Genomic DNA, 57671 nt, shown 5'->3' with positions numbered 1-57671 from the left:
GGGTTTTCCAGCATGTTACGCAGGATCACCGGCGGAGTTTGCACCGCGGTATAACCCATGCCGATGTACGTTTTAAAGCGCTTGTTACGGCTGGCAATGGTCTTTAATTCAGCCAGGGCCGCGAATTCAGTTGCAGCCTCACCCACCTGTGGTGGCTCGGCAAGCTGGATATCAGCCGGAACGATCGAAGCGATCAGCTCGTTTAACGAACGAGCGCCCACCGTCTCCAGCATTTCGTGTTGCTGCTGTGCGTTTGGTCCAATGTGGCGGTCGATAAACGCTTCGTGATTTTCAAGCTGACGTAAAGACTGGGTCATGAGCGGTGATTCCTGAAGTGTTTTCCCCTCACCCGAAAGGATGAGGGGATAAAAGATTTATTCGTCTTCTAACAGAGCTTCGTACGCGGTTGCATCCAGCAAACCATCCAGTTCGGACTCGTCGCTCGCTTTGATCTTGAAGATCCAACCCGCCGCGTACGGCTCGCTGTTGATAAGCTCTGGTGAATCGCTCAGCTCGGTGTTAACTGCGATGATCTCACCGCTGATTGGCGCGTAAATATCAGAAGCCGCTTTGACAGATTCAGCCACGGCGCAATCATCGCCAGTGCTAACCGTTGCGCCCACTTCTGGCAGGTCAACAAACACCATGTCGCCCAGCAGCTCTTGCGCGTGCTCGGTGATACCGACGGTGTAAGTCCCATCAGCTTCTTTACGCAGCCACTCGTGCTCTTTGCTGTATTTCAATTCGTTTGGCACATTGCTCATTGTTTTTCTCCTGATTTCAAAATCACTGCGCGACAGCTTTTCCGCCGCGAACAAAAATGGGTTTCGTCACCTTAACCGGCATTTCGCGGTTACGGATTTGCACAATCGCCGTTTCGCCAATGCCTGCCGGAACACGCGCCAGCGCGATGCTGTAGCCCAATGTTGGCGAGAAGGTTCCACTGGTAATGACACCCTCGTGGATGTTGCCGGATTCGTCAGTAAAACGGACAGGCAGCTCATTACGTAATACGCCTTTTTCCGTCATGATCAAACCAACAAGCTGCTCGGTGCCTTTCTCGCGCTGGGCTTCGAGTGCTCCACGGCCGATGAAATCACGGTCTTCAGGCTGCCAGGCGATAGTCCAGCCCATGTTGGCGGCCAGCGGTGAAACGCCTTCGTCCATTTCCTGGCTGTATAAGTTCATGCCCGATTCCAGGCGCAGGGTATCGCGCGCGCCCAGGCCGCATGGCTTCACGCCAATCTCAACCAGTTGCGCCCAAAACTCGGCCGCTTTTTCGTTTGGCATGGCGATTTCGTAGCCTGCTTCTCCGGTGTAACCCGTCGTCGCAATGAACAAATCACCCGCCTGAACGCCAAAGAATGGCTTCATGCCAGCAACGGCTTTGCGCTGTTCTTCGGTAAACAACTGCGCGGCTTTAGCCTGTGCGTTTGGCCCCTGAACGGCAATCAGCGACAGGTCGTCACGCACGGTGACAGAAACAGAGAACGGTTCGGCGTGTTGATTAATCCAGGCCAGGTCTTTTTCACGGGTGGCAGAGTTCACCACCAGGCGGAAGAAATCTTCGGTCTGGAAATAGATAATCAGATCATCGATAACACCGCCGGAAGCGTTGAGCATGGCGGTGTAGAGGGCTTTACCCGGTTGGGTAAGTTTGGCAACGTCGTTTGCCACTAAGTAACGCAGGAATTCGCGAGTACGGGCACCTTTCAGGTCAACGATAGTCATGTGGGAAACATCAAACATCCCGGCATCGTTACGCACCGCGTGGTGCTCATCAATCTGCGAGCCATAGTGCAATGGCATCATCCAGCCGTGGAAATCCACCATGCGCGCACCGCAGAGATTGTGCTGTTCAAACAAAGGGGTCTTTTGAGTCATTTTTTCCTCTTTAACCATCTGGTTGAAAAGCGCTGTTCGCTTTTCTTTTCGTCAGACGAAACCCAGCATCGCCACCGATCCCGATAGCGACGCAAACGTTACCTTTTGCCTGAACTTACCATTGAATGAGGGAGTAAACCATAAGGCTAAAACGGTCATTGCATTAGCTTATGACCAAAACAGGAGGCACATGATGCAGAGCATTCATCTGGAAAAATGCGAGACACTACGCATAAACAGGAAGTGTTTTCGTCAGAATTTAGCGTTAGCTAACATTTACCACCATTTCAGAAACAAATTCACTACATCGCTAAAAACGTGGGATGAGAAAAAGTAATCCGAAATAACCGGTGAGATTAGAATTTTTCAAATGAGGGGGGTGTTTCCCTTTCCAATAAAAAGAAAGGGAAATGTGACGTAGTTATCTTAACCAATCAGGTAAATCGTGTAGGCCCATTGCCTGCTTAACCAGTTGCGGTTTTACCCCTGGCAGCGTATCCGCCAGTTTCAGGCCAATATCACGCAGCAGTTTCTTCGCCGGATTGCTTCCGGCAAACAGATCACGGAAGCCCTGCATGCTGGCAAGCATCATTGCAGCACTATGTTTGCGGCTACGTTCGTAGCGGCGCAGATACAAATACTGCCCGATATCTTTGCCCTGGCTGTGCAAGCGACGCACTTCGTCAATCAGTTCAGCGGCGTCCATAAAGCCCAGGTTCACGCCCTGCCCGGCTAATGGATGGATAGTGTGTGCGGCATCACCCACCAGCGCCAGGCGATGAGCGGCAAAATTGCGCGCATAACGGCCGGTCAGCGGGAATATCTGGCGTTCGCTTTCCACGCTGCACAAACCCAGACGCAGATCGAATGCCACGGATAATGCCTGGTTAAACTCTTCAGCACTCGCCTGCTGCAAACGCTCGGCTTCCAGCGGCGGCAACGACCAGACAATCGAACACAAATGCGGGTCACTTAACGGCAGGAACGCCAGAATGCCGTCGCCATGAAACACCTGGCGAGCCACAGCCTGATGGGGTTCAGCAGTACGAATCGTGGCAACCAGCGCGTGATGGCGATAATCCCAAAATGTCAGCGGGATATCGGCTTGTTTACGCAGCCAGGAATTTGCGCCATCTGCGCCAACGACCAGACGCGCAGTGAGCATTGCACCGTCTTTGAGCGTGATAAAAGCTTCGTTTTCGCCCCAGGCCACTTGCAGTAATTCCGCAGGAGCCATTAACGTTACATCGCTGCACTGCTCAGCGCGTTGCCACAAAGCATGATGGATAACCGAGTTTTCAATGATGTGGCCCAAATGGCTGAAACCATAGGATTTGTCATCAAAAGCAATATGCCCGAAACTGTCTTGATCCCACACTTCCATGCCGTGATAGCAACTGGCGCGTTGGGCGATAATTTTCGGCCACGCGCCAAGGTGAGTCAGCAACTTTTCGCTGGCGGCGTTGATGGCCGAAACGCGTAATGCGGGTGCAGATTCTGGTGCCAGCGGCTGCGGAAGATGGTTCTCCAGCACCGCGACACGCAAGCCGCTGCCTTGCAAACCGCAGGCAACCGCCAGTCCCACCATGCCACCACCAACAATCGCTACATCAACGCTTTGCAAATTGACTCTCCTTAAAAAAACCTGTTTTAACGCGCAACCCAGCCGAGAGTACGCCCCGCCAGCACATCACGCGCCGGGGTGAAATGTTCCATCGCAATCAAACCCAAATTGCGCCCCACGACCAGCGGAGCCCAACGATTGGCGAACAACTGAACTAAGCCATCGGTCACGCCAATGGTGGCATTTTTATCTTCATAGCGGCGCTGCTGATATTGCGCCAGCACCGCATAACTACCGACATCTTGTGAAGCTTCATGAGCTGCGGCTAAATCTTCCGCCAGCGACATAACATCGCGCAGCCCGAGGTTGAAACCTTGCCCGGCAATCGGATGCAGCGTTTGTGCGGCATTGCCCACCAGCGCAACGCGGTGCGAAACCGGCTGCGAAGCGGTGGTCAGCGCCAGTGGATATTGCGAGCGCGCACCGGCATGCGTGATGCGCCCAAGCCGCCAGCCAAATGCGCGTTGCAGCTCATTGCAGAATTTCTCGTCGCTCCACTGGGCGATTTCCGCCTGAGCTTCACGCGGCTGGCACCAAACCAGCGAACAGCGCCCGTCTGACATCGGCAACATCGCCAGCGGGCCATGCTCGGTGAAACGCTCGAACGCGCGCCCGTTATGCGGTTGCGAGGTCGTGATATTAGCGATCACCGCCACTTGTTGGTAATCCTGCTGCTGCCAGGTGATGCCGCACTGCGCGGCAAGCGGTGAGCGCGAACCATCTGCCGCCACCAGCAATTTGCCTTCAATCAGCTCGCCATTATCAAGTTGAACGCTGACTTTATCGCTCTCACGAGTGAATGACGCGACACGCTGCGGGCAGTGTACCGTCACGCCTGGCGCTTTGCGCAGCAGGGCGAATAAACGCAAACCGATATCGTGCAGTTCAACGACTTGCCCTAATGCCGGGATTTGGTAATCCTGCGCTTCGAGAGTCACAAAACCCGCATGGCCCCGGTCGCTGACATGGACGGAGGTAATCGCCGTCGCGCAATCTTTAATCGCAGGCCACACGCCAATACGCGTTAATTGCTGGCAGGTTCCCTGGGCAATGGCTATCGCGCGGGCATCAAAACCGGGATGCGCGGCTGATTCTGGCGCAGCCGCTTCAATCAAATGAACCGGCAGTTTTCCGTGGGTTAGATGCGATATCGCCAGCGCAAGCGTCGCGCCCGCCATACCACCACCGACAATAATCACGCTCATGACTGACGCGCCGCCGCCATGAGTGCTTCAATATCGTCGGCCGCTTTCACCACGCTGGCAGTCAGGTTTTCGTTACCGTCGGCAGTGATCAGAATGTCGTCTTCGATGCGAATACCGATGCCGCGATACTGCGCAGGAACGTCTGCGTCTGGCGCAATATACAAGCCTGGTTCAACGGTGATGACCATTCCCGGCTCAAGCAGGCGAGAACGATCCTGCCCGTACGCGCCGACGTCGTGCACATCCAGCCCCAGCCAGTGGCTCAGGCCGTGCATAAAGAACGGGCGATGGGCGTTTTCCGCAATCAGTTTATCGACTTCACCCTTGAGGATGCCGAGCTTCACCAGGTCGGTCACCATAATGCGCACGACTTGCGTGGTGACTTCCTGCATGGAAGTGCCTGGGCGGTAAAGCTGAAGAGCCGTTTCCAGTGATTCGAGAACGATGTCGTAAATTTCGCGCTGCGGTGCGCTAAATTTGCCGTTGACCGGGAAGGTGCGCGTGATATCGCCAGCGTAGCCTTGATATTCACAACCGGCGTCGATCAACACCAAATCGCCATCGCGCATTTGGCTCTCGTTTTCGGTGTAATGCAGGATGCAGGCGTTTTCACCGCTGCCGACAATCGTGTTGTACGACGGGAAACGTGCGCCGTGGCGGTTAAATTCGTGAAGGATTTCGCCTTCAAGCTGATATTCAAACATGCCCGGACGGCATTTTTCCATCGCTCGAGTATGCGCCAGCGCGGTGATTTCCCCGGCGCGGCGCATCGCGATAATTTCTTCTTCGGACTTAAACAAGCGCTGTTCGTGAACCCACGGACGCCAGTCAGTCAGCGTGACAGGTGCGGTCAAATTCTGGCGCGAGCCACGGCGAAGTTTGTCGAGTGCGGCAAAAACAATCGTATCGGCATAAGCGTATTCGCCCTGCGCGTGGTAGACCACATCCAGACCGTTCAGCAATTGGTGCAACTGCTCGCCGATTTCGGAGAACGCCAGCGCACGATCGACGCCCAGTTTTTCAGGAGCGGCTTCCTGCCCAAGACGGCGACCAAACCAGATTTCAGCGGTTTTATCGCGCAGGCGGTTAAACAGCACGCTGTGGTTGTGGGTTTCGTCGCTTTTAATCAACACCAATACAGCTTCAGGTTCGTTGAACCCCGTGAAGTACCAGAAATCGCTACTTTGGCGATACGGATATTCGCTGTCTGCGCTGCGAGTGGCCTCGGGTGCGGCAAAGATAAGCGCCGCGCTAGCCGGTGCCATTTTGGCCAACAACGCCTGACGGCGACGGAGAAATTCGTGCTGATTCATCACACCTCCTGAAGCTTATTGTTATTAGTGTAGCGTTGGTTTCTGCACTTCCGGCGCAGTCGGAACCGGGCGAGTAAAGGTGTCGTGGCACAGCAATGCGGCAACACGCACGTACTCGATAATCTCTTCGAGCGACATTTCCAGCTCTTCTTGATCTTCGTCTTCGTCGTAGCCCAGTTGCGCGATGTTACGCAGATCGTCGATAGCTTCGCCGGTTTCGCCGGTGACTTTATCGAGCTTAGTTTGCGTGACACCGAGTCCCAGCAGGAAGTGGTTTACCCAGCCTGCCAGTTCGTCGGCACGGTGAAATACCGTCGCTTCGTCGCCTTCAGGCAGATAAAGCTGGAACATAAAGCCGTCGTCTTCCAGCGCGTCACTGGTTGCAGCGTGCATCTGGCGCAGGGTATCGGCAAGGTTTTGCCCAAAGGCTAAGCCTTCGTTGGTCAAGTCATGCAACAGCGGTTGCCAGGTGGTGTCTTTGTTGCCGCCGCACAGCATTCCGCTGATTAGGCCGTGCATTTCCGAGGCCGTAAGACCCACACCTTGTTGGTTCAGTAGTTGGCCGACTAAGTCATAGTCAGGCATAGTGTTCTGTATAGACATGCGCATTCGCCATCGTTGGCAGTGATAGTTCATGTTATGCTACCACCAGGGACCCAAAGGCACCAGAAAAGGGCTTGTATCTTCATTTCGGGATAGCTATAGTGACGCCCCTTTCGTGACCAGACACGGTTTAGCGAGAGGCAGGCGAGTTAACAGCAGGAAGGTGGCATGTCTGCACAACCAGTCGATATCCAAATTTTCGGTCGTTCATTGCGCGTGAATTGTCCGCCTGAACAACAGGATGCACTGAATCTTGCGGCTCAAGAGCTCGATCAGCGGTTGCAAGATTTAAAAGTTCGCACTAGAGTCACAAATACTGAGCAGTTAGTTTTCATCGCAGCACTGAATATTTGCTACGAGTTGGCTCAGGAAAAATCGAAAACCCGCGACTACGCTTCCAACATGGAAGAACGTATTCGGATGTTACAGCAGACCATCGAACAAGCGTTGCTTGAGCAAGGTCGCATAACAGAAAGACAAGGTCCAAATTTTGAATAACACTTCGCAGTTACCTATGGTAGAGTAACTTTGAAGACCAAATTTCTCTGAGATGTTTGCAAGCGGGCCAGTCCCCTGAGCCGATATTTCATACCACAAGAGTGTGGTGCTCCAGAGTCTGTGAGCATGCTCGGTCCGTCCGAGAAGCCTGATGATTCTGACGCTGCACTCACCTTGAACCAAGGGTTCAAGGGTTACAGCCTGCGGCGGCATCTCGGAGATTCCCTCTTTCTACCAAACCAGTCATTCCCATGACAAAAACTCAGCTAATCCCATCGCTTCGGCAAGAAATCAGACAACACATTCGGCAACGTCGCCGACAACTCACGCCCACTGAACAACACCAATTCGCAGAACTTGCAGCTAAACGCATGCTGGCTTACGAACCTATTGTGCATGCTTCAACGGTGGCGGTGTTTTTGTCGTTTGATGGTGAGCTAGATACCACGCCACTGATTCGCGCGTTGTGGAAAGCGGGGAAAACGGTTTACCTGCCTGTTTTACATCCTTTCAGCAAAGGCAATTTGTTGTTTCTGCGCTACGCAGAAAACAGCCATCTGGTGATGAATCGTCTGAAAATCCTTGAACCTAAACTGGATGTCCGCGACGTATTGCCGTTGGATAAACTGGATGTGCTGATCACGCCGTTAGTGGCGTTTGACGAGCAAGGGCAACGGTTGGGAATGGGTGGTGGTTTCTACGACAGGACGTTGCAGAACTGGCAGCAGCACGGTTTATGGCCGGTTGGGCTGGCGCATGATTGCCAGCACGTTCCGGCGTTACCCAGCGAGCAATGGGATATTCCCTTGCCCGCTATCGTCACGCCTTCACGAATTTGGCAGTTTAAGCAATTGCCTGGTGTGCCAGAATTGCAGAACTAAAACTGTGGTCAGCGCGCCGAGAAGTGCGCAAAACATATCGGATTGCGTGTCCCAAATATCGCCCTGCGTCCCTAAAAACTCATCCGCTCCCTGCCCTAAAGCTAGCGCTGCCGCCCATTCGATAAGTTCGTACAACGCGCTTATCGCCAGTGCGATGCAACACACCAGAAACGCGACCATTTTGCGCCCGCGAACATAGCCCCCACGAATCAGAATCTCACGCGCAGCCAGCGCCGGAACTAACCCCTGGAAAAAGTGGCCGAGTTTGTCGTACGGGTTACGGCTTAAGCCAAAGAGTGCCTGAACATCAAAACCAATCGGCACTTTGGCGTAGGTGTACAAACCGCCGACCATCAAAATAATGGCGTGCAGGAAGATTAAAACATAGAGCAGCGGGGTCAGTGGGAAACGCGAGTAAGTCGCTAAAAGCACAGGAACAATAATGATGACTGGAGTCACTTCCATCAGCCAGGTCATTCTGTCTGCCGTGCTAACGCCGGTATAGATGAGAATTAACAGAAGTATAAAAGCGCCGGATTTTAATAACATACTTGTCATGGTGAATCGCTTCCTGGCTTATGAGGAGCCTTTCAGACTCCTCAAATTTGAATGAGTTCATAGGGTGGATAAGCGCAAGCGTCATCCACCGTTTTCGCCAGTTTTGTCGGATGACGCTGCCGCTTATCCGACCTACGATTAGAATTAGTAAAGCAGACGAGCGCGGATAGTTCCTGGGATCGCTTTCATTGATTTCAATGCCGCTTCAGCCACATCTTCTTCAGCATCGACATCAATCACCACATAACCCATTTGCGGCGTGGTTTGCAGATACTGTGCAGCGATGTTGATGCCTTGCTCAGCAAAAATCTGGTTCAGCGCGGTCAAAATGCCCGGACGGTTTTCGTGAATATGCAGCAAACGGCTGGTGCTACCACCGTGCAGCGGCAGGGAAACTTCCGGGAAATTCACCGCCGACAACGTAGAACCGTTATCGGAGTATTTCGCCAGCTTGCCCGCCACTTCCAGGCCGATGTTTTCCTGCGCTTCCTGCGTTGAACCGCCGATGTGCGGCGTCAGGATCACGTTATCAAATTCACACAGCGGTGACGTGAACGGATCGCTGTTGGTTGCAGGCTCGGTTGGGAACACGTCGATTGCCGCACCCGCCAGATGTTTACGCGCCAGCGCGTCACACAAAGCTGGAATATCGACAACCGTACCGCGCGCGCAGTTGATCAGCAGCGCGCCCGGCTTCATCAATGCCAGTTCATTAACACCAATCATATTCTTGGTCGATGCGTTTTCAGGAACGTGCAGGCTGACAACATCGCTCATATTCAGCAAGTCAGAAAGATGCTGAACCTGGGTCGCATTACCGAGAGTCAGTTTGTTTTCGATATCGTAGAAATAAACGTGCATCCCCAGCGCTTCAGCCAGAATACCCAACTGAGTGCCGATATGGCCGTAACCGATGATGCCGAGCTTTTTACCACGCGCTTCGTAAGAACCCACCGCCAGTTTGTTCCACACGCCACGGTGTGCTTTGGCGTTAGCTTCTGGCACGCCACGCAACAGCAGCAGCAACTGGCCAATCACCAGTTCAGCAACGGAACGCGTGTTTGAGAATGGAGCGTTGAATACCGGCACGCCGCGTTTCGCCGCTGCGTCCAGGTCAACCTGGTTGGTTCCGATGCAGAAACAGCCCACCGCCACCAGCTTTTCAGCCGCTGACAGAATATCTTCAGTTAAGTTAGTACGGGAACGCAGACCAATGAAATGCGCATCACGGATCGACTCTTTCAGGGCATCGCTGTCCAGCGCGCCTTTATGGTATTCGATGTTGGTATAGCCTGCCGCGCGGAGGTTATCCACGGCTTTCTGGTGTACACCTTCCACCAGCAGGAATTTAATCTTGTCTTTATCCAGTGATACTTTTGCCATTTCCCGACCCTATTTTTAGAACTGATGTTGTGCTGTGTGATAAGACACCCTTCTGCCAAAATATCAAAAAATACGGGCGGGGCAATATAAACGATTGCGTAGTCAGCAAAGCGAAAAAGGAATAAGCGCTATGGGGCAGCACAAAATTCTGAGTAGCAGAGAGAATCAGGAATGAACAGCAGGCGGCTGGAAGGAATGTGACATATGTCACCAAATTTGCCGTTAGATTATTTTGTCATTTTTTATGCGGAATTTGGGGCGCGTGAAACGCCCCAGTCAGATCATTTGGTGATAGTTTTCACGCCATCAGCCGTACCGATCAGCGCCACATCCGCGCCACGGTTGGCAAACAGACCGACAGTCACCACGCCCGGCAAGCCGTTGATGGCATTTTCCAGCGCGATTGGCTCAACGATACTCAGGCCGTAAACATCCAGAATGATGTTGCCGTTGTCAGTCACTACGCCCTGACGATACTCCGGGCGACCGCCCAGTTTCACCAGTTCACGCGCCACACAGCTACGCGCCATTGGGATCACTTCAACCGGCAGCGGGAAGTTACCCAGGATGCCCACTTGTTTGGACGCATCCGCGATACAAATAAACTTTTCCGCCACGGATGCGATGATCTTTTCGCGAGTCAGCGCCGCGCCGCCGCCTTTGATCATTTGCATCTGGCCGTTGATCTCATCTGCACCATCGACATAAATGCCAAGCGAGTCGACTTCGTTGAGATCGTAAACGGTGATACCAAGGCTTTTCAGTTTGGCGGTAGAAGCGTCGGAGCTAGAAACGGCACCATCAATTTGATGTTTGATAGTCCCGAGAGCATCAATAAAATGTGCGGCGGTGGAGCCGGTGCCCACACCCACGATTGTGCCTGGTTCCACGTATTGTAATGCTGCCCAGCCGACTGCTTTTTTCAGTTCATCCTGCGTCATGGTTTTTTGCCTGTGCTGTGAAAACTGACGCGCATTATAGTGCAAGCGCTGCGGGGTTGTCCCAGGGAATGGCAGAACTCATCCGATCTTTGTGGATTTGGTCTGGATCGACTGCAAATTTATGTCATAGTGCGGAACAGTGCAGAAATCACAAAACAGGAGTGAGCTAACAACAATGAAACGCCCGGACTATAGAACGCTACAGGCGCTGGATGCCGTGATTCGTGAACGAGGATTTGAGCGCGCGGCACAAAAGCTCTGCATTACTCAATCCGCGGTTTCACAGCGTATCAAGCAACTGGAAAATATGTTCGGCCAGCCATTGTTAGTGCGCACGGTTCCTCCACGTCCAACCGAGCAAGGTCAAAAATTACTTGCGTTATTGCGCCAGGTTGAACTGCTTGAGGAAGAGTGGCTGGGTGATGAACAGACCGGCTCAACGCCGCTGTTACTGTCGCTGGCGGTGAACGCCGACAGTCTGGCAACCTGGTTGCTGCCAGCCCTTGCTCCAGTTCTGGCCGACTCCCCTATTCGCCTGAATCTGCAGGTTGAAGATGAAACCCGCACGCAAGAACGCCTGCGTCGTGGCGAAGTGGTCGGCGCGGTATCTATTCAGCCGCAGCCATTGCCAAGTTGCCTGGTCGACAGACTCGGCGCGCTGGATTATTTGTTTGTCGGTTCAAAAGATTTTGCCGCACGTTATTTCCCGAATGGCGTGACGCGTTCTGCATTGCTGAAAGCGCCCGCCGTGGCGTTTGACCATCTCGACGATATGCATCAGGCGTTTTTACAGCAGAACTTTGATTTATCGCCGGGTAGCGTGCCGTGCCACATCGTTAACTCGTCGGAAGCGTTCGTGCAACTGGCGCGCCAGGGTACGACCTGCTGCATGATCCCGCATCTGCAAATTGAACGAGAGATTAACAGCGGTGAATTGATTGACCTGACGCCAGGTCTGATGCAACGCCGGATGCTGTACTGGCACCGTTTTGCGCCGGAAAGCCGCATGATGAGAAATGTCACCGATGCACTGCTGGAGTATGGGCATCGGGTTTTACGACAGGACGCTGAATAGAAAAAGGCCGCTAACATTTAGCGGCCTTTTTGTTTTGTCGGATGACGCTAACGCTTATCCGACCTACGTTTTGCGGTTTTGTCGGGTGACGCTAACGCTTATCCGGCCTACGATTTTTGCGGTTTTGTCGGGTGGATAAGCCGCAGGCGTCATCCACCGTTTATTGCGCAGGCTTCTCGCTCTGAGCACGTTCCAGTTCAAACACCACATCCACCTGGTCATCAAACTGAATCGTTTGCTGATCGTAAGTATCCTGGGCCGAAACTGGCGGTGCCGCGTCTGCTTTCATCATCCGCACCATTGGCGCTGGCTGATAGTTAGAAACGTGGTAACGCACGCTATAAACTGGCCCCAGCTTGCTGCTAAACCCTTCGGCTAACAGTTTCGCCTGGCGAGTCGCATCGTCGATGGCCGCTTTACGCGCTTTGTCTTTGTATTGTTCCGGGTTGGCTACGCCAAGAGAAACGGAGCGAATTTCGTTAAGCCCCGCTTTCAATGCCCCATCCAGCAACTCGTTCATTTTGTCGAGCTTGCGCAGAGTGACATCAACCTGACGCACGGCACGGTAGCCTTTCAGCTGCGTTTTGCCGTCTTTCAGGTATTCATATTCTGGTTGAGTGCGCAGATTTGCCGCGTTGACGTCTTTCTTCTCAACGCCGCTTTGCTGCAAGAATGTCAGGTATTGCGCCACACGGTCGTCAGCCTGTTTCTTGGCTGATGCCGCATCTTTGGCAGACACGTTCACTTCGATAGCGAGTGTGGCAATGTCAGGAACAGCATCCACGCTTGCGGTGCCGGATGTCACGACATGCGGGCCATTAGGTAATTCATCGGCCATTGCCGGAACCGAACCAAATCCCACTAGAGCGGCTAATGCCAGGGTTTTAAACTTCACTGTAATTCCTCCATGCTACATTCCACTGTCATTACGCCCGCAAATTACACGGGCGTCTGGCAGCAAGCTTAGCCTGGAATGGTAACTTGTCTATCGGATTAAGGCTAATTACCCCATTAACGACGTGATATGGCGTACGCCATCTGCCGCCAGTTGGAAGGCAATAAACCACATCACAATACCGACAACTCCGTTGATAATGCGCTGGGCTTTTGCGGTACGCAGGCGCGGCGCAAGCCATGCGGCGAGAAACGCCAGGCCGTAAAACCACAGAATAGAAGCACTCACCGTTCCGAGGGCAAACCAACGCTTCGGCTCATCAGCCAGTTGCCCACCGAGACTGCCCAGCACCACGAAAGTATCAAGATAAACGTGCGGATTAAGCCAGGTTACCGCCAGTACAGTGGCGACAATTTTCCAGCGCCCCTGCTTCAATACTTCCGCTGACGCCAGCTCCACATTGCTGCTCATCGCGGTGCGCAGTGCGCCCCAGCCGTACCACAGCAAAAAGGCTACACCACCCCAGGTGACAATCGCCAACAGCCACGGCGACTGCATCAGCAGCGCGCTGCCGCCAAAAATTCCGCCGCAAATCAGCAGCACATCGCTAATCGCACAAAGAGAAGCAATCATCAGATGATATTGACGGCGAATGCCCTGGTTGAGCACAAACGCATTTTGCGGGCCAAGTGGCAGAATTAACGCAGCGCCTAATGTAAGCCCTTGAAAGAAATAAGATAACACGATGATTCACTCTTCAGTATTTAGCGACTGGAGAAGAGTGTAATGGGGAATAATTATTAGAGGAAATGGATAATTTTAATGGTTTATAAGTATTACTAATACTGAGAAGGCCAGCCGAAGCTGGCCTCATAAAATCACTCTTGCGCAGGTTCTTTCACGCGTTTGAAATTCACATCCATTTGCGGATACGGGAAGCTGATTCCCTGTGCATCAAACTCGCGTTTAATGCGCTCAAGCACATCCCAATAGACGTTTTGCAAATCACCGCTGTTGCTCCAGGCACGCACCACAAAATTAATCGCAGAAGGCCCCAGCTCATTGAGTCGCACGGTAATTTCGCGATCTTTGAGTACACGTTCGTCGCTGGTAATAATGTCGGTCAGGATTTGCTTCACCTGGTCGATATCCGCGTCGTACGCCACGCCAACAATAAATTCGTTACGGCGCACCGGTTCGCGGGAGAAGTTAATGATATTGCCCGCGATGATTTTGCCGTTGGGCACTACAACGATTTTGCCGTCCACGGTGCGCAATGTAGTGGAGAAAATCTGCACGTTCAGCACGGTTCCGGCGATCCCGCCGAGATCGACATATTCACCCGCACGGAATGGACGGAACGTCACTAACAATACGCCAGCCGCCAGGTTGGAAAGCGAACCTTGCAATGCCAGGCCGATGGCTAAACCGGCGGCACCCAGCACGGCGATGACAGATGCAGTCTGTACGCCAACGCGCCCCAGCGCGGCAATCAGGGTGAACGCGATGATGCCGTAACGCACCAGTGCAGAGAGAAAATCAGCGACAGTGGCGTCGATATTACGCGCAACCATCACACGGTTAATGGCATTGGACACGATACGAGCCACAATCATCCCGACGATGATAATCGCAATCGCCGCCACAATGTTGACCGCATAGCTCAGCAGTAACGCCTGGTTGCGCACCAGCCAGCCTCCGGCATTATTAATACTGTCTACTACGTTGAGATCTTCCATTCACGGTTCCTTGTCATTACTGAAATTCTGCACCCCGAAGGCACAACAGAGACTTTAAAGGGTAAACAAAACAAGCGAATGTGCCAAGTTAGTCACAAAAATGAGCAAGAAAACAATGAAAAACCCGCCGTAGCGGGTTTGAGAGGGGGGCGGAAATTTGCGGTTAAATTGAATGCGTAAAGGTACGCGAGATCACATCTTGCTGCTGCTCACGCGTGAGTGCATTAAAGCGCACCGCATAACCGGAAACGCGAATGGTCAACGTCGGGTAATTTTCCGGATGTTCGACCGCATCCAGCAACATTTCCCGGTTCATGACGTTCACGTTCAAATGCTGCCCGCCTTCGGTTCGCACATCGTGATGGAAATAGCCATCCAGCAAACCGACCAGGTTTAACTGGCGCACCGCGTCGTCTTTTCCCAGCGCCGCAGGGACAATCGAGAAGGTGTAAGAAATCCCGTCTTTCGCGTAGCTGAACGGCAGTTTGGCAACCGACGTTAATGAAGCGACGGCACCTTTGCGATCGCGTCCGTGCATCGGATTCGCACCCGGCGCAAATGGCATTCCTGCGCGACGGCCATCCGGCGTGTTCCCGGTTTTTTGCCCGTACACCACATTGGAAGTGATCGTCAGGATCGACTGCGTCGGCACCGCGTTGCGATAAGTTGGCAACGCCTGGATCTTCTTCATAAAGCGCTCAACCAAATCACAGGCGATCACGTCAACACGATCGTCATTATTGCCGTATTGCGGATACTCGCCTTCAATCACGAAATCGACCGCCAGCCCGGTTTGGTCGCGCACCGGTTTCACTTTCGCGTACTTGATCGCAGAAAGTGAATCCACCGCCACGGATAACCCGGCGATCCCACACGCCATGGTGCGATAAACGTCGCGGTCGTGCAGCGCCATCAGCGAGGCTTCGTAGCTGTATTTGTCGTGCATGTAATGAATGAGATTGAGTGCCGTGACGTACTGCGCCGCCAGCCAGTCCATAAAGTGATCCAGACTGCTCATCACTTTTTCATAGTCCAGCACGTCATCCAGCAGCATCGGCATTTTTGGCCCGACCTGGATTTTCAGCTTTTCGTCCATCCCACCATTGATGCAATACAGCAGCGTTTTGGCGAGGTTGGCGCGTGCACCAAAGAACTGCATTTGTTTGCCGATCACCATCGGGCTGACGCAGCAGGCAATCGCGTAGTCGTCGCTGTCGAAATCGCAGCGCATCAGGTCGTCGTTTTCATATTGCAGCGATGATGTTTCGATGGAAACTTTTGCCGCATACACTTTGAAAGGTTTCGGCAACGTTTCCGACCACAGAATAGTCAGATTCGGTTCCGGCGCTGGCCCCATGGTGTAAAGCGTGTTCAGGTAGCGATAGGCGTTTTTGGTCACCAGCGTGCGCCCGTCTAAACCCATACCGCCGATCACTTCGGTTGCCCAAATTGGGTCACCGGAAAATAGCGAATCGAATTCCGGCGTGCGCAGGAAACGCACCATGCGGATCTTCATAATGAAGTGATCGACTAACTCTTGCGCCTCAAGCTCTGTCAGCAGCCCCGCTTTTAAATCGCGCTCGATATAAATGTCGATAAACGACGTGGTACGCCCGAGAGACATCGCCCCGCCGTTTTGCGATTTCACCGCCGCCAGATAGGCAAAGTAAAGCCACTGCAACGCTTCTTGCGCATTACGCGCCGGGCGAGAAATATCAAACCCGTATTTCTCAGCCATCTCCTGGATTTGCAGCAGCGCCCGGCGGTGTTCAGAAAGCTCTTCGCGCAGGCGAATCACCGCTTCGAGGTTTTCACCGCGTTCCAGTTGCCCCTGTAAATCGGCAAACTGCAATTCGCGTTCCCGTACCAGATACGCAATGCCGTACAGCGCCACCCGGCGATAGTCGCCAATAATGCGCCCGCGCCCGTAGCCGTCCGGTAAACCGGTTAATACGCCCGATTTGCGGCAACGCAGAATATCCGGCGAGTAAACGTCAAACACGCCCTGATTATGGGTTTTGCGCAGCGACGTAAACTGGTATTCAAAGTCCGCATCCATTTCACGACCATAGGCTTCAAATGAGCTTTTGATCATGTTGATGCCGCCGTAGGGATGCAGCGCGCGCTTTAGCGGTTTATCGGTTTGCAGGCCGACAATCTTTTCATGCTCTTCGAGAATATATCCCGGCGCGTGCGCGGTAATCGTCGTCGCAATATTGGTGTCGAAATCAACTGGCGCATGGGTGGCGTTTTCGATGCGAATGCCGTCCATCACCTTTTCCCACAGCGCCGTCGTCGCCGCAGTGGCTCCCGCTAAAAATGATTCATCGCCTTCGTAAGGGGTGTAGTTATGCTGGATAAAATCCCGCACATTAATACTTGTTTTCCATTCGTCGCCCGAGAATTGCTGCCAGGCTTGAGAATAATTATCACTGGTAAGATTAATATCTACTTTCATTACTTCATTCCTTTAAAGCATATTATTAATTCAGGCATATTCTGCGAGGCGGCATGATTGACCTAATTGCAGGGCATCAAGTGCAATCATTTTCTCTTCGTTAGTGGGAATAACGGCGCAAATAATTGCTGAATTATCGCTGGAAATAATTCGCTGCCCGATTCGGTTAGGCTGATTATTTCTTTCAGTATCCAGCTCAATCCCAAATACCCGTAACCGTTCTGAAACCAGTCGGCGAATAAGAATGGAGTTTTCACCAATACCACCGGTAAAAATAATGCCATTAAAACTTTCTAATGCCGCGGCATGTGCGCCAATGGTTCGGGCGATTCGATGAACAAAGGTTTTAATCGCCAATTGCGCCCGTTCATTACCTTCGTGCCAGGCTTTTTCCAGTGTGCGTAAATCTGATGATAAACCTGAAAGGCCTAATAACCCGGACTCTTTATTAGCGACCTGTTCCAGGTCATCCAGCGATTGCCCGGTCTGGCGGGCAAGCCAGGCCATAGCGCCGAAATCCACATCGCCGCAGCGCGTGCCCATAATCAGCCCTTCGAGCGGCGTCATGCCCATCGACGTATCAACGCTTTCGCCATTCTGCACCGCGCAAACCGAAGCGCCATTTCCTAAGTGAGCAATCACTAACCCCGAATTTGCTGACTCCAGACCGGGTAGTTCGCTCGCCTGCTGGGAAACGTAGCGATGCGAAGTGCCGTGGAACCCGTAACGACGCACCCCGTGTTCTTCAAAATAGCGATACGGCAAACCGTATAAATACGCTTCAGGTTTCAGCGTTTGATGGAAGCTGGTATCAAACACCGCCACCTGCGGAACGCCAGGGAAACGCGCCCGCGCCGATTCCACCCCATGCAAATTGGCGTAATTATGTAACGGCGCCAATGGCGAAACCTGGCGAATTTGCTCGATAACTTCATCGGTAATTAATACCGACTGGCTAAATAACGAACCGCCATGGGCAATACGGTGCCCTACAAATTCGACGCTATTATTTAAATTGCGAATTTCCAATTCATTCGATATTGCCGCCAGTGCGCCTTCATAATCCTGGCGAGCCAGAATAACTGGCTCTCCATCGTTGACGGTTAAACAGGCTTTATCGGTATTAATTTCTTCGCAAATCCCGGATAAAAGAACATCACAGGTTTGTGCATCTAACACTGAAAACTTAACGGAAGAAGATCCACAGTTAATCGTCAATACTACTGGGTAATTATTCATTTTAAATTTCACTCATCCTGAGCTATTTAGTAATAATTAAACAAGTTTGTAGACAATATTAAGTATCGTCAGCAAACCAATTACAGTAACAAAGATGTTTTCAGTTTTCCCTTTATATTTTGCCAACGCTGGAGTTTTACGAATCGCATACATCGGCAGCAGGCAAAGCAGTGAGGCAATAATCGGTGCGCCCATCGCTTCAATTAAATCAAGGATGTTCGGGTTTGCGTAAGCCACAACCCAGGTAGATCCCATAATAAAGACCATGCTGATAAGGTTGAGTTTGCCGCTGGAGACTTTGGTTTTATCGCCTTTGTAACCGAATTTCAGCACCAGGCCGTTCAAGCCTTCGAGCGTGCCGAGATAGTGGCCGAAGAAGGATTTGAAGATAGCGACCAGGGCAATAATCGATGCGCCGTATTCAAGCGTGGTGGCGAAGGTCGATTTCGTCCCGGACATGGACGAGAAGTGGTTCGCCAGATACGAAAGCACCGGAATGTTCTGCGCTTTTGCTTCGGCCATGTTCTGCGGAGAAAGTGTGAACAAACAGCTAAAGGCGAAGAACATCACCACCGCCACCATCAACATACTGGCGCGGGAGATGATTTTGGAACATTTGTCTTCGGTGTACTGCTTGCCAAAATCCTGCTCATATTCTTCGCGTTTGGAAACCACAAACGAGGAGACAATTGGCGAGAAGTTAAAGGAGAAAACCATGATAGAAATGCCGAGCCAGACAGTGACCAGAATGCCATCGCTACCGGTAAACGAGATATCGCTGAGGTTGACCTGATCGATAACCGCCGAGTTCCAGTAAGGAATCAGCGACACGGAAATCAGCACCAGGCAGGCGATGAACGGGAACACCAGATAGCTCATCACTTTGACCATCAGATCTTTGCCGAAGTAGATGACGAACGCCATCAACAACAGTAAGAAGAGCGCAACCACGCCACGGTTTAGCGGCATCAACTGGAGTTGGTTTTCCCAGAACGTCATGAATGTATTGGTTATCGTGACGCCGTAAATCCACAGCAGCGGGCAGATGGCGAAAAAGTACAGGAAGGTGATCACCACGCCGCCGGTTTTACCAAAATGCTCTTCTACCGTTTCCGTGATGTTGCCTGATGGATTGCTGCCCGAAAGGCACAGACGCGCCAGTGCGCGGTGGCAATAGAACGCGATCGGAAATGCCAGGAACAACATGATCAAAATCGGAATTAAGCCGCCGTAGCCTGCACGGATTGGGAAGAATAAAACCCCTGCGCCGATAGCGGTTCCAAATAAACCTAATGTCCATGTGGTGTCTGATTTGCGCCATTGCGATTCCGCTTTTTGGCCAATAATCGTTGCATCTGTATTGCTCATAATAAAGTTCCTTATATGATTCTATATTCTAAATAATTCGAATTGCAGAAAGGCGGCAAAGGAGTTCATCTCCAGGAGCTTACTAAAGTAAGTGACTGGGGTGAACGAGAGCAGCCAACGCATCTGCGACTCGAAGTATGACGAATATATTAGAGATCTGCGGAGCCGGTGATTTGTGACACTCGTGAAAGATCTATATTGCCGCCGGAAATAATACTAACGGTTTTGCGCCCTTTAATATATTGATCTAATTTTCCGCTTAATAATGCAGCGGTGGCTAAAGCACCAGCACCTTCAGTCACGACTTTATTTCGTTGAATCAGCGCAACCATGCTATTCCGAATTTCATCTTCACTGACTAATACAATATCGGTCACCAGCTTCTTCACGATTTCATACGTTATTCTGCCAGGGCGAGATACATCGCAACCGTCGGCTAAAGTGCCGGTCGTGCGGTGGGCCATTAATTCGCCTTTATAAAATGACGCTGCCATGCCGTGTACGTTTTCTGCCTGCACGCCGATAATATTAATCGTTGGGTTGATAGATTTAATCGCCAGAGCAATACCCGCAATTAAACCACCGCCGCCAATAGGCACAATAACGTTGTCGACATCATATAAGTCTTCCAGGATTTCCAGGCCGATAGTCCCTTGCCCGGCGATCACTTTTTCGTCGTCATACGGCGGGATGAAGATGCGCCCTTCCATCTCCACGATTTCGCTCACTTTAGCGATGGTATCGTTGAAGTTGTCGCCGTGCATCACGACCTGCGCCGAGTAGTCGGAAGTGGCTGCGACTTTGGACTTCGGTGCACCATTCGGCATCACCACCTTGCCGTCAATTCCCAGGATGGCACAGGAGAGCGAAACGCCCTGCGCATGGTTCCCCGCAGAACAAGCCACGACGCCTTTTTTTCTTTCTTCTTCGGTAAGCGAACTGAGTTTATTAAATGCGCCACGAATTTTAAATGAGCCGGTACGCTGCATGTTTTCGAATTTTAAAAATATCTCGCCCTTGCAGCATTCGCTGAGATAATTTGAACGAGGCATCCCCGTTTTATAGATATATCCAGACAGTCTTTTTTTCGCATCAAGAACATCAATAATAGTAACAGGAAGTTCATAATCGATATGCATGTTGACCTCAGCTTTAAAAGCAAGAATAATTTACCGGGTGATTAATTATTTAAATCACCACTTGAATGAAGAATGTTTTACGAGCTACTTATATTAGCTAAGCAACTTCAGTTAATTTATTGGCTTGAAACTGGATTCGTAATGAATGTTTTTTGGCTAGTTCAACTAATGTGGCAGCAGATCTGTTAATTCGATAATTCTTAGACCAGACGGCAGCGTAACGCGCGACAGGTAATTTATCTTCAACCGGGATTTTAATAAATTGATTAGAACCAAATGGAGAAATCATATCGCGGGGAATAACCGTCAGGAAACCGGCATTGAGCACCAGATTATAAATCGTCACCACCGAGTCCGTTTTTACGATGTTTTCACTTTTAATATTGTTCTTTTGCAGTGTGGTCAGAAGCTCGCTGTAATATCCCATTTCCGTTTGTGGCAAAACCCATTGCTCATGGCTTAAGGCGCTAAGCGTGGTTGTGCCTTTCACTACCCGCGTTCGGTTGGCAACCAACACAAATTCCGACTCGAACAATGGCTCAATGTGCAAATCTTGCAGCAACATTTCATCGCTCAAGGTGCCAATCGCAAAATCCAGACGGCCATCGCGGATAGCAGGCAAGAAAGAGGAAAGTTGGGCTTCAAACATCGAAACCTGCGCCTGTGGGAAAAGCTCTTTAAACTCTTTCATCATGCCGGGTAAAAAAGTGAAACCGATAAGCGAAGGGTAGCCAAACGACACATCCACTACGCTGTTACCGACCATCCGATTCATTTCACTACACATATTGCGTAATTCACGCGTGATAGTTTCAGCGTGAGTCAGCAAGACTTTTCCTGCTTCAGTTAATTTAACGCCGGTATTTTTTCTGATAATAAGCTCAAGACCAAAATAGGTTTCCATTTCGCTTATAATTTTACTGACAGCAGGTTGGGTCAGGCTCAGTTGTTTAGCCGCAGAACCAAATGATCCACTTCTCACCACTTCCTGAAAGACAAGCAGATGCTGTGTTTTAGGTAAGGTATTATTGTCCATTCTAATCTGCGCCTATAAACGTTCCATGCAGCAGATCATATCGAATTATGCATGAGTTGTAGTGTGCAGTGACTCACAATTACCAGCGCGTTAATCGTACGCAAAGCAAACAAACAATTTTAACTCTTTAAAATCAATGTGTTAAATATTCACCATTTGCCTTTTACATGACTAAGGTCAACCTTAGCTGGAGTAATAAAATAAAGTTATGGTGATAATAAAATCGTATCTGTACAAATAACTCCCACTTTTATAGGTACTTATAATAAAACTAAAATAATCTCATAAAATTGCCGAAATAAATGGCGTTCAGAAAGTACTCGCATCAGAAATATTCTTTCTGCGTTCAATTTATTTAAAAGCAATATGCTGAATTTTTAAGCTCGGATTGATATTTAAATTTTATTTAAGGTACAAAAAAGCCCGCACGAGGCGGGCTTGATTCAAGCATTTAGCGCTTCAAATTACAGAACGTCTACTGCGTTCAGTTCTTTGAAAGCCTGCTCCAGACGAGTAATCATTGAAGTCTGTGCAGAACGCAGCCATACGCGTGGATCGTAGTATTTCTTGTTCGGCTGGTCTTCGCCTTTCGGGTTGCCCAACTGACCTTGCAGGTAAGCTTCGTTCGCTTTGTAGTAGCTCAGAATGCCTTCCCAAGTCGCCCACTGGGTATCGGTATCGATGTTCATTTTGATAACACCGTAGCTCACGGAATCTTTGATTTCTTGAGCTGTAGAACCGGAACCGCCGTGGAATACGAAGTTCAGAGAGTTGTGCGGCAGGTTGTGTTTCTTAGAGACATAATCCTGAGAATCGCGCAGGATAGTCGGGGTCAGAACCACGTTACCTGGTTTGTAAACGCCGTGCACGTTACCGAAAGAAGCCGCGATGGTGAAACGTGGGCTGATTTTGCTCAGCTCAGTGTAAGCGTAATCAACGTCTTCTGGCTGAGTGTACAGAGCAGATGCGTCCATATGGCTGTTATCTACGCCATCTTCTTCGCCGCCGGTGCAACCCAGTTCGATTTCCAGAGTCATGCCCATTTTGGACATGCGAGCCAGATACTTAGAGCTGATCTCGATGTTTTCTTCCAGAGATTCTTCTGACAGGTCAATCATGTGAGAAGAGAACAGTGGCTTGCCAGTTGCAGCGAAGTGTTTTTCGCCCGCGTCCAACAGACCGTCGATCCATGGCAGCAGTTTTTTAGCGCAGTGGTCAGTGTGCAGAATAACTGGCACGCCGTAGTGTTCAGCCATCTGGTGAACGTGGTGTGCGCCAGAGATTGCGCCCAGGATTGCAGCACCCTGAGGAACGTCAGTTTTAACGCCTTTACCTGCGATGAACGCAGCGCCACCGTTAGAGAACTGAACGATAACTGGAGCTTTAACTTTCGCAGCAGTTTCCAGAACGGCGTTGATAGAATCGGTGCCTACGCAGTTAACTGCTGGCAGAGCAAAGTTGTTCTCTTTTGCAATCTGGAAAACTTTCTGTACGTCATCACCGGTGATAACACCTGGTTTTACGAAATCAAAAATCTTAGACATGTTTGTCGTCCTGTATCGTCGGCCGTTAGAAAAAACGTTTGTGCCACCTAATATTTTACAGCGGCAGAAAATCAACGGGCAGGTTAAACCTGCCCGGAATCATTACTTCTTAGCGCGCTCTTCGAGCATCGCTACTGCTGGCAGAACTTTGCCTTCCACGAATTCGAGGAATGCGCCGCCACCAGTGGAGATGTAGGAGATCTTGTCAGCAATACCGAACAGGTCGATTGCTGCCAGAGTGTCACCGCCGCCTGCGATAGAGAATGCTTCGCTATCTGCGATTGCGTTAGCAACGATTTCAGTCCCTTTACGGAAGTTCGGGAATTCGAACACGCCAACCGGGCCGTTCCAAAGAATCGTTTTTGCATTCTTCAGGATTTCAGCCAGTTGTGCTGCAGAAGCATCACCGATATCCAGGATTTGCTCGTCAGATTTCACGTCGTTAACTGATTTCAGAGTTGCAGTTGCAGACTCAGAGAACTCAGTTGCTACGCGAACGTCAGCAGGAACTGGGATATCACAGATAGTCAGCAGGCGTTTAGCTTCATCAACCAGGTCTGCTTCGTACAGGGATTTACCGACGTTGTGGCCTTGTGCAGCAACGAAGGTGTTCGCGATACCACCGCCAACAATCAGCTGGTCAGCGATTTTGGACAGGGAATCCAGAACGGTCAGTTTGGTAGAAACTTTAGAACCGCCAACGATAGCAACCATTGGGCGAGCAGGTTCTTTCAGTGCTTTACCCAGTGCGCTCAGCTCTTCAGCCAGCAGCGGGCCTGCACAAGCGATGTCTGCAAATTTGCCAACGCCATGAGTAGAAGCCTGTGCGCGGTGCGCAGTACCGAAAGCGTCCATTACGAATACGTCACACAGAGCAGCGTATTTCTTAGACAGGGTTTCGTCGTCTTTCTTTTCGCCTTTGTTAAAGCGAACGTTTTCCAGAACAACCAGTTCACCCGCAGCCACTTCAACGCCGTCGAGGTAATCTTTAGCCAGGCGAACCGGAGCAGACAGTTTGTCTTTCAGGTAGTTAACAACCGGCAGCAGAGAGAATTCTTCGTTGTACTCGCCTTCAGTCGGACGACCCAGGTGAGAAGTTACCATCACTTTAGCGCCTTGCTTCAGGGCCAGTTCGATAGTAGGCAAAGATGCACGGATACGTGCGTCAGATGTCACTTTCCCTTCTTTAACTGGTACGTTCAAATCTGCACGGATCAGAACACGCTTTCCAGCCAGATCCAGATCGGTCATCTTAATTACAGACATGGTGAATCCTCTCGTTGATTCTTAAAGTTTTGCGGACGCTGTATGCGCCTTACCTGAAACCACTTGCGGCCATGACTAACGTCGTGTCGAGCATTCGGTTAGCAAAGCCCCATTCGTTATCACACCAGACTAGAGTTTTAATCAGATGTTGCCCACTGACCCGGGTTTGTGTGCCGTCAACAATGGCACTGTGCGGATCGTGGTTAAAATCAGTCGAGACCAACGGTAATTCCGTATAGTCAACTATACCATGAAATGAATCTCGCGCTGCTTTTTGCAGCAACTTGTTGACTTCATTAGCATTAACTGCATTTTTCACCGTCACGCTTAAATCGATTGCGGTGACGTTGATGGTTGGAACACGTACCGCAATCGCTTCAAAACAATCGTCAAATTGCGGGAAAATACGTGCGATACCAGCAGCAAGACGCGTATCAACAGGAATAATGGACTGGCTGGCGGCACGGGTGCGGCGCAAGTCCGGGTGATAGGCGTCGATAACTTGTTGATCATGCATGGCAGAGTGAATAGTGGTCACGGTGCCCCACTCAATACCATAGGCATCATCAAGCAATTTGATAATAGGAATAATGCAGTTTGTGGTGCAGGAAGCATTGGAAACAATGCGATGTTCAGCCACCACACTTTCATGATTCACACCGAAAACTACGGTGGCGTCGAGGTCGTTACCGCCTGGATGGGAGAAGAGGACTTTTTTGGCACCGGCTGCCAGATGCGCTTCACCGTCTGCACGGGAGCCAAACACGCCGGTACAATCGAGCACCACATCAACGCCCAGTTCACGCCACGGTAAATTTTCGATTTCCGGTTCGTGCAAAATGCGGATGGTGTCATCACCTACCCATAACTGGCTGCGTTCCTGACGCACGTCCCAGGCGAAGCGACCATGGCTGGTGTCGTATTTCAACAGATGCGCCATACCCGCAGCATCAGCCAGTTCATTGATTGCTACGACGGTAATTTCCGCACGGCGACCTGATTCGTACAATGCACGTACCACGTTGCGCCCAATGCGACCGAAGCCATTAATTGCTATGCGAACGGTCATATCTCTCCTGCCAGAATCCCTGGAACTAAGTGGCTGACAGAGTAATCCAGCAACCGTCTGAGGGGAATCCTCGCACTATAGAAACTGCAATTGTTTGCTTAATTGTCGAACATTCATTCGACTGAAACGCTTCAGCCATATTAAGGGATAAGCGGAATAAATGGAACGTTACCCCCGTACAGGCAACCGATCTTCTGACACAGGTCACATTTTCGATGGAATAACTGCAACGACAAATGCGCTCAGTACGAATAATAACCAGTTGAAATCAAGATAGATGGTAGCCACCCTGCTCGTCCATGCGTAACAACATATCGGCGGGTTGGCTGTTTTCCAGCACACACCGCACATTCGGCCCGTCAGTCGCCTGGAAAAATGCTTCGGCTTGTTGGCGGCTTAAACCACCGCGCATTTTCCGGCGAATCAAACGCTCTGAAAGCATTTCAGGCGCGGCGGAGATAAAGACGGAGTAATCGCAAAGTTCGCGCAGCGCTTGCCATTCGGGCTGATTGAGCAGCAGCCAGTTTCCTTCAACCACCACCACAGGTGCTTGCACGGCAATCGCGTTTTCAACCGGATCGTGCAGATTACGGCAGTACTGCGGCCAGTGGCTTTCGGGTTTATGCAAATCTTGCAGCGCCAACGCCAACTTCTTCACGTTAAAAGTCTGCGGCGCACCTTTATGCTGTTTCAGGTTATTCGCCAGCAAATACTCGTTGTAGTGATGAAAACCATCCATCGGCAAAGCCTGAATTGCAGGCAGTGTCGAATCTTGTTGGCAGAGGTGTTCCCAAAAGGCCACCAGCGTGGACTTACCGGTTCCGGGCGGTGCGGCTAAAAACACCACCAGTCGCCTGTGTAATTGCTTTTGCTTTTCGGCAAGCTGCTTTAAAAGCGGTTTATGTAACGACTCGACTTCATCGTTATTAAAGCTGGCATGAGTTTCTAAACCATTAATTGTTAATGTGACATTCACCAGACTAGCTCCTTCAATAATGAAGTCACCGCCAGAGATAACGCTGTTTTAACTAAGCTGCCATAACGCGCTTCGGAATATATAGAGAAGTCCGAATACTTCATGCTTTTTATCGCATTAAAGAGCGTCGCATTTTGAGTGATCGAATTAAGGTTCGCGATAAAATCGTAAGTGACATCATCATGAAAATGAACAGCCTCTTTGCTGTGCTGCACGAAATCGCAAAACTGAGTAAAACAGGTAATATCGGCATACAGCCATTTATCCATTTTCCCCAAGGCGTAGATCAGGCGCAGCGCAACGTCGATATCATCAAGCGGCCCGCTTCTGGCAAGCAAAGGCTTAACAGCGTACTCGACTATTTCTTCATCATTATCGACAAATAACGAAGGCAGAAATTGCCTGATACCGGAAAGCAAAATATCGTGAGCCACCCGCATAAACGAGGGCAGATCACTTTGCGCTTCAAGCCTTTCAAGCACATCATCTTCGTTCAAAATGGTCATCAATAGCTCATTACATTAATGGTGATGTAGGGAGTCTATAATATTACAAGTGCGCTCTATACCATTAATCAAGAGCGTTTGCGTTCTCACCACGTCACCGTCTTCACGCACGCCTTGTAGAATATCGCCACCGGTAACACCGGTGGCCGAGAATAAAACCTCATCACTTTTGACGATTTCATTTAGGTTATAAATTCGATTAACCTCGACACCCATTTCAGCACAGCGGCGGTGTTCTGAGTCGGCAATCAGGCGATGTTCTGGCGATTCTCCTTTGGCCTGGCAAAAATCCATCAGCTCGACCTGCATTTCTCCGCCCAACGCTTTCACCGCACAGGCTGAAATCACGCCTTCCGGCGCGCCGCCAATGCTGTACATCACGTCGTACTGGTTTTCCAGCAGGCACGTCATCACGCTGGCGGCGACATCGCCGTCCGGCAGAGCAATCACTTTCACGCCCAGGCTGGTGGCGACAGCGATGGCATCCTGATGGCGCGGTTTATCGAGCGTCACCATTCGCAGCCGCTCGAGCGGTTTGCCCAGCGCTTTAGCAATATTGCGCAGGTTCTCTTCAAGCGTCGCCGCAAGATTGATTACCCCTTTCGCTTTCTTGCCGACCACCAGTTTCTTCATATACATATCAGGCGCGTGAAGCAGCGTGCCAACGGGCGCGCAGGCCATCACTGCCAGCGCGTTGTTTTGCCCCATCGCCACCATGCGCGTGCCTTCAATCGGGTCGACGGCAATATCAATTTTCGGGGTCTGGCCGTGACCTAACATTTCGCCGATATATAGCATCGGCGCGTGGTCAATTTCCCCTTCGCCAATAACAATTTTCCCCTGCATATCAATCTGATTAAGCGCATCGCGCATCGCCTGCACCGCAACACCATCAATAAGATTCTTGTCCCCGCAACCAATCAGCGGCCAGGCAGCCAGCGCCGCCTGTTCCGTGGTGCGAAAGAACGGATAAGCCAGCGTTTTCATGCTTAAGCCTCCATGCCGATATCAACGCCAAAATGGGCTAACAGATGTTTTTCTGCGGCTTCGTTCCACACGCCGTGTGTTTCTGTCACCAGTTCCGCAAGACGGCGGAATAAAGGATCGGTTTCCCCTAAGCGAGCAAAATCGGTAATCGCCGTCAGCGGCATGGTGACACCGTTGTAAATCAGCTTTTTGCCGCCCGGAATATCCGGCAGGTTAAGCACCGTTTCTGGAACGGCATCCAGGCCGCCGACGTGCGTAACCATAAATGAAGGCTGCAATCTTCCGCTGGCGGCCAGTTCGATGGCTTCCAGCATGTCGTCCGTGGAGCCGCCGGAAGTCCCGACGATATGCGTGCTGCCGTAATGCACGTTGTAGAAGTTAAATGGCACTTTAAAGTTTTTATCGGTTGGCCCGGCGAAGAAGTTCAGGCAGCCGTCATCAGCCAGCAGATCGTCGCCAAGCTCAATGACCGCAGGCACGGCGGCGTAGACAAATACATCATCGAAACCTGCGCCTCCAGTCATCTCACGCAGCGCCGCAACCGGATCTGCGAGTTGTTTGCTATTCACATAAACCAGCTCGATACCATTTTTCGCTGCTAATTCCACCGGCAGCAGTTTTTGCGCCTGCGCAAGTCGGGTTTCATCAATATCCACCACGACAACTTTGCCCGGTTTAATATTGCCGTTAATCGCGTAATCAATTGCGCCAATGCCCATCGGCCCGGCGCAGGCTAATAACGCCAGGTTTCCACCGGGTTTAATTCCCATGCGGTGCTCATACACATATTGCGTGGTGTGGTAGTTAGCTTTATAGGCACCAATAATACAGCACATCGGTTCGGCTAAAGATGCCGCCGCAAAATAAGATCCGCGATAAGGTAAAACGCATCCCATATCAATCGCTAATTTCGGGATAATCATATAAGTCGCGTTACCGCCGAAATGTTCATAACTGTATCCGGCTGAATATCCGCTTGGCAATCCCATTGCCGGTTGCAGAACATAACGCTGGCCTGCTTTATATTTTTCAGTCAGGTTTTTTCCTACCTCGACAATAACGCCTGCGCATTCATGGCCGGTAATCACCGGATGGTTATTTAAGTCATCCGGCACACGTTTATGATCGCTGGCCAGTAATGCCGCTTTCCATGTCGACAAACAAACGCTGTCTGAAATAACGCTCACTAATAATTCATCATCGGTAATTGCGGGTAATTCAAACTCACGGATACGGACATCCCGCTTGCCATAGATGGCGGCAACTTTCGTTTTCATAGGAATCCTTATTATTAAGACTTAGCGGTTAATTCATTAAATAACGCATCAAGTTTCGGGTCGCCAATATAGTTATTGATCAGTATCAGCGGCTTATTGGTCACCAGTTTTACGCGGCCTTCAAGACTTGCGTGAGTCACGATAATCTCGGCATTCGCAGGCACGTTTTCTATCGCGTAATGTTTCACTTCGGTTTCCATGCCCTGCTTTTGTAGGCGTTTGCGGAATGTCGTTGCCCCCATGGCGCTCGATCCCATGCCCGCATCACAGACGAAAGCGACCAGTTTTACCGGTGCGGTGTTCCATGCGCCTTCCTGCTTCATCTCCTTCATGGCGTTTGCCGTTTCGTCAAAGTTATCTTCTTTCTCGACTTCTTTACTGGTGTCCATTTTCAGGATCACAGAGGTAATCACGAACGACACGACCGTTGCGACAGTCACGCCCGCGATGGTGGCGAAGAAGGCTCCGCGCGGTGTCAGTGCCAGGTAAGCGAAGATAGAACCCGGACTTGGGCCAGCAACCAGGCCGCCGCCGAGCAAGTTAAAGGTGTAAATTCCGGACATGCCGCCAGCGATCATGGCAATCAGCGTCAGCGGTTTCATCAAAACATACGGGAAATAGAGTTCGTGAATGCCGCCGAGGAAGTGAATGATCATCGCGCCAGGAGCGGATTTTTTTGCCATTCCTTTGCCAAATACCGCAAACCCCAGCAGCAAACCAAGGCCCGGCCCTGGATTCGACGCCACCATAAAGAAGATCGATTTCCCGGTGTCCGACGCCTGTTGCATCCCCAGCGGATAGTAGACGCCCTGATCAATCGCGTTATTCAGGAACAGAATTTTCGCCGGTTCGTTAATCAGAGAAAGCAGCGGTAAATAGCCAGTGCTGACCAACGCTTCGATGCACTCTTTGACGAAGTTGTTCGCCACCAGCACCGCTGGGCCAATAATCTCGAAGGCAAAAAGGCAAAGCAGCATGCCCGCGATACCCAAAGAGAAGTTATTAATCACCATCTCAAAACCTGGTGGAATACGCTTCTCCAGATTCCTGTCGATGACTTTAATCACCCACCCGCCGAGCGGCCCCATGATCATCGCACCGATAAACATCGGAATATCAGCACCGACAATCACGCCGATAGTGCCAATACCGCCCATCACTGCACCGCGTTTGCCACCCACTAAATGACCGCCGGTCGAGCCAATCATCACCGGCAGTAAATAGGTGATCATCGGGCCAACTATTTTGGCGAAATGTTCGTTGGGCATCCAACCGGTTGGAATAAATAACGCGGTAATAAAACCCCACGCAATAAAAGCGCCGATATTAGGGATAACCATAGCTGTAAGGAATCCGCCAAAAGCCTGGACTTTGGCACGAACCGATTTATTTTTCATATTTATCCTGACGAGAGAATGATTACTCTTGAGTGATAATATCCTTGAGTTGCTGACTGGTATTCGCATTCAGCAAAGCTTCAATTTTTGATTCTTCACAAAACATTTCGCTTAATGCCTGAATCGCACCAATATGCTCATCAGAATCAGCCGCCGACAATCCTATTAATAATTTTACCGGTTCTTTATTTTCGCCAAAACACACCGTGTTTTTTAAAAGCGTAAGGGATAAACCGGTTTTTATGGCTCCGCATTCTGGTCTGGCGTGAGGCATTGCAACCAATGGAGCCAAAATATAATACGGCCCGGTTTCTCGAGTGGTGTTTTTTATTGCTTCAATATAAGAAGGAGTGACATAACCTTTTTGCAATAGCACTTCCATTGAATAATCTATTGCCTGCTGCCAATCGTCGGCAGAGTTTTTTATGGATATGGCAGCATCAGGAAAATAATCTATTAACCGCATACTGATTTCCTTTTTGTAGGGTGTTTTTTATTTTCAATCAAAATATGACGGCGGGAGAAATAAATCAAATGAGTGCTGGAAAGCGATGTGTTTTTAAGTGAAAATATTTTAATCAATTAATTCAAACAATTAATCTCAAGAAATTAAAATAACAATAATTGTCAATAGCAATAATTTGATGTACACCACAAATATACAATCCTGATAAATACCTTTTTTGGAATTCAGATCACATTAAAGGGCTTGATTGAGTTTGTTTTTGAGATATTACGCAACGGGTAAAATTCCACTTCTTTAAAAGTAAAAAGCCAGCCAGTGATTACACTGGTTGGCTGTTTTGCATGACAAGCGTTGAATCAAAATTCGATACGCGCCCCAAGATTATAGCGGCGACCTTCCACCAGACCGTAATCACCCCACGGGCTGATACGCTGCGGATCGACATCAAACAAGTTATAGATCCCCGCCATCAACTGCGTGTGTTTGTTCAGCTGATAACGCGCGCCGAGATCGACCATCGTCCAGGCCTCGTAATCGATATGGTCGCCGGTATCGCGGTTGCTGCTGCGGTAATTCGCTTTGCTCCACAAATCCAACGCTTCCGTGGCCGACCAGGTCAGCGACACATTCGCCATATGGCGCGGGTAGTCGTTAAGCGCGTAGCCTTTGTTGACGCCGGTTTTCTGCTCGCTGTGGTTATAGGTGTAGTTTGCGTTGGCTTTTACCGTTTCGGTGAGCTGCCAGTCAGCGTTCAACTCCAGTCCATAAACATCCGCTTTGCCTACGTTGAAGTATTTGCTGATGGAGTCGGCCTGGTAACCGTTCATCTGGCATTGGTTGGTCGCCGTGGTTTCGCAGATGGTTTCTTCAGAGATTTTATCTTTGAATTGGGTGTAGAAAATCGTGCCGTCTAACGCCAGTTTTTCTCCCGCCCAGTACAAACCTAACTCAGAGTTAACGCTCTTCTCGGGTTTGAGATCGTCGTTACCCACGGTTAAATACGGATACGGCGGTAACGATCCACGCGGTGTCACGAAATTAGCTGACGTTTCACGCAGTTCTGGCTTTTTGTAACCCGCAGACACGCCACCTTTCAGCGCCCATGCGTCGGTTATCGCCCAGTTGCCGTAGAGCTTCGGCGTGATATGGGTGCCGAAATAGTTGTCGCGATCCAGACGTGCGGAACTGGTCAGCGTGAAATCGCCTATCTGCCAGCCATCTTCAGCAAACAACGCCCAGCCATCGCGGCTGATTTTTGTTACTGGTTCGACGCCCGGCGCTTCTTTACTCGATACGGCAAACTGGTCGTTCAGCTCTTCGCGCGTGAAGTTCGCGCCAACGGTGAGGCGATGGTTATCAAACGTGAAAGTCGTCTGGCTGTTGGCAACATAGTTTTCAGTTTCGATGTACTGCGGCGCGTCGCCGTCCAGGTTGTATTTTGAGCGCCCTTTCTCGTAGTTGAGGTAATTCTTCGACTCGATAGTATCTTCGGCGTACCAACCGTTGTGGCTAAGCGTCACGGCATCGCGGTCAAACGTCCACATCCATGGCGCGTCGTCGCGGTTTTTCTTCTGCTTGCCAGTCACCACATTCAAGTCAAAAAGGTTCGTTTCGTTTGCCGCAAGGCCAACGGTCATATCAATAGATTTACGATCGTTCTTGCTGAAGTAATTATTGCGCTCGTCGTCGCGGCGATTCAACCAGTCGGCCGCGACGCTAATACCCAGCACGTCGGGCACAATTGGCCCCATGGCGAACAAATTCATTTGGTTGGTATTACCGAATGAGCTGTCTTCCTGAAGGAAAGTATTGGCCGCCAGCGCGCCGGTCCAGTCCTGCACGCCATAAGGTTTTTTGGTGATAACGTTCACCACACCGCCAATGGCATCAGAACCATATAGCGATGACATCGGCCCGCGAATCACTTCAATACGCTCGATGGCTTCCATCGGCGGCAGGAAGTTAACTTCCGAGCCAATATCCTGGCCATACGGGCGCGCTTCACCGGTATTTTGCTTCACGCTATTCACCATGAAAGCGGTATAACTCGAGTCCATGCCGCGCATCATAATACTGCCGGATGACATATCGCTTGAACCCGAACCCACATTAACGCCGGGTAAATCCTGAATCGCTTCGGCGACATTACGATTTGGTTTTTCATCGAGCTTTTGACGATCAATAACGGAAATCGTGGCAGGGGCTTCTTTCTTTTGCTGAGAAAAACCCGATGCCGTCACGACCATTTGATCTTCAGACTCGTTAATTGATGTTTTATTTTCTTCCGCCTGAACCGGAAGCATTGTGCCTCCAGCCAGCGCAACGATCCCTGCTAATGCCAAACGCTTATTGTTTCTCATTTTTTAATTACCTGAGATATTGAAAAAAGCCTGCTGGCCCTGTGAATTTTCACCACAGGGCTTTATTGTTCGTTATTATTTATATTAAATTTTGTCGAGATCGACCTTAATAATATAATCCGGCTTCTTGCCTATCTCTTTTTCGCCCTGTTTCACGCTGGCATAGAGCGTGCGCCCGTCCGCGGAGAGCGCAAGGCTGTTGGGCAGCGCCGTGGTTGAGATACTGGCTTTCACCTGATAGGTTTTGCTGTCGACAATACTGATGAGCTGCGCATTACGATGCGTAATATAGATTTCATTGCGCGGTTCGTTGTACATCACCGCCAGAGAATTCGTCACCTTAATACGATCAATGATTTTCCCGTCTTTAAGTGAAACGACCAGCACATCCGGTAAGTCGGGGTCGGTAATAAACGCACGATCTTTATTATTACCCAGAGCAATATTCAGGAAGAAGTGTTTTTTCTGCGGTTCGACTTTAACGCGAGAAAGAATTTTATTATCGCTGGCATCAAGAGTGATTAATTCCCCGCTGCCGTTGATGCTATAAACTCGTCCTTTTTCTTCATCGATTGCCAGTCCGGTTGGATATTCCCCCATATTTTCAATGGTGGCAACATGCTCCTGTTTTTGCGTGTCGATAACCCAAATAATACCTTTCTGAGCAACGCCCGAGACATATAAACGCTGGTGCTTTTTATCCAGCACCATTTCGCGGGTGTGGATAATCTCTTTGGGATTACTGAGGTCGCTCAGTTGCACGGTCTTAATCTCTTTGCCGCTGCGCGTATCCATCAACGTCACAGAGCCTTCAAGCGTGTTACCGATGTACAGAATATGGTTTGTTTCATCCAGCACCGTGGCGAAGGCTCGTCTGTCGGTAGTGATGCTCCCGGTTGATGCCAGCGTCTCTGGATTCAGTTTGTAGACCAGGCCGTGGGTTTTATCTTTGTCGAAGGAAGGTGCCGATGCGGCAAACAGAACGTTTTGCGAGGCGTCGAATGCCAGTTCGTAAACCCCGTTGCCCGCGCGAACCGTAAGAAACTCCTTTTCCGGCAGAGGTTTAGCACCCGCATTCATTGAACTCATGAATAGTGCGACAGTTAAAGCAATGAAGCCCGATTTCTGGTATCCGTACAAAGTATGTCGATTCATTTACTTAGATTCACATTTATTTACGAATGTGAATGATAATGATTTTCAATTGCGTTATCAACAATAGATGAAAAAAAGGCCAGCAATCAATTTTTGCTGGCCTTAGAGGGACTACGTATTACAGAACGGCTTTAGCTTGTTTCACTACGTTTTCTACAGTGAAACCAAACTCTTCGAACAGCAGCTCTGCTGGAGCTGACTCACCGAAGGTGGTCATGCCCACAACCGCGCCATTCAGGCCAACGTATTTGTACCAGTAGTCAGCGATGCTGGCTTCGATAGCAACACGCGCAGCCACTGCTTTCGGCAGCACAGCTTCACGGTACGCTGGATCCTGTTTGTCGAACGCATCGGTAGACGGCATGGAAACCACGCGCGCTTTGATGCCTTCAGCAGTCAGTTGATCCCATGCAGCCACAGCCAGTTCAACTTCAGAACCGGTCGCAATCAGAATCAGCTCAGGCTGACCTGCACAATCTTTCAGAACGTATGCGCCGCGGGCAACATCTGCCAGTTGCTGCTCAGTACGATCCTGCTGTGCCAGGTTCTGACGGGAGAAGATCAGCGCGGTCGGGCCGTCGTGACGTTCTACTGCGTATTTCCACGCCACCGCAGACTCAACCTGGTCACATGGACGCCATGTGCTCATGTTTGGTGTCACGCGCAGGGCAGCCAACTGCTCAACCGGCTGGTGAGTTGGGCCATCTTCGCCCAGACCGATAGAGTCGTGGGTGTAAACCATCACCTGGCGTTGCTTCATCAATGCTGCCATACGCACCGCGTTACGGGCATATTCGACGAACATCAGGAAGGTAGAGGTGTACGGCAGGAAACCACCGTGCAGCGCGATACCGTTGGCAATCGCCGTCATACCGAATTCACGTACACCGTAATGGATGTAGTTACCGGCCAAGTCTTCGTTAATCGCTTTAGAACCAGACCAGATAGTCAGGTTAGATGGCGCGAGGTCAGCGGAACCGCCGAGGAATTCAGGCAGCAAATGACCGAATGCTTCGATGGTGTTCTGCGACGCTTTACGGCTAGCGATTTTTGCTGGGTTAGCTTGCAGGTTCTTGATGAACTCTTGCGCTTTCGCAGCAAACTCAGCAGGCATGTCGCCTTTCATACGACGGGTAAATTCAGCCGCTTCCTGTGGGAAGGCTTTAGCGTATGCAGCGAACTTCTCGTTCCATGCCGCTTCTTTCGCCTGGCCCGCTTCACGTGCGTCCCACTGAGCATAGATGTCAGACGGGATTTCGAATGGAGCGTGTTTCCAGCCCAGCGCTTCACGGGTCAGAGCGATTTCTGCATCACCCAAAGGTGCGCCGTGGGAATCGTGAGTCCCGGCTTTGTTTGGAGAACCGAAACCGATGATGGTTTTGCACATCAGCAGTGAAGGTTTGTCAGTAACCGCTTTGGCTTCTTCAACAGCGCGTTTGATAGCGTCTGCATCGTGGCCGTCAACGCCGCGCACAACGTGCCAGCCGTAGGCTTCAAAGCGTTTTGCGGTATCGTCGGTGAACCAGCCTTCAACGTGGCCGTCGATGGAAATACCGTTGTCATCATAGAAGGCAACCAGTTTACCCAGACCCAGCGTACCCGCCAGAGAGCAAACTTCGTGGGAAATACCTTCCATCATGCAGCCATCACCCATAAAGGTGTAGGTGAAGTGGTCAACGATGTCGTGACCCGGACGGTTGAACTGCGCCGCCATGGTACGTTCTGCAATCGCCATACCCACTGCGTTCGCAACACCCTGACCCAGCGGGCCAGTAGTGGTTTCAACACCAGCGGTGTAGCCCACTTCCGGGTGACCCGGAGTTTTGGAATGCAGCTGACGGAAGTTTTTCAGTTCTTCAATCGGCAGGTCATAACCTGTGAGGTGCAACAGGCTGTAAATCAGCATTGAACCGTGGCCGTTAGAGAGAACGAAACGGTCGCGGTCAGCCCATGCTGGGTTCTGCGGGTTATGGTTCAGGAAATCGCGCCACAGGACTTCGGCAATGTCGGCCATACCCATAGGGGCACCCGGGTGACCGGATTTGGCTTTTTGTACTGCGTCCATGCTGAGTGCACGAATAGCATTGGCAAGCTCTTTACGAGAAGACATTTTGACTCCAGATCGGATGGTTGAAGGTCAGGCCTTGACTACTATGCGTTATGGGCTACGCCCAAAAAATTGCCATCAATGTACCGCAAGCCGCCTGCCATGTACATGGAGCATCCTTTTGTCCGCTTAAGAAATCTCTGGAAGCTGCTCGCAAGTTGCGCAAGTTGCTGCGCGAGTTTGGCTAACTTCTTTATACTGAAGCGACTAGCCGACGATTTGTGGCTGAATCACCTCTGAGCAGTTATCACTAATTAAGGATATTGGCATGAAATTGCGCCCAATTTTATTAAGCCTGAGCGTTGCCGCCCTACTGAGCGGCTGCCAGAATATGGACTCCAACGGTCTGCTCACTTCCGGCGCGGAAGCCTTTCAGGCGTACACATTGAGTGATGCGCAAGTTAAAGAGTTAAGCGACAAATCCTGCGCAGAACTCGACAGCAAAGCGAGCATCGCTCCAGCCAGTAGCGAATATGCGCAACGCCTGACAAAAATTGCCTCAGCTCTGGGCGACAACATCAATGGCATGCCGGTGAACTACAAGGTTTACGTCACTAAAGACGTAAACGCCTTTGCCATGGCAAACGGCTGTATCCGCGTGTATAGCGGCCTGATGGACATGATGAACGATAACGAAGTCGAAGCAGTTATCGGCCACGAAATGGGCCACGTCGCACTCGGCCACGTGAAAAAAGGCATGCAGGTTGCGCTGGGCACCAACGCGGCACGCGTGGCGGCAGCTTCTGCGGGGGGCGTGATTGGCAGTTTGTCGCAGTCACAGCTTGGTGATTTGGGTGAGAAACTCGTGAACGCGCAGTTCTCTCAGCGCCAGGAATCTGAAGCCGATGACTACTCATATGATTTGTTGAGAAAACGCGGGATTAACCCAATCGGGTTGGCTACCAGTTTTGAGAAGCTGGCGAAGCAAGAAGAAGGTCGCCAAAGCTCAATGCTTGACGACCACCCGGCTTCCGCAGAACGTGCGCAACATATTCGCGACCGTATGACTGCGGATGGCTTGAAGTAAAAGAACCCTCATCCCGGCCTTCTCCCTCAGGAGAAGGAGAAAACCGTACATTACCCTCTCCTTTGGGAGAGGGTTAAGGTGAGGGCTATTATTCGCCTTTCTTAGCTGCCTGGATATACAACATTTCTAACGCTAAAGTCGCACCCGCCAACGCCGTAATTTCAGACTGGTCGTAAGCCGGAGACACTTCCACCACGTCCATACCCACGATGTTCAGGTCTTTCAGACCACGCACTAATTTCAGCGCACGGTCAGTCGTCAAACCGCCGATAACCGGCGTACCGGTGCCTGGCGCGAAAGCCGGGTCGATACAGTCGATATCAAAGGTCAGATAAACCGGCATATCGCCAACAATCTGCTTCACCTGCGCCAGTACGTCGTCAACGGTGCGGTCGTTGACCTGGCCCGCATCCAGCACGGTGAAACCGTTGTCTTTGTCGAACTCGGTACGAATACCAATCTGCACGGAGTGGTTCGGGTCGATCAGACCTTCTTTCGGCGCGGTATAGAACATGGTGCCGTGGTCAAACTCACAGCCGTTTGCGTAGGTGTCGGTGTGGGCATCGAAATGCACCAGCGCCATTTTGCCGAAGTGCTTAGCGTGAGCGCGCAGCAAAGGCAGAGTCACAAAGTGGTCGCCGCCGAAGGAGAGCATACGCTTGCCGGAAGCCAGCAGTTTTTCGGCGTGAGCTTGCAGGCGCTCGCTCATATCACGTGCGTCACCGAAGGCGTAAACCAGGTCGCCACAGTCCACAACATTCAGGCGCTCACGGACATCGAAGTTCCACGGGAAGCGGTTGCCTTCCCATGCCAGATTGGTAGAAACCTGGCGAATTGCTGCTGGGCCATGACGGCCACCCGCGCGGCCAGACGTTGCCGCATCAAACGGAACGCCAGTGATAACCCAATCGGCATCGCTGTCATACGGCATGAAATTCAGCGGAAAACGTAAAAAACCGAAAGCATTGGATACCAGGGAATTGTCGTATTGATGGCCTAAGGTGCTCATGGTTTGACCTCGTGGTGAAAAATTGAAATTAAGTCGCCCTCACCCCACACCGAACGCCGGTTTAATCCCCTCTCCCTGAGGGAGAGGGCTAGGGTGAGGGTATTAAATATTACTCGTCTTCTAAATAAGTATACCCGTACAACCCAGCCTCAAACTCTTCGAGGAACTGCTGCTGTAAACCTTCGTCCAGGTCAGTCTGTTTCACCTGGTCACGGAAGTGTTTCAGCAAGGTTTTAGGATCAAGCTGAACGTATTCGAGCATATCCGCCACGGTATCGCCTTCATCAGAAAGCTCAACTTCCACGCTGCCGTCAGGGAACACGAACACGTCAACCGCTTCGGTATCGCCGAACAGGTTGTGCATGTTGCCGAGGATTTCCTGGTACGCGCCAACCATAAAGAAGCCCAACAGCGGCGGGTTTTCCGCATCGTATTCTGGCATCGGCATGGTGGTTGCAATGCCGTCGCCGTCGATGTAGTGTTCGATAGCGCCGTCGGAATCACAAGTGATATCCAGCAGCACCGCACGGCGTTCAGGGATTTGATTCAGCCCTTCAAGCGGCAGCACCGGGAACAACTGGTCGATACCCCACGCATCCGGCATGGACTGGAACAGCGAGAAGTTGACGTAAATTTTATCCGCCATACGTTCTTGTAGTTCGTCGATGATCGGACGGTGCGCACGGTTGCTTGGATCCAGCAAACGCTGAATTTCGTGGCACATGCTCAGGTAAAGCTGCTCCGCCCAGGCACGTTCTTGCAGAGAGAAACTCCCCGCCGAATAGCCGGTGTGGATATCATGCAGATCGTTTTGGCTATCGTGCAGCCATTCACGCAGCGAGCGACGGTTGTTCGGCTCGTGCATTTCGCCCCAGGTTTCCCACATGCTTTGCAGCGCACGGGACGCATCTGCGGCCGGAGCCGTTGGCGTGGTGTATTCGTTACGCTCAACACCGATGATGTTGGACACCAGCACGGTGTGGTGCGCGGTTACCGCACGGCCAGACTCGGTGATCACCGTTGGATGCGGCAGGCCGTTTTCTTCACACGCATCGCCAATCGCCCAGATGATGTTGTTGGCGTATTCGTTCAGGCCGTAGTTGACCGAGCAATCTGACTGAGAACGTGTGCCTTCATAATCCACGCCCAGGCCGCCGCCGACATCGAAGCATTCGATGTTGACGCCCATCTTGTGCAGCTCAACGTAGAAACGCGCCGATTCACGCACGCCAGTGGCGATGTCGCGAATGTTCGCCATTTGCGAACCGAGGTGGAAGTGCAGCAGTTGCAGGCTGTCGATACGACCGGCCTCACGCAACATCTCAACCAGTTGCAGAACCTGCGTCGCCGCCAGGCCAAATTTGGATTTCTCGCCGCCAGATGACTGCCATTTTCCGGAACCTTGCGACGCCAGACGCGCACGCACACCAAGGCGCGGCACCACATTCAGGCGCTCAGCTTCTTCCAGCACGATGCGGATTTCTGACATCTTCTCGATGACCAGATAAACTTTGTGGCCCATCTTCTCGCCAATCAGCGCCAGGCGGATATATTCACGGTCTTTATAGCCGTTACACACAATCACCGAACGCGTCATGCCCGCATGCGCCAGCACTGCCATCAGTTCAGCTTTTGAACCGGCTTCCAGGCCCAGCGGTTCGCCGGAATGAATCAGCGATTCAATCACTCGGCGGTGCTGGTTCACCTTAATTGGGTAAACGAGGAAGTAGTTGCCGTTATAGCCGTAAGATTCGCGAGCACGTTTAAACGCGGCGTTAATAGAACGCAGGCGGTGCTGCAAAATCTGCGGGAAACAGAACAGTGCAGGCAAACGTTGCCCCTGTGCTTCACGGGCTTTTACGAGTTCAGCGAGATCAACACGCGCTTCCGGGACATCCGGGTCCGGGCAAACGGTGATGTGACCGAGTTCGTTGACGTCGTAATAGTTATTGCCCCACCAGGCAATATTGTAAGTACGCAGCATTTTGCTGGCTTCCTGGGAGCTCATGGCAACCTCCTGCATGGAGCGGTGTACATCCTGCTCGCCCACTGACGAACCCGAAACAGAAGAGATTTTGTCAGACATGGCGAACCTCAAATTTAAACGAATGTGCAAAACAGTTGACTACTATCGCAGGGGTATCCCGCAATAACAACCCATTAACAGCGCGTAATGGCAGCATAAGACGCTGACAGAAATACTGTGCGACCGGTTTCTTTTTCATATCATTGTAAAACACGTAACCGAACTCCGTAGAGCGGAGCGGCGAAACCACGAGAATACTCTTATCGATGACAAGAGAGCCCTTGTTCAGAATTTCGCGGGTTTTAAAAACCGGCCCGAGAGTCCTGAGAAGCGCCGAGATGGGTATAACATCGGCAGGATTGCAGCAACAAAGAGGTGAGGAATACATGCACGACCGGGACGGCCGCGAGATTGTGCGAATTACAGCGGTTTTTCAATCCTGACACCTCCACGCATACCAGAAGCATGCGACAAGCCAAAGCTAAGAAATTTGCTCAACCCGGCTGGAAGTGGGCAACACAAAAATGTGTGCTTGTTGAATGAGCCGCGCGCGCCGCTTTATACCGACAACAGCCCGAAATTGCAAAACAAAAATCCCCGCTTTGCAGCCAGTGTCAGTAAAATTTGCCACTTCAGATCATCCGCACAAACTTGCAGGCGCAAAAATCACTGGTAATCTGATTAATGGATAACCTAGAATAGCCGTCCAGATGTTAATCCATCTATACTGATTAACTGTTAGACTGCCTGAAATTAAACCTGCGGCAAAAGCTCCATACTTCAGTACATCGCACTGACATGAGCGCCAAAAGCGGTAGTCTGCACTAACCTAATTCTCTTAGGGTGAATAAAATATGGCCAAACACCTCTTTACGTCCGAGTCTGTATCAGAAGGGCATCCCGATAAAATCGCTGACCAAATCTCTGATGCGGTCCTCGATGCGATCCTGGAACAGGATCCAAAAGCACGCGTAGCTTGTGAGACTTACGTTAAAACCGGCATGGTTTTAGTGGGTGGCGAAATCACCACCAGCGCCTGGGTTGATATCGAAGAGATCACTCGCCAAACGATTCGTGAAATCGGCTACGTGCATTCTGATATGGGCTTTGATGCAAACTCTTGCGCAGTACTGAGCGCTATCGGTAAGCAATCCCCGGACATCAACCAGGGCGTTGACCGTACCGATCCGCTGGAACAAGGCGCGGGCGACCAGGGCCTGATGTTTGGTTATGCAACCAACGAAACCGACGTGCTGATGCCAGCGCCAATCACTTACGCACACCTTCTGGTTCAACGCCAGGCAGAAGTTCGTAAGAATGGCTCGCTGCCATGGCTGCGCCCGGATGCAAAAAGCCAGATCACTTTCCAGTACGACGACGGTAAAATCGTCGGTATTGATGCCGTGGTTCTGTCTACTCAGCATTCTGAAGACGTTCAGTTGAAAACGCTGCAAGAAGCGGTAATGGAAGAGATCATCAAGCCAGTTCTGCCAGCAGAATGGCTGAACGCCTCTACCAAATACCATATCAACCCAACTGGCCGTTTTGTTATCGGTGGCCCAATGGGTGACTGCGGCCTGACCGGTCGTAAAATTATCGTTGATACTTACGGCGGCATGGCTCGTCACGGTGGCGGCGCGTTCTCCGGTAAAGATCCGTCTAAAGTTGACCGTTCTGCGGCATACGCGGCACGTTATGTAGCGAAAAACATCGTTGCTGCGGGTCTGGCTGACCGCTGTGAGATTCAGGTTTCTTACGCCATCGGCGTGGCTGAACCGACTTCCATCATGGTTGAAACCTTCGGTACTGAGAAAATCTCTACCGAGCAACTGACCCTGCTGGTGCGCGAGTTCTTCGACCTGCGTCCATACGGCCTGATTCAGATGCTGGATCTGCTGCACCCAATCTACAAAGAAACCGCGGCATACGGTCACTTTGGTCGCGAACATTTCCCTTGGGAAAAAACCGACAAAGCAGAATTGCTGCGTGATGCTGCTGGCCTGAAATAACCTTTCGCCAGTCGATCACCAAACTTCAAAGGCCAGCGCTTCGCTGGCCTTTTTGTTTTTTTACTCCCTGCACTCCTTAAATTCCATTCCCGCAAAATCTCTCGTAACAAACAACACCTAGTGGAAACGGTTACATCGGCGTTAACAAGGCATTAATTAAGACAGTTCTGCATGACAACATTTTGTTGCTGCGCTAGTTACAAAACATTTCAGAATAGTCTTGCATGGAAAATTTCGGTTTTATTTTCTACACTCAATTCACTGTTTTGATTAAATAAATTACGCATACAGTTCTTGACACCAGTGTAACCGATTACACTAACGTGAGTTGAATCACACAATTTCACGTCGCGTTAACCTAACCTTAATAGCGAGATATCCCGCAAATTATTCAACTGGAGAGCACTATGCCTGAAATAAAAAAACAAGGGCGCTCGAACAAAAGCATGACCTTTTTTGTCTGTTTTCTCGCAGCCCTGGCCGGTTTGTTATTTGGCCTTGATATTGGCGTGATTGCCGGTGCATTACCGTTTATCGCAAAAGACTTCCAGATAACTGCGCACCAGCAAGAGTGGGTCGTGAGTTCGATGATGTTTGGCGCTGCTGTCGGTGCCGTTGGCAGCGGTTGGCTCTCCTTCCGCATCGGGCGTAAATACAGCCTGATGATTGGCGCGGTGCTGTTCGTTGCGGGTTCTCTGTGCTCTGCTTTCGCACCGAACACTGAAATCCTGATTCTCTCCCGCGTGTTGCTCGGCCTGGCCGTTGGCGTTGCGTCTTATACCGCGCCGCTTTACCTGTCGGAAATCGCGCCTGAGAAAATCCGTGGCAGCATGATTTCGATGTACCAGTTGATGATTACCATCGGTATTCTCGGCGCATACCTTTCCGATACCGCATTCAGCTACAGCGGCTCATGGCGCTGGATGCTGGGCGTCATCACTATTCCAGCATTGATTTTGCTGGTTGGCGTTTTCTTCCTGCCGGACAGCCCGCGCTGGTTCGCTGCCAAACGCCGCTTCCACGATGCTGAACGCGTACTGCTGCGCCTGCGTGATACCAGTGCCGAAGCCAAACGTGAACTTGAAGAAATTCGTGAAAGCCTGAAAGTGAAACAAAGCGGCTGGTCGCTGTTTAAAGACAACAGCAACTTCCGTCGTGCGGTGTTCCTCGGCATTCTGCTGCAAGTCATGCAACAGTTCACCGGCATGAACGTCATCATGTACTACGCACCAAAAATCTTTGAAATCGCCGGTTTCACCAACACCACGCAACAAATGTGGGGCACGGTAATTGTCGGCCTGATTAACGTTCTCGCGACCTTTATTGCTATCGGTCTGGTTGACCGTTGGGGCCGTAAACCTACGCTGGTGCTGGGCTTCATGGTCATGGCGGTTGGCATGGGCGTGCTTGGCACCATGCTGCACATCGGGATTCATTCCCAGGGCGCGCAATACTTTGCTATCGCCATGCTGCTGATGTTTATCATTGGTTTTGCGATGAGTGCCGGTCCGCTGATTTGGGTACTGTGCTCTGAAATCCAGCCGCTGAAAGGCCGTGATTTTGGTATCACTTGCTCCACCGCGACCAACTGGATTGCCAACATGATTGTCGGTGCCACCTTCCTGACCATGCTGAACACGTTGGGCAATGCGAACACCTTCTGGGTCTACGCCGCACTGAACCTGTTCTTCATCGTACTGACTCTGTGGCTGATTCCAGAAACCAAACACGTTTCCCTGGAACACATCGAGCGTAACCTGATGAAAGGTCGCCGCTTACGTGAGATTGGCGCTCACAACTAAGTCCCGGCAGCCCCTTTCCGGTATGGAGAGGGGCTTGCACCCTGCCCGTCCTCGCACTATTCTTGCCCGTTATGAAATCCCCAAGACTCCCCATCGCCATCCAACAAGCCGTGATGCGCTGCCTGCGCGAAAAGCTCCAGCAGGCAAATCTGCATTTAGGCCGTAATTACGCAGAGCCGAAACTGGTTTATCAGCAGCGTGGTACGGCTGCCGGAACCGCGTGGATGGACAGCTACGAAATCCGCCTGAACCCAGTATTACTGATGGAAAATCAGCAGACGTTTATTGATGAAGTGGTGCCGCACGAACTGGCGCACTTATTGGTCTGGAAACACTTTGGCCGCGTGGCTCCCCACGGGAAAGAGTGGAAATGGATGATGGAAACCGTGCTGGGCGTTCCGGCGCGTCGCACCCATAAATTTGAAGTCCAGTCGGTGCGCAAAAATACCTTCCCCTATCGTTGCCGCTGCCAACAGCATCAACTCACTGTCCGACGCCATAATCGAGTGGTGCGAGGCGAAGCGGAATATCGCTGCGTCCAGTGTGGCGACCTGTTAAAAGCTGACGTTACAACTCCCTGTAATCCATAAAATTAACCTGAATGTTTCCTGATTTAGCTTATTGAATCTGAATGGCTCATAAAGTAGGGTGCGAGCACGATTGAGTAAGGATTCTGGAAATGTCTCGCAAAATTTCTTTGGCTGTTGCTGTTGTTGCAGCCTGCTGTTCTTTTTCCGCTTTTAGCGCGGGTATCAATAACTTTTCTCAGGCCAAAGCAGCTGGCGTCAAAGTGAATGCTGACGCTCCTGGCGACTTCTATTGCGGATGCAAAATTAGCTGGGAAGGTAAAAAAGGGATTCCTGACCTCGAGTCCTGCGGTTACAAAGTGCGTAAAAATGAAAACCGCGCAACACGCATCGAATGGGAACACGTTGTCCCGGCCTGGCAGTTCGGCCACCAGCGCCAATGCTGGCAAGATGGCGGGCGCAAAAACTGCGCTAAAGATCCGGAATATCGCAAAATGGAAAGCGATATGCATAACCTGCAACCAGCAGTTGGCGAAGTGAATGCGGACCGTAACAACTTCATGTACAGCCAGTGGAACGGCGGCGAAGGCCAGTACGGGCAATGCGCCATGAAAGTCGACTTCAAAGATAAAATCGCCGAGCCACCTGCTCGCGCTCGCGGCGCTATCGCCCGCACCTACTTCTATATGCGCGACCAATATCAGCTCAATCTTTCGCGCCAGCAAACCCAGCTATTTGAGGCGTGGAACAAGCAATATCCGGTGACGGCGTGGGAATGTGAGCGCGACGAACGCATCGCCAAAGTTCAGGGCAATCATAACCCTTATGTGCTGCGGGCTTGCCAGGCACAAAACAGCTAACCTACACTAGCGTTTTAGTCCCCTCTCCCTGAGGGAGAGGGCGAAAAATACGACCTCTTTTGGATATTAAAAACCATGCGTATACCCCGCATTCATCACCCTGAACTCCTCTGCGTCGGCCAGGAAATCGCACTTTGCGAAGATGCCGCTAACCACGTTGGCCGCGTCCTGCGCATGAGTGCTGGCCACGCGCTGCAATTATTCGATGGCAGCAACCAGGTTTTTGAGGCTGAAATTGTTCAGGCGGATAAAAAAAGTGTGCGGGTAAAGGTGATTAGCGCAACTATTGATAACCGCGAATCCCCGTTACACCTGCATCTTGGTCAGGTTATGTCACGCGGTGAGAAAATGGAGTTCACCATTCAGAAAGCGGTGGAACTCGGCGTGAATGTGATCACACCTTTGTTTTCTGAACGCTGTGGCGTAAAACTGGATGCCGAGCGCCTGAATAAGAAGCTCGGGCAGTGGCAGAAAATTGCCATTGCGGCCTGCGAACAATGTGGCCGTAACACCGTGCCAGAAGTTCGCCCGGCGATGGATCTTGAAAAGTGGTGTGTAGAAGAAGATGACAGCCTGAAGCTGAATCTGCATCCTCGCGCCAGCGCCAGCATCAACACGTTACCGCAACCTGTTGAGCGTGTGCGCCTGTTGATTGGCCCGGAGGGTGGCTTAACGGCTGATGAAATTGCCATGACCGCACGCCATCAATTTACTGATATTCTGTTGGGACCTCGCGTTCTGCGTACTGAGACTACCGCGCTCACCGCCATTACCGCGCTGCAAGTGCGTTTTGGCGACCTGGGCTAAAAACGGAGAAAAACAATGATCAAGCTCGGCATCGTGATGGATCCCATCGCAAACATTAACATCAAGAAAGACTCAAGTTTTGCCATGCTGCTGGAAGCCCAGCGCCGTGGTTATGAACTGCATTATATGGAAATGGCCGATCTCTATTTGATCAACGGTGAAGCGCGTGCGCGCACTCGCCTGGTCTCTGTCGAGCAGAACTACGATAAATGGTACGAGTTTGGCAGCGAGCAAGACATTCAGCTTGCCGATCTTGACGTGATCTTGATGCGTAAAGATCCGCCGTTTGATACCGAGTTTATCTACGCAACTTACATTCTCGAACGTGCCGAAGAAAAAGGGACGCTCATCGTTAACAAACCGCAGAGCCTGCGCGATTGTAACGAAAAGCTGTTCACCGCCTGGTTTGCAGATTTAACGCCAGAAACACTCGTGACGCGCAACAAAGCGCAGCTTAAAGCCTTCTGGCAAAAACATGGCGATATCATTCTCAAGCCATTAGATGGCATGGGCGGCACGTCTATCTTCCGCGTGAAAGAAGGCGATCCTAACCTTGGCGTGATTGCAGAAACGTTGACCGAACTGGGCAACCGTTACTGCATGGCGCAGAACTACATTCCTGCGATCGTCGATGGCGACAAACGCGTTTTGGTGGTTGATGGCGAACCTGTTCCGTACTGCCTGGCGCGTATTCCGCAAGGTGGCGAAACACGCGGCAACCTGGCAGCGGGGGGCCGTGGCGAACCGCGTCCATTAACCGAAAGCGATTGGGAAATTGCCCGCCGCGTCGGCCCAACGCTTAAAGCTAAAGGTCTGATTTTTGTTGGCCTGGATATTATTGGCGACCGCCTGACTGAGATTAACGTCACCAGTCCAACCTGTATTCGTGAAATCGAAGCCGAATTCCCGGTTTCTATCACCGGCATGTTGTTCGACGCAATCGAGACGCGCCTGGCAAAATAGTCCTGCGAGCGGGCTTCGCCCGCTCAGTAGTGATAAACTGACTGCTCGCTTTTTCAACCGGAACCAGAACCTCTGACAATGAATTTACAGCATCACTTTCTAATTGCCATGCCGGCGCTCACGGACCCCTTGTTTAAGCGTGCTGTCGTTTATATTTGCGAATACAACGAAGACGGCGCGATGGGAATCATCATTAATAAACCCCTCGAAAACCTTCAGGTTGACGGTGTTCTGGAAAAGCTGAAAATCGAACCGGAACCACGCGACCCGGCCATTCGTCTTGATAAACCCGTATTTATTGGCGGCCCTTTGGCGGAAGACCGTGGCTTCATTCTGCATTCCCCGCCAGACTGCTTTGCTTCGAGCATCCGTATTTCTGACTACACCGTGATTACCACCTCCCGCGACGTACTTGAAACCATCGGCACCGCAAGCCAACCCGCGGATGTGATTGTCGCGCTCGGTTATTCTTCGTGGGAAAAAGGGCAACTGGAGCAGGAAATCCTCGATAACGACTGGCTTACCGCCCCGGCAGACGCATCCATTTTGTTCCATACCCCAATATCTGAGCGCTGGCGTGAAGCGGCTAAATTAATCGGCATTGATATCCACAATATGCCAAGCGAAGCAGGACATGCTTAATGAGTAGCGGCACGTTATTAGCCTTTGATTTCGGTACAAAAAGCATCGGTGTTGCAGTGGGTCAGCGTATTACTGGCACCGCTCGCCCACTTACGGCAATAAAAGCGCAGGACGGCACGCCGGACTGGAATGTCATCGAAAAAATTCTTAAAGAATGGCAACCCGATGAAGTGGTTGTGGGCTTGCCGCTCAATATGGATGGCACCGAGCAACCCCTCACCGCCCGCGCCCGCAAGTTTGCCAATCGCCTGCATGGGCGTTTCGGAGTTAAAGTCGCGTTGCAGGATGAACGCCTGAGCACTGTAGAAGCTCGCGCCGGGTTGTTCGAACACGGCGGATTCCGCGCGTTGAACAAAGGCAGCATTGATTCAGCATCAGCCGTGATCATTCTTGAAAGCTGGTTTGACTACAATCCCTGACTTTTTTTGCTGCCTGGCATGTCTGATGCTTCACCGATCAGCTCATGCCGCGCCGCAACCGCCAGGAAATGGCTGCGATCCCGGTAACCCGATGCTGGCTGTTTTACGCGGTTATCAATACGTTCCAAAAGTGCATCCGGCAGAGAAATATTGATTCGCTGGGGCTTACCCTGCAGAGCTGACAAATCCACATCCACCAACAGCCACTGCTTGCAGTAAGCGTATTCAGGATTCGCCGCATAAACAAATGGCCCGGCATCTTTAAGCTGCGTGATATCAAGGCCCCGCTCAACCATGAGATCAACAATCATCAAAATCGCCTCGCGTACCATCTCTGCAATTTCATCTTGATTATCCGCCGCAGAAATACAGCCGAAATCATCATTGCATAGCGCAGGGACAATCATTCCATACGCTTCGTTATCGTTTGCAGGCATCTCCACGCCAACAGAAAAAAACATAGCAACCTCCTTAATTAGATTCATATCCCCGCAAGTCTACGAATTGACCTGACAGTGCCGATGGGGAGATCTTTCTTTGGATGCGGAACCGGAAAAGTTTTGCCGGTATTAGGCGACCACCAGATCCTGTGGCTGCCTCCAGAATTTCTGGCGGGTTCGCATCCTGCTGCCTTCAGTTCCTTAATAAGATCAGAAGATTTCATGGTTTTCTCCTGACAAGAAAACGATACACACAAACACACACGCAAGCAATATTTTTAACCATCATTCTTCATCCCTGTCCGCAATCCGACTTTCCGCACGTAACTTCGCCTCACTCTGCGCAAAGCTCTGCATCCCATGCTGCTGCCCGGTTTGTATCTGCCCTGGCAACTGATGCGTTTTGCCTTCGCGTATCAGACTCGCCACGGCGGGCGTGTTCACCAGCAGTTCATACAGCGCCACCCGGTCGCCATTTTTATCTGGCAGTAATTTCTGCGCTAACACGGCTTTGAGACTGCCCGCCAGCTGGCTGCGCACCATGTTTTTTTCTTCTGCGGGAAAGACATCCACCAGCCTTTCCACCGCTTGCGCAGCACCGCGAGTGTGCAATGTTGCCAGCACCAGATGCCCGGTTTCGGCGGCTGTTAACGCAAGGCGGATGGTTTCGCTGTCGCGTAATTCACCCAGCAAAATCACATCGGGATCTTCACGCAATGCCGCCCGTAGCCCTGCGGCAAACGAATCGCAATGTAGGCCAGGTTCGCGCTGTTGAATCAAACATCGCTGCGAGTGATGTACAAATTCGATGGGATCTTCAAGGGTGAGAATATGACCGTCGAGCTGATAGTTGAGATAATCCACCATCGCCGCAAGCGTGGTAGATTTCCCGCTGCCCGTCGCCCCAGTAACCAGAATCAAGCCGTCCGGCGATTTTAGTAATTCAGGGATCAGCGGCGGGACGTTTAACACCTCAAGTTTCGGGCAATCTGACGCCAACAACCGCAACGCCAGCGAATAGCCATTTAACTGCCGGAAAGCATTAGCACGCAGACGCATACCTTCTTTTAGCGATACCGCAAAATCGAGTTGCCCAGTATCTTCCAACTGTTCCTTTTGCGCAGAGCTCAGCCAACTATCCAACAAAGTTTCCGGTGCCGGAGCGTTTTCAGGCAGAGGTTCAAGCCGCCCTTGCCTGCGCCAGCGTGCAGGAAGCTGCGTGCACAGGTGTAGATCAGAGACATTATGCTTTACACTAAGGGCCACAATTTCTTCGATATCCATATCAGTTTCCAACCTATGAACGAGATAGCGCACAATCTGGCACAGGTTCAGAACAAAATCTTAGCGGCAACTGAACGCTGCGGCCGTGCTTCAGAAGAAGTCACTTTGCTTGCAGTCAGCAAAACTAAGCCTGCGAGCGCCATCGCAGAAGCGGTGGCTGCCGGGCAACGAGCTTTCGGTGAAAACTACGTGCAGGAAGGCGTGGATAAGATTCGTTACTTTGCGCAAATCGGTGAAGCGGCACTGGAATGGCACTTTATCGGCCCTTTACAGTCGAACAAAAGCCGCCTGGTGGCTGAGCATTTTGACTGGTGTCACACAGTCGATCGTTTACGAATTGCCACCCGTTTAAGCGAACAACGCCCGGCGGAACTGGCACCGCTTAACGTGCTGATTCAAATCAATATCAGCGATGAACAAAGCAAATCCGGCATTGCGTTGAGTGAACTTGATGCGCTTGCGGCTGACGTCGCCACGCTGCCGGGTTTGGTGTTACGAGGTTTAATGGCGATCCCTGCCCCTGAACCTGATTACGAGCATCAGTTAGCGGTTTGCCAGAAAATGGCCGACGCTTTCTCCTCGCTCAAAAACCGTTATCCAACGGTAGATACATTGTCCCTGGGCATGACCGATGACATGGACGCCGCGATTGCCGCAGGCAGCACCATGGTGCGCATTGGAACCGCTATTTTCGGCGCGCGGGATTACTCCGCTCGCTAATCACCATAAATATTGAGGAACGCCATGCTGACGTTGACTTTCCTGGTCAAAACACTGATTGAACTGTATGTGATGGTGCTGTTAATTCGCATCTGGATGCAGTGGTCGCGTTGTGATTTTTATAATCCCTTTGCACAATTTATCGTCAAAATTACCCAGCCGATTGTCGGGCCACTGCGTCGGATCATTCCCTCCATTGGGCCGATTGATACCTCTTCTTTGCTGGTGGCGTTTATTCTCACCACGCTGAAGTACCCGATTTTGCTGCTGATTCAGATTGGCGCACTGTCGCTTGACCCAATGAACTTGTTGGTTGGCCTGTTATCGCTGCTGAAATCTGCCGGTACGCTGGTGTTCTGGGTGATCATTATCCGCTCGCTGATGAGCTGGATAAGCCAGGGCCGTAGCCCGATTGAATATGTATTGATGCAACTGACCGAGCCAATGATGGCGCCAATTCGCCGCGTCATTCCGGCAATGGGCGGTATCGACTTCTCTGCGATGGTCGTCATTTTGATTCTGTATGCGCTCAATTACCTTGGCATGGACTTGTTCCCGGGGCTTTGGTATTTGCTGTGAGTGCAGTTTCTCAAACCGCAGAAGGGCTGGTTTTACGGCTGTATATTCAGCCGAAAGCCAGCCGCGATAGCATTATCGGGCTGCATGGCGACGAGTTAAAAGTCGCCATCACCGCCCCACCGATTGACGGCAAAGCCAACGCCCATCTGGTAAAATATCTGGCGAAACAGTTTAAAGTCGCCAAAAGCCAGGTGCTGGTTGAGAAAGGCGAACTGGGCCGTCATAAGCAAATAAAGATTATCGACCCGCAACACATCCCGACGCAGATCGCGGCATTGCTCGAATAATTTCACAGGATTTTCTCACTATGCAAAAAGTTGTCCTCGCGACCGGTAATGCCGGTAAAGTGCGTGAACTCGCTGATTTACTGGGCAATTTCGGCCTGGATGTTGTGGCACAAACGGAATTAGGCGTGGAGTCTGCCGAAGAAACCGGGCTGACGTTTATCGAGAACGCCATTCTGAAAGCCCGCCATGCGGCGCAAATTACCGGTTTGCCCGCGATTGCGGATGACTCTGGTCTGGCGGTTGATGTGCTGGGCGGCGCGCCGGGAATTTACTCTGCGCGTTACGCAGGCCTTGAAGCCTCTGACCAGCAGAACCTGGAAAAGCTGTTAGCGACACTAAAAGATGTGCCAGACGAGCAACGCAAAGCGCGTTTCCACTGCGTGCTGGTGTATATGCGCCATGCCGAAGACCCAACGCCGCTGGTTTGCCACGGTAGCTGGGAAGGCCAGATTATCCGTGAAATGGCCGGGACTGGCGGCTTTGGCTACGACCCGATTTTCTTCGTCCCGAGTGAAGGCAAAACTGCCGCCGAACTCACCCGCGACGAAAAACGTGCGATTTCCCACCGTGGGCAAGCGCTAAAACTGTTACTGGAAGCAATGAAAAATGGCTAATTTGCCACCGCTGAGTCTCTATATTCACATCCCGTGGTGCGTGCAGAAGTGCCCCTACTGTGACTTCAATTCCCACGCGCTTAAAGGCGACGTGCCGCATGACGAGTATGTCGCCCATCTGCTGCGTGACCTGGAAAACGACGCACCAATGGCACAAGGACGTGAAATAAAGACCATCTTTATTGGTGGCGGTACGCCAAGCTTGCTTTCAAGCGAGGCGATGCAAACCCTGCTCGACGGCGTTCGTGCGCGTCTGCCGTTGGCTGCGGATGCAGAAATTACCATGGAAGCGAACCCAGGCACCGTTGAGGCCGACCGTTTTGTCGGTTATCAACGTGCTGGCGTGAACCGTATTTCCATCGGCGTGCAGAGTTTCAGCGAAGAAAAGCTTAAACGTCTGGGTCGTATTCATGATTCAGGCGAAGCGAAACGCGCAGCAAATCTGGCCAACGGTTTAGGCTTGCGCAGTTTTAACCTGGATTTGATGCACGGCCTACCGGATCAGTCTTTGGAAGAAGCACTGGATGATTTGCGTCAGGCGATTGAGTTGAATCCACCGCATCTTTCCTGGTATCAACTGACGATTGAACCGAACACATTGTTCAGCTCACGTCCGCCAAAACTACCTGACGACGACGCGCTGTGGGATATTTTTGAGCAGGGCGACAAACTGCTGACGGCTGCGGGTTATCAGCAATACGAAACCTCGGCTTACGCAAAACCGGGCTATCAGTGCCAGCACAACCTGAATTACTGGCGCTTTGGCGATTACCTGGGCATTGGCTGCGGCGCGCATGGCAAAGTGACGTTTGAAGACGGAAGGATTCTTCGTACTGCGAAAACCCGCCATCCACGCGGTTATATGGAAGGGAAATATCTCGACCGCCAGCACGATGTGGAACAAGCTGATAAGCCGTTCGAGTTCTTTATGAACCGTTTCCGCCTGCTGGAAGCCGCACCGCGCAATGAATTTAGCTTGTATACCGGGCTGGATGAATCGGTGATCCGCGCGCAGTTAGATGAAGCGATTGCGAAGGATTATTTGGTTGAGACTGAGGATTGTTGGCAGATTACCGAGCACGGCAAATTATTTTTAAATTCGCTGTTAGAGATCTTTCTCGCCGAATGATTAACTGGCGGATGACGCTAACGCTTATCCGCCCTACAAAACCCGTTACGCCATCCGACCGTACCCGGTTTAAATATTCTTCACCCGACTCGTCAAAATCAACGCCACTACTCCCAGCCCGGCAATCAGCCAGTACACCGAATAGTGCCCAAAACTCTCCGCCAGCGCGCCTTGTAAAACGCCTGCCAGAATCACGCCTGTCGAAATACTGTTAGTGAAAAGTGTGGTCGCCGAACCCGGCCTGCCCGGCATTAAATCCTGGAACCACAGCATGCCAATACCCGCAACAATCCCGATAAATACCGCGTTAAACAGCTGAAGAAGGATTAACGCAGTACGGCTATGGAACAGAATCAGCCCGACGTAAAACAGCACGCCTGCCGCCACGGCAAGCATCATCATGCGGCGTTTACCAAAGCGTTTCACATAGTAACCCGCGAGGATCATCGCCGGAATTTCAAGCCCTGCCGCCGTTCCCATCAATAGCCCTGCGAGAGATTCTGGCAGCCCTAAATCGCTACTGACCCACAGCGGCATGTCGATGATATACATGGTGTTGCAGGTCCACATCAGCATCGAGGCGATAAACAACATGCGCACGTTTTTATCTTTCCAGCCGCTGACCTGGGTGAGCGCCACATCCGCAGGTTGCTCGATTCTGGCGACTGACGGGAGCGCGAAAAATATAATCGCCAGCGAGATAACAAAAATCCCCGCAGCGATAAGAAACATAGTGGTAAAACCATAATTCAGCGCCAGCATAAAGGAGAGCGGCGGGCCGATAACCCACGCCAGCGAAAGCTGCGCACGCATGATCGAGCTGAACATCACTACTTCACGCGCCGAGCTGTCGGCATATTCACGAGCAAGGGCGAAAATCTGCGGCATGGCGGTATTAGCAATGGACGCGAACATGACGCCAACGGTGATTAACGTCAGGTAATGGCGGTTAAATGCAAATAGCACACAGTTGGCGACGGCCATCGCACAGCAAACCATAATCAGCTTGCGTCGGTCGCCCTGGCTATCTGAACGCTTCGCTAATGCGAGGCTTACCAGAATCCCGGCTATCGCATTGACGGTATAAAACAGCCCGACCCAGAATGGGCGCACTTCCACTTCACGGCTTAAAAACAGGCTGAGAGTGGGCATCTGCAACGCACCCGCAATCCCCATCATAAAAGCCACGACCATAAATGCGGCATACACAGGATTGAGGCGGCGTCCTCGTGTCAAAAACCACAACATGCAGAAATTCCTTTTGTTCGAGCGGGTTGATGAATTTTTAAGCCTTCAACTATACAGCGACTCGAAGTATGACGGGTATAAAAAAGCCAGCAGTAACAAACTGCTGGCCGGTGAAAATCACCAATTCTCAGTCACACATGTATCGTCGATTCAGTGCTTCCCGGTCGCGGGAACGGTAATTTCCCACTGCATTAAGTCCTCGAGCATCTTCAGTCGTTGCGATGCTGTCAGGCGAGCCAGCCATCCAGCGGAAACATTTTGTGTTGCGGCAAAATACTGATGATAAAACTTAATAACTGGTGACCGTTTCATATGCACCTCCTCGCTTTCAACGTTGATGATTATTGGCGTAATATGAGGAAAGTTAAATTGATGAGTTTCTGACGGGAGTTCCTCTTTTATGTCCAGCAGTCGCTTGCAGCAACAATTCATCCGCTTATGGCAAAACTTCGAAGGTAAAACCCAGGAAACGACGCTCAATGATTTGGCCGATTTGCTGAATTGCTCCCGTCGCCATATGCGTACTTTGCTTAGCGCGATGCAGGAGAAAGGCTGGCTGAGCTGGAAAGCTGAAGTTGGGCGTGGCAAACGTTCGCAGCTTGAATTCCTGTATACCGGCCTCGCACTCCAGCAACAGCGGGCCGAAGATCTTCTTGAGCAGGACAGAATCGATCAGCTGGTGCAAATCGTCGGCGATAAAGCGGCGGTACGCCAGATGCTGATCTCCCATCTCGGGCGCAGCTTCCGTCAGGGGCGGCATATTCTGCGCGTTTTGTACTATCGCCCACTGTTAAATCTGTTGCCTGGCTCGGCTTTACGTCGTTCCGAAACGCATATTGCCCGACAGATTTTTAGCGGTTTGATTCGTATAAATGAGGAAAATGGGGAACTGGAAGCGGATATTGCTCACCACTGGCAGCAAATTTCCCCATTACACTGGCGTTTTTATTTGCGCCCCGGCATTCATTTCCACCATGGCCGCGAACTGGACATGCTGGATGTGGTGACTTCTTTGCAACGGATTAATACGTTGCCGCTCTATTCGCACATCACGCAAATCACCTCGCCGACCGCATGGACGCTGGATATCACGCTTTCGCAGCCTGACGAATGGCTGCCGTGGTTATTGGGCAGCGTCAACGCGATGATCCTGCCGCGGGAATGGCAAACGCTAAGCAACTTTGCCCGCCAACCGGTCGGCACCGGCCCCTATTCCGTGGTGCGCAATAACAATAACCAACTTAAAATTCAGGCGTATGACGATTACTTTGGTTTCCGCGCTTTGATTGATGAGGTGAATTTCTGGGTGCTGCCGGAAATTGGCGAAGAGATGAGTTGCGCGGTGCAACTCTCAGGGATGCCCGACAGCGAGAAAGCCGTTGAGAGCCGCCTGGAAGAAGGTTGTTACTACATTCTGTTCGATAGCCGCTCAAAATCGGGCAGCAATCCAGAAGTGCGCCGCTGGCTAAGTCACGTTCTGGCACCAATTCACCTGCTATATAGCGCGGGCGAGCAAAATCAGCAGTACTGGTTCCCGGCGTACGGTTTGCTACCGCGCTGGCACCACACGCGTCCACAGCCGGTGGTGGAAAAACCTGCGGGAATCGAGTCCGTCACGCTGACGTTTTATCGCGATCACGTCGAACACCGGGTGATCAGCAAAGTGATGGAAGGCCTGTTGGCGCGTCAGGGTGTGAAACTTGTCGTCAACGAAGTCAGCTACGAGGAGTGGCATCAGGGCGAGTGCGAAAGTGATATCTGGCTTAACAGCGCCAACTTCACCCTACCGCTGGAGTTTTCACTCTATTCGCATCTTTATGAAGTGCCTTTGATTCAAAAGTGCATCGCAATTGACTGGGAAACGGATACCCGAAAATGGCATAACGGTGAGCTTCCTTTGCCAGAGTGGTGCCAGCAGCGCGTTGAAAATAATGACATTTTACCGCTCATTCACCACTGGCTACGCATCGAGGGGCAACGCAGCATGCGCGGCGTGCGCATGAACACGTTAGGCTGGTTCGACTTTAAATCGGCATGGTTTGCGCCACCGGAACCATAGACCTTTCGGAACATTCACAAAGTCACTACAATGCACGCGTTCTCAACGGGGTGCTAAGACGAAAGTCTGGCTGAGATAATACCCGTCGAACCTGATCCGGATAACGCCGGCGAAGGGATTTGAGGCTTAATTCTCAAAGTCCTTTGCCACCCCTAATTCAAAGAGGTGCAAAGTGTTCAAAAAATTCCTGCCGTTACTGGCGCTCATCGCCGCCCCTGTTTTTGCTAAACCCCTGCTGACCGTTTACACCTACGATTCCTTTGCCGCCGAC

The 57671-nt window shown here is 51.2% G+C and carries 58 protein-coding genes, 1 other RNA gene and 1 riboswitch (2 of these 60 running past the window's edge); of the genes, 20 read left to right on the top strand and 39 right to left on the bottom strand.

Going from position 1 to position 57671, the window contains the following annotated elements; translation table 11 throughout:
• The 7 genes from gcvP to D6029_RS11540 all read right to left on the bottom strand — a co-directional run.
• Positions 1-317, bottom strand: the 5' portion of a protein-coding gene (gene gcvP, locus D6029_RS11575; protein WP_120064898.1) for an aminomethyl-transferring glycine dehydrogenase. It extends 2557 nt beyond the left edge of the window; 317 of the gene's 2874 nt are visible here — the first part of the coding sequence; it begins with the start codon at positions 315-317; its stop codon lies beyond the left edge, outside the window.
• A 57-nt stretch (positions 318-374) separates the two neighbouring features.
• Positions 375-764, bottom strand: a complete 390-nt coding sequence (gene gcvH / locus D6029_RS11570; RefSeq protein WP_120064897.1) for a glycine cleavage system protein GcvH — start codon at positions 762-764, stop codon at positions 375-377.
• Positions 765-786: 22 nt separating this feature from the next.
• Positions 787-1884, bottom strand: coding sequence for a glycine cleavage system aminomethyltransferase GcvT (gene gcvT / locus D6029_RS11565; protein ID WP_120064939.1), 1098 nt, complete (start codon positions 1882-1884; stop codon positions 787-789).
• 421 nt (positions 1885-2305) lie between these two features.
• A complete protein-coding gene (ubiI, locus tag D6029_RS11555; RefSeq protein ID WP_120064895.1) occupies positions 2306-3508 on the bottom strand; it encodes an FAD-dependent 2-octaprenylphenol hydroxylase in 1203 nt (400 codons plus the stop codon).
• 26 nt (positions 3509-3534) lie between these two features.
• Positions 3535-4713 (bottom strand): 2-octaprenyl-6-methoxyphenyl hydroxylase, encoded by a 1179-nt coding sequence (gene ubiH / locus D6029_RS11550; protein WP_120064894.1) that lies wholly within the window; start codon positions 4711-4713, stop codon positions 3535-3537.
• Complete coding sequence (gene pepP / locus D6029_RS11545) at positions 4710-6026, bottom strand: Xaa-Pro aminopeptidase (protein WP_120064893.1); 1317 nt, start codon at positions 6024-6026, stop codon at positions 4710-4712. The genes ubiH and pepP overlap by 4 nt, the downstream gene beginning before the upstream one ends.
• 24 nt (positions 6027-6050) lie before the next feature.
• Positions 6051-6629 carry a YecA/YgfB family protein gene (locus tag D6029_RS11540; protein ID WP_147365231.1) on the bottom strand — a complete coding sequence of 193 codons (579 nt, stop codon included), beginning with the start codon at positions 6627-6629 and terminating at the stop codon, positions 6051-6053.
• Between the two features lie 168 nt (positions 6630-6797).
• On the opposite strand from D6029_RS11540, the gene zapA reads away from it, so the two are divergent.
• The 3 genes from zapA to D6029_RS11525 all read left to right on the top strand — a co-directional run bounded on the left by zapA (position 6798) and on the right by D6029_RS11525 (position 8008).
• Positions 6798-7127: a cell division protein ZapA gene (zapA, locus tag D6029_RS11535; RefSeq protein ID WP_034498319.1), complete on the top strand. Its 330-nt coding sequence runs from the start codon at positions 6798-6800 to the stop codon at positions 7125-7127.
• A gap of 41 nt (positions 7128-7168) precedes the next feature.
• Positions 7169-7352: non-coding RNA, 6S RNA (ssrS, locus tag D6029_RS11530), on the top strand.
• Between the two features lie 26 nt (positions 7353-7378).
• A complete protein-coding gene (locus tag D6029_RS11525) occupies positions 7379-8008 on the top strand; it encodes a 5-formyltetrahydrofolate cyclo-ligase (protein WP_120064891.1) in 630 nt (209 codons plus the stop codon).
• Here D6029_RS11525 and D6029_RS11520 read toward each other — a convergent pair.
• The 3 genes from D6029_RS11520 to rpiA form a co-directional block, all read right to left on the bottom strand.
• Complete coding sequence (locus tag D6029_RS11520; RefSeq protein ID WP_120064890.1) at positions 7955-8566, bottom strand: DUF2238 domain-containing protein; 612 nt, start codon at positions 8564-8566, stop codon at positions 7955-7957. The genes D6029_RS11525 and D6029_RS11520 overlap by 54 nt on opposite strands.
• Before the next feature lie 144 nt (positions 8567-8710).
• On the bottom strand, positions 8711-9949 hold the full coding sequence (serA, locus tag D6029_RS11515; protein ID WP_120064889.1) for a phosphoglycerate dehydrogenase: 1239 nt from the start codon (positions 9947-9949) through the stop codon (positions 8711-8713).
• Between the two features lie 281 nt (positions 9950-10230).
• A complete protein-coding gene (rpiA, locus tag D6029_RS11510; RefSeq protein ID WP_120064888.1) occupies positions 10231-10890 on the bottom strand; it encodes a ribose-5-phosphate isomerase RpiA in 660 nt (219 codons plus the stop codon).
• Between the two features lie 175 nt (positions 10891-11065).
• Here rpiA and argP point away from each other — a divergent pair, with 175 nt between their 5' ends.
• Positions 11066-11965, top strand: a complete 900-nt coding sequence (gene argP / locus D6029_RS11505; RefSeq protein ID WP_034498332.1) for a DNA-binding transcriptional regulator ArgP — start codon at positions 11066-11068, stop codon at positions 11963-11965.
• A 160-nt stretch (positions 11966-12125) separates the two neighbouring features.
• Here argP and D6029_RS11500 read toward each other — a convergent pair whose 3' ends face one another.
• The 20 genes from D6029_RS11500 to tkt all read right to left on the bottom strand — a co-directional run bounded on the left by D6029_RS11500 (position 12126) and on the right by tkt (position 36952).
• Positions 12126-12860: an oxidative stress defense protein gene (locus D6029_RS11500; RefSeq protein ID WP_120064887.1), complete on the bottom strand. Its 735-nt coding sequence runs from the start codon at positions 12858-12860 to the stop codon at positions 12126-12128.
• Between the two features lie 108 nt (positions 12861-12968).
• A complete protein-coding gene (argO, locus tag D6029_RS11495; protein WP_120064886.1) occupies positions 12969-13604 on the bottom strand; it encodes an arginine exporter ArgO in 636 nt (211 codons plus the stop codon).
• Between the two features lie 134 nt (positions 13605-13738).
• Complete coding sequence (locus D6029_RS11490; RefSeq protein ID WP_120064885.1) at positions 13739-14599, bottom strand: small-conductance mechanosensitive channel MscS; 861 nt, start codon at positions 14597-14599, stop codon at positions 13739-13741.
• A gap of 163 nt (positions 14600-14762) precedes the next feature.
• Positions 14763-17057, bottom strand: coding sequence for a formate C-acetyltransferase (gene pflB / locus D6029_RS11485; protein WP_120064884.1), 2295 nt, complete (start codon positions 17055-17057; stop codon positions 14763-14765).
• Positions 17058-17087: 30 nt separating this feature from the next.
• The gene (gene tdcD / locus D6029_RS11480) at positions 17088-18296 is read right to left on the bottom strand and encodes a propionate kinase (protein ID WP_120064883.1); all 1209 of its coding nucleotides are present in this window, start codon (positions 18294-18296) and stop codon (positions 17088-17090) included.
• Positions 18297-18332: 36 nt separating this feature from the next.
• Positions 18333-19664 carry a threonine/serine transporter TdcC gene (gene tdcC / locus D6029_RS11475; RefSeq protein WP_120064882.1) on the bottom strand — a complete coding sequence of 444 codons (1332 nt, stop codon included), beginning with the start codon at positions 19662-19664 and terminating at the stop codon, positions 18333-18335.
• A 149-nt stretch (positions 19665-19813) separates the two neighbouring features.
• Positions 19814-20803 carry a bifunctional threonine ammonia-lyase/L-serine ammonia-lyase TdcB gene (gene tdcB / locus D6029_RS11470; RefSeq protein WP_120064881.1) on the bottom strand — a complete coding sequence of 330 codons (990 nt, stop codon included), beginning with the start codon at positions 20801-20803 and terminating at the stop codon, positions 19814-19816.
• Positions 20804-20900: 97 nt separating this feature from the next.
• Entirely contained in the window at positions 20901-21839 is a 939-nt protein-coding gene (gene tdcA / locus D6029_RS11465) for a transcriptional regulator TdcA (RefSeq protein ID WP_120064880.1), read from the bottom strand.
• A 464-nt stretch (positions 21840-22303) separates the two neighbouring features.
• Positions 22304-23383: a class II fructose-bisphosphate aldolase gene (gene fbaA, locus D6029_RS11460; protein ID WP_064560795.1), complete on the bottom strand. Its 1080-nt coding sequence runs from the start codon at positions 23381-23383 to the stop codon at positions 22304-22306.
• A gap of 102 nt (positions 23384-23485) precedes the next feature.
• Positions 23486-24649, bottom strand: a complete 1164-nt coding sequence (gene pgk, locus D6029_RS11455; protein ID WP_120064879.1) for a phosphoglycerate kinase — start codon at positions 24647-24649, stop codon at positions 23486-23488.
• Between the two features lie 49 nt (positions 24650-24698).
• Positions 24699-25718: an erythrose-4-phosphate dehydrogenase gene (epd, locus tag D6029_RS11450; RefSeq protein ID WP_120064878.1), complete on the bottom strand. Its 1020-nt coding sequence runs from the start codon at positions 25716-25718 to the stop codon at positions 24699-24701.
• A 268-nt stretch (positions 25719-25986) separates the two neighbouring features.
• A complete protein-coding gene (locus D6029_RS11445) occupies positions 25987-26694 on the bottom strand; it encodes a nucleoside/nucleotide kinase family protein (RefSeq protein ID WP_120064877.1) in 708 nt (235 codons plus the stop codon).
• Positions 26691-27200 carry an MltR family transcriptional regulator gene (locus D6029_RS11440; RefSeq protein WP_120064876.1) on the bottom strand — a complete coding sequence of 170 codons (510 nt, stop codon included), beginning with the start codon at positions 27198-27200 and terminating at the stop codon, positions 26691-26693. Before D6029_RS11440 ends, D6029_RS11445 begins: the two co-directional genes overlap by 4 nt.
• 15 nt (positions 27201-27215) lie before the next feature.
• Positions 27216-28187, bottom strand: a complete 972-nt coding sequence (gene glpX / locus D6029_RS11435; protein ID WP_120064875.1) for a class II fructose-bisphosphatase — start codon at positions 28185-28187, stop codon at positions 27216-27218.
• A 2-nt stretch (positions 28188-28189) separates the two neighbouring features.
• Positions 28190-29464 (bottom strand): zinc-binding dehydrogenase, encoded by a 1275-nt coding sequence (locus tag D6029_RS11430; protein WP_120064874.1) that lies wholly within the window; start codon positions 29462-29464, stop codon positions 28190-28192.
• 14 nt (positions 29465-29478) lie between these two features.
• Positions 29479-30861, bottom strand: coding sequence for a PTS mannitol transporter subunit IIBC (locus D6029_RS11425; RefSeq protein WP_120064873.1), 1383 nt, complete (start codon positions 30859-30861; stop codon positions 29479-29481).
• Between the two features lie 22 nt (positions 30862-30883).
• Complete coding sequence (gene cmtB, locus D6029_RS11420; RefSeq protein WP_120064872.1) at positions 30884-31327, bottom strand: PTS mannitol transporter subunit IIA; 444 nt, start codon at positions 31325-31327, stop codon at positions 30884-30886.
• 356 nt (positions 31328-31683) lie between these two features.
• Positions 31684-33687, bottom strand: a complete 2004-nt coding sequence (locus tag D6029_RS11415) for a TonB-dependent receptor domain-containing protein (RefSeq protein ID WP_120064871.1) — start codon at positions 33685-33687, stop codon at positions 31684-31686.
• Positions 33688-33771: 84 nt separating this feature from the next.
• Complete coding sequence (yncE, locus tag D6029_RS11410; RefSeq protein ID WP_120064870.1) at positions 33772-34842, bottom strand: 7-bladed beta-propeller protein YncE; 1071 nt, start codon at positions 34840-34842, stop codon at positions 33772-33774.
• A gap of 118 nt (positions 34843-34960) precedes the next feature.
• Positions 34961-36952 (bottom strand): transketolase, encoded by a 1992-nt coding sequence (gene tkt / locus D6029_RS11405; RefSeq protein ID WP_120064869.1) that lies wholly within the window; start codon positions 36950-36952, stop codon positions 34961-34963.
• A 265-nt stretch (positions 36953-37217) separates the two neighbouring features.
• Between tkt and loiP the strand changes: the two genes are divergently transcribed.
• The gene (gene loiP / locus D6029_RS11400; RefSeq protein WP_120064868.1) at positions 37218-37976 is read left to right on the top strand and encodes a metalloprotease LoiP; all 759 of its coding nucleotides are present in this window, start codon (positions 37218-37220) and stop codon (positions 37974-37976) included.
• An 88-nt stretch (positions 37977-38064) separates the two neighbouring features.
• Here loiP and speB read toward each other — a convergent pair whose 3' ends face one another.
• The 4 genes from speB to D6029_RS22840 all read right to left on the bottom strand — a co-directional run bounded on the left by speB (position 38065) and on the right by D6029_RS22840 (position 41478).
• Complete coding sequence (gene speB, locus D6029_RS11395; protein WP_120064867.1) at positions 38065-38985, bottom strand: agmatinase; 921 nt, start codon at positions 38983-38985, stop codon at positions 38065-38067.
• A 109-nt stretch (positions 38986-39094) separates the two neighbouring features.
• On the bottom strand, positions 39095-41071 hold the full coding sequence (speA, locus tag D6029_RS11390) for a biosynthetic arginine decarboxylase (RefSeq protein WP_120064866.1): 1977 nt from the start codon (positions 41069-41071) through the stop codon (positions 39095-39097).
• Complete coding sequence (gene yqgB, locus D6029_RS11385; RefSeq protein WP_147365233.1) at positions 41064-41210, bottom strand: acid stress response protein YqgB; 147 nt, start codon at positions 41208-41210, stop codon at positions 41064-41066. The genes speA and yqgB overlap by 8 nt, the downstream gene beginning before the upstream one ends.
• A 103-nt stretch (positions 41211-41313) precedes the next feature.
• On the bottom strand, positions 41314-41478 hold the full coding sequence (locus D6029_RS22840; RefSeq protein ID WP_418230260.1) for a hypothetical protein: 165 nt from the start codon (positions 41476-41478) through the stop codon (positions 41314-41316).
• Between the two features lie 387 nt (positions 41479-41865).
• On the opposite strand from D6029_RS22840, the gene metK reads away from it, so the two are divergent.
• From metK to ruvX, 8 genes are all read left to right on the top strand, one after another.
• Positions 41866-43020, top strand: a complete 1155-nt coding sequence (gene metK / locus D6029_RS11375; RefSeq protein ID WP_120064865.1) for a methionine adenosyltransferase — start codon at positions 41866-41868, stop codon at positions 43018-43020.
• Positions 43021-43427: 407 nt separating this feature from the next.
• Positions 43428-44822: a sugar porter family MFS transporter gene (locus D6029_RS11370; RefSeq protein WP_120064864.1), complete on the top strand. Its 1395-nt coding sequence runs from the start codon at positions 43428-43430 to the stop codon at positions 44820-44822.
• A 71-nt stretch (positions 44823-44893) separates the two neighbouring features.
• Positions 44894-45412 (top strand): SprT family zinc-dependent metalloprotease, encoded by a 519-nt coding sequence (locus D6029_RS11365; RefSeq protein WP_120064936.1) that lies wholly within the window; start codon positions 44894-44896, stop codon positions 45410-45412.
• Positions 45413-45501: 89 nt separating this feature from the next.
• A complete protein-coding gene (gene endA, locus D6029_RS11360; RefSeq protein ID WP_120064863.1) occupies positions 45502-46209 on the top strand; it encodes a deoxyribonuclease I in 708 nt (235 codons plus the stop codon).
• Between the two features lie 75 nt (positions 46210-46284).
• Positions 46285-47016, top strand: coding sequence for a 16S rRNA (uracil(1498)-N(3))-methyltransferase (rsmE, locus tag D6029_RS11355; protein ID WP_120064862.1), 732 nt, complete (start codon positions 46285-46287; stop codon positions 47014-47016).
• A gap of 15 nt (positions 47017-47031) precedes the next feature.
• A complete protein-coding gene (gshB, locus tag D6029_RS11350; RefSeq protein WP_120064861.1) occupies positions 47032-47979 on the top strand; it encodes a glutathione synthase in 948 nt (315 codons plus the stop codon).
• Between the two features lie 78 nt (positions 47980-48057).
• The gene (locus D6029_RS11345) at positions 48058-48621 is read left to right on the top strand and encodes a YqgE/AlgH family protein (protein WP_120064860.1); all 564 of its coding nucleotides are present in this window, start codon (positions 48058-48060) and stop codon (positions 48619-48621) included.
• Entirely contained in the window at positions 48621-49040 is a 420-nt protein-coding gene (ruvX, locus tag D6029_RS11340) for a Holliday junction resolvase RuvX (protein ID WP_120064859.1), read from the top strand. Before D6029_RS11345 ends, ruvX begins: the two co-directional genes overlap by 1 nt.
• Here ruvX and D6029_RS11335 read toward each other — a convergent pair.
• From D6029_RS11335 to D6029_RS11325, 3 genes are all read right to left on the bottom strand, one after another.
• Entirely contained in the window at positions 49028-49501 is a 474-nt protein-coding gene (locus D6029_RS11335) for a type II toxin-antitoxin system HicB family antitoxin (RefSeq protein ID WP_120064858.1), read from the bottom strand. The two genes, ruvX and D6029_RS11335, sit on opposite strands and share 13 nt — an antisense overlap.
• A gap of 20 nt (positions 49502-49521) precedes the next feature.
• Complete coding sequence (locus D6029_RS11330) at positions 49522-49704, bottom strand: type II toxin-antitoxin system HicA family toxin (RefSeq protein WP_120064857.1); 183 nt, start codon at positions 49702-49704, stop codon at positions 49522-49524.
• Positions 49705-49765: 61 nt separating this feature from the next.
• Positions 49766-50764: a type IV pilus twitching motility protein PilT gene (locus D6029_RS11325; RefSeq protein WP_120064856.1), complete on the bottom strand. Its 999-nt coding sequence runs from the start codon at positions 50762-50764 to the stop codon at positions 49766-49768.
• Positions 50765-50779: 15 nt separating this feature from the next.
• Here D6029_RS11325 and D6029_RS11320 point away from each other — a divergent pair, with 15 nt between their 5' ends.
• Genes D6029_RS11320 through hemW form a run of 5 tightly spaced genes read left to right on the top strand, consistent with a single transcriptional unit; the run spans position 50780 to position 54093 of the window.
• A complete protein-coding gene (locus D6029_RS11320; RefSeq protein WP_120064935.1) occupies positions 50780-51484 on the top strand; it encodes a YggS family pyridoxal phosphate-dependent enzyme in 705 nt (234 codons plus the stop codon).
• A 24-nt stretch (positions 51485-51508) separates the two neighbouring features.
• On the top strand, positions 51509-52063 hold the full coding sequence (locus D6029_RS11315) for a YggT family protein (RefSeq protein WP_120064855.1): 555 nt from the start codon (positions 51509-51511) through the stop codon (positions 52061-52063).
• The gene (gene yggU, locus D6029_RS11310; RefSeq protein WP_120064854.1) at positions 52060-52350 is read left to right on the top strand and encodes a DUF167 family protein YggU; all 291 of its coding nucleotides are present in this window, start codon (positions 52060-52062) and stop codon (positions 52348-52350) included. The genes D6029_RS11315 and yggU overlap by 4 nt, the downstream gene beginning before the upstream one ends.
• Positions 52351-52370: 20 nt before the next feature.
• A complete protein-coding gene (locus tag D6029_RS11305; protein ID WP_120064853.1) occupies positions 52371-52964 on the top strand; it encodes an XTP/dITP diphosphatase in 594 nt (197 codons plus the stop codon).
• Positions 52957-54093: a radical SAM family heme chaperone HemW gene (gene hemW / locus D6029_RS11300; protein WP_120064852.1), complete on the top strand. Its 1137-nt coding sequence runs from the start codon at positions 52957-52959 to the stop codon at positions 54091-54093. Before D6029_RS11305 ends, hemW begins: the two co-directional genes overlap by 8 nt.
• A 69-nt stretch (positions 54094-54162) precedes the next feature.
• On the opposite strand, the gene D6029_RS11295 is transcribed toward hemW, so the two are convergent.
• Entirely contained in the window at positions 54163-55341 is a 1179-nt protein-coding gene (locus D6029_RS11295) for a sugar efflux transporter (protein ID WP_120064851.1), read from the bottom strand.
• Between the two features lie 150 nt (positions 55342-55491).
• A complete protein-coding gene (gene sgrT / locus D6029_RS11290; protein WP_120064850.1) occupies positions 55492-55653 on the bottom strand; it encodes a glucose uptake inhibitor SgrT in 162 nt (53 codons plus the stop codon).
• An 88-nt stretch (positions 55654-55741) separates the two neighbouring features.
• On the opposite strand from sgrT, the gene sgrR reads away from it, so the two are divergent.
• Both sgrR and thiB read left to right on the top strand, forming a co-directional pair.
• A complete protein-coding gene (sgrR, locus tag D6029_RS11285; RefSeq protein WP_120064849.1) occupies positions 55742-57400 on the top strand; it encodes an HTH-type transcriptional regulator SgrR in 1659 nt (552 codons plus the stop codon).
• 36 nt (positions 57401-57436) lie between these two features.
• Positions 57437-57536: riboswitch (TPP riboswitch) on the top strand.
• A 36-nt stretch (positions 57537-57572) separates the two neighbouring features.
• Positions 57573-57671, top strand: partial view of a thiamine ABC transporter substrate binding subunit gene (thiB, locus tag D6029_RS11280; RefSeq protein WP_120064848.1) — the 5' end (the start) only. The gene runs 885 nt beyond the window's last position; the window shows 99 of its 984 coding nt (coding positions 1-99); the start codon lies at positions 57573-57575; its stop codon lies beyond the right edge, outside the window.

This window comes from Buttiauxella izardii (assembly GCF_003601925.1).
GTDB lineage: Bacteria > Pseudomonadota > Gammaproteobacteria > Enterobacterales > Enterobacteriaceae > Buttiauxella > Buttiauxella izardii.
Note: the sequence above shows the minus strand (reverse complement) of the source record. Positions and strands in the feature narration are given on the sequence as shown.

Bases quoted from the DNA above. Each gene is read 5' to 3' on its own strand.
- gcvH (WP_120064897.1), bottom strand. From the start codon at position 764: ATGAGCAATGTGCCAAACGAATTGAAATACAGCAAAGAGCACGAGTGG.
- gcvT (WP_120064939.1), bottom strand. From the start codon at position 1,884: ATGACTCAAAAGACCCCTTTGTTTGAACAGCACAATCTCTGCGGTGCG.
- ubiH (WP_120064894.1), bottom strand. From the start codon at position 4,713: ATGAGCGTGATTATTGTCGGTGGTGGTATGGCGGGCGCGACGCTTGCG.
- pepP (WP_120064893.1), bottom strand. From the start codon at position 6,026: ATGAATCAGCACGAATTTCTCCGTCGCCGTCAGGCGTTGTTGGCCAAA.
- D6029_RS11540 (WP_147365231.1), bottom strand. From the start codon at position 6,629: ATGTCTATACAGAACACTATGCCTGACTATGACTTAGTCGGCCAACTA.
- zapA (WP_034498319.1), top strand. From the start codon at position 6,798: ATGTCTGCACAACCAGTCGATATCCAAATTTTCGGTCGTTCATTGCGC.
- D6029_RS11525 (WP_120064891.1), top strand. From the start codon at position 7,379: ATGACAAAAACTCAGCTAATCCCATCGCTTCGGCAAGAAATCAGACAA.
- D6029_RS11520 (WP_120064890.1), bottom strand. From the start codon at position 8,566: ATGACAAGTATGTTATTAAAATCCGGCGCTTTTATACTTCTGTTAATT.
- serA (WP_120064889.1), bottom strand. From the start codon at position 9,949: ATGGCAAAAGTATCACTGGATAAAGACAAGATTAAATTCCTGCTGGTG.
- rpiA (WP_120064888.1), bottom strand. From the start codon at position 10,890: ATGACGCAGGATGAACTGAAAAAAGCAGTCGGCTGGGCAGCATTACAA.
- argP (WP_034498332.1), top strand. From the start codon at position 11,066: ATGAAACGCCCGGACTATAGAACGCTACAGGCGCTGGATGCCGTGATT.
- D6029_RS11490 (WP_120064885.1), bottom strand. From the start codon at position 14,599: ATGGAAGATCTCAACGTAGTAGACAGTATTAATAATGCCGGAGGCTGG.
- pflB (WP_120064884.1), bottom strand. From the start codon at position 17,057: ATGAAAGTAGATATTAATCTTACCAGTGATAATTATTCTCAAGCCTGG.
- tdcD (WP_120064883.1), bottom strand. From the start codon at position 18,296: ATGAATAATTACCCAGTAGTATTGACGATTAACTGTGGATCTTCTTCC.
- tdcC (WP_120064882.1), bottom strand. From the start codon at position 19,664: ATGAGCAATACAGATGCAACGATTATTGGCCAAAAAGCGGAATCGCAA.
- tdcB (WP_120064881.1), bottom strand. From the start codon at position 20,803: ATGCATATCGATTATGAACTTCCTGTTACTATTATTGATGTTCTTGAT.
- tdcA (WP_120064880.1), bottom strand. From the start codon at position 21,839: ATGGACAATAATACCTTACCTAAAACACAGCATCTGCTTGTCTTTCAG.
- fbaA (WP_064560795.1), bottom strand. From the start codon at position 23,383: ATGTCTAAGATTTTTGATTTCGTAAAACCAGGTGTTATCACCGGTGAT.
- pgk (WP_120064879.1), bottom strand. From the start codon at position 24,649: ATGTCTGTAATTAAGATGACCGATCTGGATCTGGCTGGAAAGCGTGTT.
- epd (WP_120064878.1), bottom strand. From the start codon at position 25,718: ATGACCGTTCGCATAGCAATTAATGGCTTCGGTCGCATTGGGCGCAAC.
- D6029_RS11440 (WP_120064876.1), bottom strand. From the start codon at position 27,200: ATGACCATTTTGAACGAAGATGATGTGCTTGAAAGGCTTGAAGCGCAA.
- glpX (WP_120064875.1), bottom strand. From the start codon at position 28,187: ATGAAAACGCTGGCTTATCCGTTCTTTCGCACCACGGAACAGGCGGCG.
- D6029_RS11430 (WP_120064874.1), bottom strand. From the start codon at position 29,464: ATGAAAACGAAAGTTGCCGCCATCTATGGCAAGCGGGATGTCCGTATC.
- D6029_RS11425 (WP_120064873.1), bottom strand. From the start codon at position 30,861: ATGAAAAATAAATCGGTTCGTGCCAAAGTCCAGGCTTTTGGCGGATTC.
- cmtB (WP_120064872.1), bottom strand. From the start codon at position 31,327: ATGCGGTTAATAGATTATTTTCCTGATGCTGCCATATCCATAAAAAAC.
- D6029_RS11415 (WP_120064871.1), bottom strand. From the start codon at position 33,687: ATGAGAAACAATAAGCGTTTGGCATTAGCAGGGATCGTTGCGCTGGCT.
- yncE (WP_120064870.1), bottom strand. From the start codon at position 34,842: ATGAATCGACATACTTTGTACGGATACCAGAAATCGGGCTTCATTGCT.
- tkt (WP_120064869.1), bottom strand. From the start codon at position 36,952: ATGTCTTCTCGTAAAGAGCTTGCCAATGCTATTCGTGCACTCAGCATG.
- loiP (WP_120064868.1), top strand. From the start codon at position 37,218: ATGAAATTGCGCCCAATTTTATTAAGCCTGAGCGTTGCCGCCCTACTG.
- speB (WP_120064867.1), bottom strand. From the start codon at position 38,985: ATGAGCACCTTAGGCCATCAATACGACAATTCCCTGGTATCCAATGCT.
- speA (WP_120064866.1), bottom strand. From the start codon at position 41,071: ATGTCTGACAAAATCTCTTCTGTTTCGGGTTCGTCAGTGGGCGAGCAG.
- yqgB (WP_147365233.1), bottom strand. From the start codon at position 41,210: ATGAAAAAGAAACCGGTCGCACAGTATTTCTGTCAGCGTCTTATGCTG.
- D6029_RS22840 (WP_418230260.1), bottom strand. From the start codon at position 41,478: ATGCTTCTGGTATGCGTGGAGGTGTCAGGATTGAAAAACCGCTGTAAT.
- metK (WP_120064865.1), top strand. From the start codon at position 41,866: ATGGCCAAACACCTCTTTACGTCCGAGTCTGTATCAGAAGGGCATCCC.
- D6029_RS11370 (WP_120064864.1), top strand. From the start codon at position 43,428: ATGCCTGAAATAAAAAAACAAGGGCGCTCGAACAAAAGCATGACCTTT.
- D6029_RS11365 (WP_120064936.1), top strand. From the start codon at position 44,894: ATGAAATCCCCAAGACTCCCCATCGCCATCCAACAAGCCGTGATGCGC.
- endA (WP_120064863.1), top strand. From the start codon at position 45,502: ATGTCTCGCAAAATTTCTTTGGCTGTTGCTGTTGTTGCAGCCTGCTGT.
- rsmE (WP_120064862.1), top strand. From the start codon at position 46,285: ATGCGTATACCCCGCATTCATCACCCTGAACTCCTCTGCGTCGGCCAG.
- gshB (WP_120064861.1), top strand. From the start codon at position 47,032: ATGATCAAGCTCGGCATCGTGATGGATCCCATCGCAAACATTAACATC.
- D6029_RS11345 (WP_120064860.1), top strand. From the start codon at position 48,058: ATGAATTTACAGCATCACTTTCTAATTGCCATGCCGGCGCTCACGGAC.
- ruvX (WP_120064859.1), top strand. From the start codon at position 48,621: ATGAGTAGCGGCACGTTATTAGCCTTTGATTTCGGTACAAAAAGCATC.
- D6029_RS11335 (WP_120064858.1), bottom strand. From the start codon at position 49,501: ATGTTTTTTTCTGTTGGCGTGGAGATGCCTGCAAACGATAACGAAGCG.
- D6029_RS11330 (WP_120064857.1), bottom strand. From the start codon at position 49,704: ATGAAATCTTCTGATCTTATTAAGGAACTGAAGGCAGCAGGATGCGAA.
- D6029_RS11325 (WP_120064856.1), bottom strand. From the start codon at position 50,764: ATGGATATCGAAGAAATTGTGGCCCTTAGTGTAAAGCATAATGTCTCT.
- D6029_RS11320 (WP_120064935.1), top strand. From the start codon at position 50,780: ATGAACGAGATAGCGCACAATCTGGCACAGGTTCAGAACAAAATCTTA.
- D6029_RS11315 (WP_120064855.1), top strand. From the start codon at position 51,509: ATGCTGACGTTGACTTTCCTGGTCAAAACACTGATTGAACTGTATGTG.
- D6029_RS11305 (WP_120064853.1), top strand. From the start codon at position 52,371: ATGCAAAAAGTTGTCCTCGCGACCGGTAATGCCGGTAAAGTGCGTGAA.
- hemW (WP_120064852.1), top strand. From the start codon at position 52,957: ATGGCTAATTTGCCACCGCTGAGTCTCTATATTCACATCCCGTGGTGC.
- D6029_RS11295 (WP_120064851.1), bottom strand. From the start codon at position 55,341: ATGTTGTGGTTTTTGACACGAGGACGCCGCCTCAATCCTGTGTATGCC.
- sgrT (WP_120064850.1), bottom strand. From the start codon at position 55,653: ATGAAACGGTCACCAGTTATTAAGTTTTATCATCAGTATTTTGCCGCA.
- sgrR (WP_120064849.1), top strand. From the start codon at position 55,742: ATGTCCAGCAGTCGCTTGCAGCAACAATTCATCCGCTTATGGCAAAAC.